Annotated in this window: 47 protein-coding genes and 1 riboswitch (1 of these 48 running past the window's edge); of the genes, 21 read left to right on the forward strand and 26 right to left on the reverse strand. The window is 71.8% G+C overall.

What is annotated here, in order from left to right; translation table 11 throughout:
- Nucleotides 1-126: 126 nt before the first annotated feature.
- The 3 genes from pyk to pta all read right to left on the reverse strand — a co-directional run bounded on the left by pyk (nt 127) and on the right by pta (nt 4,958).
- Nucleotides 127-1,557 carry a pyruvate kinase gene (gene pyk, locus ACIPUC_RS22825; protein WP_446591715.1) on the reverse strand — a complete coding sequence of 477 codons (1,431 nt, stop codon included), beginning with the start codon at nt 1,555-1,557 and terminating at the stop codon, nt 127-129.
- A gap of 63 nt (nt 1,558-1,620) precedes the next feature.
- On the reverse strand, nt 1,621-2,835 hold the full coding sequence (locus ACIPUC_RS22830; RefSeq protein ID WP_446591716.1) for an acetate kinase: 1,215 nt from the start codon (nt 2,833-2,835) through the stop codon (nt 1,621-1,623).
- 32 nt (nt 2,836-2,867) lie between these two features.
- Nucleotides 2,868-4,958, reverse strand: a complete 2,091-nt coding sequence (gene pta, locus ACIPUC_RS22835; RefSeq protein WP_446591717.1) for a phosphate acetyltransferase — start codon at nt 4,956-4,958, stop codon at nt 2,868-2,870.
- A gap of 225 nt (nt 4,959-5,183) precedes the next feature.
- Between pta and ACIPUC_RS22840 the strand changes: the two genes are divergently transcribed.
- A complete protein-coding gene (locus tag ACIPUC_RS22840; protein ID WP_446591718.1) occupies nt 5,184-6,209 on the forward strand; it encodes an ATP-dependent 6-phosphofructokinase in 1,026 nt (341 codons plus the stop codon).
- Between the two features lie 119 nt (nt 6,210-6,328).
- On the opposite strand, the gene ACIPUC_RS22845 is transcribed toward ACIPUC_RS22840, so the two are convergent.
- Complete coding sequence (locus ACIPUC_RS22845) at nt 6,329-6,949, reverse strand: XRE family transcriptional regulator (protein ID WP_446591719.1); 621 nt, start codon at nt 6,947-6,949, stop codon at nt 6,329-6,331.
- A 300-nt stretch (nt 6,950-7,249) separates the two neighbouring features.
- Between ACIPUC_RS22845 and ACIPUC_RS22850 the strand changes: the two genes are divergently transcribed.
- Nucleotides 7,250-7,642, forward strand: a complete 393-nt coding sequence (locus ACIPUC_RS22850; RefSeq protein ID WP_446591720.1) for a MerR family transcriptional regulator — start codon at nt 7,250-7,252, stop codon at nt 7,640-7,642.
- 22 nt (nt 7,643-7,664) lie between these two features.
- Nucleotides 7,665-8,012, forward strand: a complete 348-nt coding sequence (trxA, locus tag ACIPUC_RS22855; protein ID WP_446591722.1) for a thioredoxin — start codon at nt 7,665-7,667, stop codon at nt 8,010-8,012.
- On the opposite strand, the gene glgB is transcribed toward trxA, so the two are convergent.
- The 4 genes from glgB to ACIPUC_RS22875 form a co-directional block, all read right to left on the reverse strand.
- The gene (gene glgB, locus ACIPUC_RS22860) at nt 8,009-10,315 is read right to left on the reverse strand and encodes a 1,4-alpha-glucan branching enzyme (RefSeq protein WP_446591724.1); all 2,307 of its coding nucleotides are present in this window, start codon (nt 10,313-10,315) and stop codon (nt 8,009-8,011) included. The genes trxA and glgB overlap by 4 nt on opposite strands.
- Nucleotides 10,312-11,880, reverse strand: coding sequence for a maltokinase N-terminal cap-like domain-containing protein (locus ACIPUC_RS22865; RefSeq protein ID WP_446591726.1), 1,569 nt, complete (start codon nt 11,878-11,880; stop codon nt 10,312-10,314). The genes glgB and ACIPUC_RS22865 overlap by 4 nt, the downstream gene beginning before the upstream one ends.
- 169 nt (nt 11,881-12,049) lie before the next feature.
- Nucleotides 12,050-13,768 (reverse strand): maltose alpha-D-glucosyltransferase, encoded by a 1,719-nt coding sequence (gene treS / locus ACIPUC_RS22870; protein ID WP_446591727.1) that lies wholly within the window; start codon nt 13,766-13,768, stop codon nt 12,050-12,052.
- Nucleotides 13,765-15,759 (reverse strand): maltotransferase domain-containing protein, encoded by a 1,995-nt coding sequence (locus ACIPUC_RS22875; protein WP_446591728.1) that lies wholly within the window; start codon nt 15,757-15,759, stop codon nt 13,765-13,767. The genes treS and ACIPUC_RS22875 overlap by 4 nt, the downstream gene beginning before the upstream one ends.
- A 722-nt stretch (nt 15,760-16,481) precedes the next feature.
- On the opposite strand from ACIPUC_RS22875, the gene glgP reads away from it, so the two are divergent.
- Together glgP and ACIPUC_RS22885 are read left to right on the forward strand one after the other, a co-directional pair.
- Nucleotides 16,482-19,118, forward strand: a complete 2,637-nt coding sequence (glgP, locus tag ACIPUC_RS22880; protein WP_446591730.1) for an alpha-glucan family phosphorylase — start codon at nt 16,482-16,484, stop codon at nt 19,116-19,118.
- 207 nt (nt 19,119-19,325) lie between these two features.
- Nucleotides 19,326-19,952 carry a hypothetical protein gene (locus tag ACIPUC_RS22885; protein WP_446591731.1) on the forward strand — a complete coding sequence of 209 codons (627 nt, stop codon included), beginning with the start codon at nt 19,326-19,328 and terminating at the stop codon, nt 19,950-19,952.
- Nucleotides 19,953-20,048: 96 nt separating this feature from the next.
- Here the strand turns inward: ACIPUC_RS22885 and ACIPUC_RS22890 are convergent, their stop codons facing one another.
- Nucleotides 20,049-22,316: a M4 family metallopeptidase gene (locus tag ACIPUC_RS22890; protein WP_446591732.1), complete on the reverse strand. Its 2,268-nt coding sequence runs from the start codon at nt 22,314-22,316 to the stop codon at nt 20,049-20,051.
- A gap of 381 nt (nt 22,317-22,697) precedes the next feature.
- Here ACIPUC_RS22890 and ACIPUC_RS22895 point away from each other — a divergent pair, with 381 nt between their 5' ends.
- Nucleotides 22,698-24,173 (forward strand): sugar transferase, encoded by a 1,476-nt coding sequence (locus ACIPUC_RS22895; protein WP_446591733.1) that lies wholly within the window; start codon nt 22,698-22,700, stop codon nt 24,171-24,173.
- Between the two features lie 16 nt (nt 24,174-24,189).
- On the opposite strand, the gene ACIPUC_RS22900 is transcribed toward ACIPUC_RS22895, so the two are convergent.
- The gene (locus ACIPUC_RS22900) at nt 24,190-25,143 is read right to left on the reverse strand and encodes a GDP-L-fucose synthase family protein (RefSeq protein WP_446591734.1); all 954 of its coding nucleotides are present in this window, start codon (nt 25,141-25,143) and stop codon (nt 24,190-24,192) included.
- A gap of 197 nt (nt 25,144-25,340) precedes the next feature.
- Between ACIPUC_RS22900 and gmd the strand changes: the two genes are divergently transcribed.
- The 4 genes from gmd (at nt 25,341) to ACIPUC_RS22920 (ending at nt 30,464) form a co-directional block, all read left to right on the forward strand.
- Nucleotides 25,341-26,354: a GDP-mannose 4,6-dehydratase gene (gene gmd / locus ACIPUC_RS22905; RefSeq protein WP_446591736.1), complete on the forward strand. Its 1,014-nt coding sequence runs from the start codon at nt 25,341-25,343 to the stop codon at nt 26,352-26,354.
- A gap of 245 nt (nt 26,355-26,599) precedes the next feature.
- A complete protein-coding gene (locus tag ACIPUC_RS22910) occupies nt 26,600-29,374 on the forward strand; it encodes a CBM96 family carbohydrate-binding protein (protein WP_446591737.1) in 2,775 nt (924 codons plus the stop codon).
- Between the two features lie 86 nt (nt 29,375-29,460).
- Entirely contained in the window at nt 29,461-30,141 is a 681-nt protein-coding gene (locus tag ACIPUC_RS22915) for a hypothetical protein (RefSeq protein WP_446591738.1), read from the forward strand.
- 107 nt (nt 30,142-30,248) lie between these two features.
- Nucleotides 30,249-30,464: a DUF6458 family protein gene (locus ACIPUC_RS22920; RefSeq protein WP_446591739.1), complete on the forward strand. Its 216-nt coding sequence runs from the start codon at nt 30,249-30,251 to the stop codon at nt 30,462-30,464.
- Nucleotides 30,465-30,493: 29 nt separating this feature from the next.
- Here ACIPUC_RS22920 and ACIPUC_RS22925 read toward each other — a convergent pair whose 3' ends face one another.
- On the reverse strand, nt 30,494-31,615 hold the full coding sequence (locus ACIPUC_RS22925) for a glycosyltransferase (RefSeq protein WP_446591740.1): 1,122 nt from the start codon (nt 31,613-31,615) through the stop codon (nt 30,494-30,496).
- Nucleotides 31,612-32,151: a WcaF family extracellular polysaccharide biosynthesis acetyltransferase gene (locus ACIPUC_RS22930; protein WP_446591742.1), complete on the reverse strand. Its 540-nt coding sequence runs from the start codon at nt 32,149-32,151 to the stop codon at nt 31,612-31,614. Before ACIPUC_RS22930 ends, ACIPUC_RS22925 begins: the two co-directional genes overlap by 4 nt.
- A gap of 97 nt (nt 32,152-32,248) precedes the next feature.
- Between ACIPUC_RS22930 and ACIPUC_RS22935 the strand changes: the two genes are divergently transcribed.
- Nucleotides 32,249-33,760 carry a hypothetical protein gene (locus ACIPUC_RS22935; protein ID WP_446591743.1) on the forward strand — a complete coding sequence of 504 codons (1,512 nt, stop codon included), beginning with the start codon at nt 32,249-32,251 and terminating at the stop codon, nt 33,758-33,760.
- A gap of 60 nt (nt 33,761-33,820) precedes the next feature.
- On the opposite strand, the gene ACIPUC_RS22940 is transcribed toward ACIPUC_RS22935, so the two are convergent.
- From ACIPUC_RS22940 to ACIPUC_RS22950, 3 genes are read right to left on the reverse strand one after another with little or no spacing between them, the layout of a single operon-like run.
- On the reverse strand, nt 33,821-35,038 hold the full coding sequence (locus tag ACIPUC_RS22940) for a hypothetical protein (protein WP_446591744.1): 1,218 nt from the start codon (nt 35,036-35,038) through the stop codon (nt 33,821-33,823).
- Complete coding sequence (locus ACIPUC_RS22945) at nt 35,035-36,768, reverse strand: lipopolysaccharide biosynthesis protein (protein ID WP_446591745.1); 1,734 nt, start codon at nt 36,766-36,768, stop codon at nt 35,035-35,037. The genes ACIPUC_RS22940 and ACIPUC_RS22945 overlap by 4 nt, the downstream gene beginning before the upstream one ends.
- A complete protein-coding gene (locus ACIPUC_RS22950) occupies nt 36,765-37,973 on the reverse strand; it encodes a glycosyltransferase family 4 protein (RefSeq protein ID WP_446591897.1) in 1,209 nt (402 codons plus the stop codon). Before ACIPUC_RS22950 ends, ACIPUC_RS22945 begins: the two co-directional genes overlap by 4 nt.
- A 172-nt stretch (nt 37,974-38,145) precedes the next feature.
- On the opposite strand from ACIPUC_RS22950, the gene ACIPUC_RS22955 reads away from it, so the two are divergent.
- On the forward strand, nt 38,146-38,634 hold the full coding sequence (locus ACIPUC_RS22955; protein WP_446591746.1) for an adenylyltransferase/cytidyltransferase family protein: 489 nt from the start codon (nt 38,146-38,148) through the stop codon (nt 38,632-38,634).
- Here ACIPUC_RS22955 and ACIPUC_RS22960 read toward each other — a convergent pair.
- Together ACIPUC_RS22960 and ACIPUC_RS22965 are read right to left on the reverse strand one after the other, a co-directional pair.
- Complete coding sequence (locus ACIPUC_RS22960) at nt 38,615-39,337, reverse strand: CDP-alcohol phosphatidyltransferase family protein (RefSeq protein WP_446591747.1); 723 nt, start codon at nt 39,335-39,337, stop codon at nt 38,615-38,617. The two genes, ACIPUC_RS22955 and ACIPUC_RS22960, sit on opposite strands and share 20 nt — an antisense overlap.
- 33 nt (nt 39,338-39,370) lie before the next feature.
- Nucleotides 39,371-40,570: an MFS transporter gene (locus tag ACIPUC_RS22965; RefSeq protein WP_446591748.1), complete on the reverse strand. Its 1,200-nt coding sequence runs from the start codon at nt 40,568-40,570 to the stop codon at nt 39,371-39,373.
- A gap of 71 nt (nt 40,571-40,641) precedes the next feature.
- Here ACIPUC_RS22965 and ACIPUC_RS22970 point away from each other — a divergent pair, with 71 nt between their 5' ends.
- Complete coding sequence (locus ACIPUC_RS22970) at nt 40,642-41,142, forward strand: MarR family winged helix-turn-helix transcriptional regulator (protein WP_446591749.1); 501 nt, start codon at nt 40,642-40,644, stop codon at nt 41,140-41,142.
- Nucleotides 41,143-41,163: 21 nt separating this feature from the next.
- On the opposite strand, the gene glgX is transcribed toward ACIPUC_RS22970, so the two are convergent.
- Nucleotides 41,164-43,485 (reverse strand): glycogen debranching protein GlgX, encoded by a 2,322-nt coding sequence (gene glgX, locus ACIPUC_RS22975; protein ID WP_446591751.1) that lies wholly within the window; start codon nt 43,483-43,485, stop codon nt 41,164-41,166.
- A 179-nt stretch (nt 43,486-43,664) separates the two neighbouring features.
- On the opposite strand from glgX, the gene ACIPUC_RS22980 reads away from it, so the two are divergent.
- The 6 genes from ACIPUC_RS22980 to ACIPUC_RS23005 all read left to right on the forward strand — a co-directional run bounded on the left by ACIPUC_RS22980 (nt 43,665) and on the right by ACIPUC_RS23005 (nt 50,229).
- Nucleotides 43,665-44,885 (forward strand): Ig-like domain-containing protein, encoded by a 1,221-nt coding sequence (locus tag ACIPUC_RS22980; RefSeq protein WP_446591898.1) that lies wholly within the window; start codon nt 43,665-43,667, stop codon nt 44,883-44,885.
- Between the two features lie 119 nt (nt 44,886-45,004).
- Nucleotides 45,005-46,234 (forward strand): L,D-transpeptidase, encoded by a 1,230-nt coding sequence (locus ACIPUC_RS22985; protein ID WP_446591752.1) that lies wholly within the window; start codon nt 45,005-45,007, stop codon nt 46,232-46,234.
- 118 nt (nt 46,235-46,352) lie between these two features.
- Nucleotides 46,353-47,120 (forward strand): enoyl-CoA hydratase/isomerase family protein, encoded by a 768-nt coding sequence (locus tag ACIPUC_RS22990; RefSeq protein WP_446591754.1) that lies wholly within the window; start codon nt 46,353-46,355, stop codon nt 47,118-47,120.
- A gap of 225 nt (nt 47,121-47,345) precedes the next feature.
- Nucleotides 47,346-47,858, forward strand: coding sequence for an ATP-binding protein (locus ACIPUC_RS22995; protein ID WP_446591756.1), 513 nt, complete (start codon nt 47,346-47,348; stop codon nt 47,856-47,858).
- A 365-nt stretch (nt 47,859-48,223) separates the two neighbouring features.
- Complete coding sequence (locus ACIPUC_RS23000; protein ID WP_446591757.1) at nt 48,224-49,045, forward strand: polysaccharide deacetylase family protein; 822 nt, start codon at nt 48,224-48,226, stop codon at nt 49,043-49,045.
- A complete protein-coding gene (locus ACIPUC_RS23005; RefSeq protein ID WP_446591759.1) occupies nt 49,042-50,229 on the forward strand; it encodes a YncE family protein in 1,188 nt (395 codons plus the stop codon). The genes ACIPUC_RS23000 and ACIPUC_RS23005 overlap by 4 nt, the downstream gene beginning before the upstream one ends.
- A gap of 89 nt (nt 50,230-50,318) precedes the next feature.
- Here the strand turns inward: ACIPUC_RS23005 and ACIPUC_RS23010 are convergent, their stop codons facing one another.
- Complete coding sequence (locus tag ACIPUC_RS23010) at nt 50,319-51,560, reverse strand: cytochrome P450 (protein WP_446591760.1); 1,242 nt, start codon at nt 51,558-51,560, stop codon at nt 50,319-50,321.
- A complete protein-coding gene (locus ACIPUC_RS23015) occupies nt 51,541-52,305 on the reverse strand; it encodes a tRNA-dependent cyclodipeptide synthase (RefSeq protein WP_446591762.1) in 765 nt (254 codons plus the stop codon). Before ACIPUC_RS23015 ends, ACIPUC_RS23010 begins: the two co-directional genes overlap by 20 nt.
- Nucleotides 52,306-52,559: 254 nt before the next feature.
- Between ACIPUC_RS23015 and ACIPUC_RS23020 the strand changes: the two genes are divergently transcribed.
- The gene (locus ACIPUC_RS23020; RefSeq protein ID WP_446591763.1) at nt 52,560-52,772 is read left to right on the forward strand and encodes an EF-hand domain-containing protein; all 213 of its coding nucleotides are present in this window, start codon (nt 52,560-52,562) and stop codon (nt 52,770-52,772) included.
- A gap of 43 nt (nt 52,773-52,815) precedes the next feature.
- On the opposite strand, the gene ACIPUC_RS23025 is transcribed toward ACIPUC_RS23020, so the two are convergent.
- From ACIPUC_RS23025 to ACIPUC_RS23045, 5 genes are read right to left on the reverse strand one after another with little or no spacing between them, the layout of a single operon-like run.
- Nucleotides 52,816-53,388, reverse strand: a complete 573-nt coding sequence (locus tag ACIPUC_RS23025) for a PadR family transcriptional regulator (protein ID WP_446591764.1) — start codon at nt 53,386-53,388, stop codon at nt 52,816-52,818.
- Between the two features lie 34 nt (nt 53,389-53,422).
- Nucleotides 53,423-54,244 carry an ATP-binding cassette domain-containing protein gene (locus tag ACIPUC_RS23030; RefSeq protein WP_446591765.1) on the reverse strand — a complete coding sequence of 274 codons (822 nt, stop codon included), beginning with the start codon at nt 54,242-54,244 and terminating at the stop codon, nt 53,423-53,425.
- Nucleotides 54,241-54,990: a cobalt ECF transporter T component CbiQ gene (gene cbiQ, locus ACIPUC_RS23035; RefSeq protein ID WP_446591767.1), complete on the reverse strand. Its 750-nt coding sequence runs from the start codon at nt 54,988-54,990 to the stop codon at nt 54,241-54,243. Before cbiQ ends, ACIPUC_RS23030 begins: the two co-directional genes overlap by 4 nt.
- Nucleotides 54,991-54,993: 3 nt before the next feature.
- Complete coding sequence (locus ACIPUC_RS23040; protein ID WP_446591769.1) at nt 54,994-55,338, reverse strand: energy-coupling factor ABC transporter substrate-binding protein; 345 nt, start codon at nt 55,336-55,338, stop codon at nt 54,994-54,996.
- On the reverse strand, nt 55,338-56,033 hold the full coding sequence (locus tag ACIPUC_RS23045) for an energy-coupling factor ABC transporter permease (RefSeq protein ID WP_446591770.1): 696 nt from the start codon (nt 56,031-56,033) through the stop codon (nt 55,338-55,340). The genes ACIPUC_RS23040 and ACIPUC_RS23045 overlap by 1 nt, the downstream gene beginning before the upstream one ends.
- A gap of 29 nt (nt 56,034-56,062) precedes the next feature.
- Nucleotides 56,063-56,260, reverse strand: a riboswitch (cobalamin riboswitch).
- 179 nt (nt 56,261-56,439) lie between these two features.
- Between ACIPUC_RS23045 and ACIPUC_RS23050 the strand changes: the two genes are divergently transcribed.
- On the forward strand, nt 56,440-57,225 hold the full coding sequence (locus ACIPUC_RS23050) for a flavodoxin family protein (protein ID WP_446591772.1): 786 nt from the start codon (nt 56,440-56,442) through the stop codon (nt 57,223-57,225).
- A gap of 45 nt (nt 57,226-57,270) precedes the next feature.
- Here the strand turns inward: ACIPUC_RS23050 and ACIPUC_RS23055 are convergent, their stop codons facing one another.
- Nucleotides 57,271-57,671 carry the 3' portion of an AMIN-like domain-containing (lipo)protein gene (locus tag ACIPUC_RS23055; RefSeq protein WP_446591899.1) on the reverse strand. 106 nt of this gene lie beyond the right edge of the window, so only the last 401 of its 507 coding nucleotides appear in the window; the start codon falls outside the window, past its right edge; it ends in the stop codon at nt 57,271-57,273.

A 57,671-nucleotide genomic window follows, 5' to 3' on the forward strand; every position in this document is an offset into this window, starting at 1 on the left:
AAGGTCGTCCAGGCCGGCCAGTTCGGCGGCACGCTCACGGTGCCGGGCCTGAAGAACTACATCGGCCCGCCGGAATAACAGCGGGAAAACCCGAGGGCGGCAGAGTTTCGAGCGGTGCGGGCGACGTCAGTCGCGCGCGCCGCCGCCCAGGTGGTGCACCCGGACCATGTTGGTGGTGCCGGGGACGCCGGGGGGCGAGCCGGCCGTGATGACCATGGTGTCGCCCTCGTTGTAGCGGCCCAGCTTGAGCAGCTCGCCGTCCACCAGGTCGACCATCGCGTCGGTGTTGTTCACGTGCGCGACGACGTACGAGTCGACGCCCCAGCTCAGGGTGAGCTGGTTGCGGGTGTTGACGTCCGTGGTGAAGGCCAGGATCGGCTGCGTGGCGCGGTAGCGCGACAGGCGGCGGGCCGTGTCGCCGGACTGGGTGAAGGCGATGAGCGCCTTGCCGTCGAGGAAGTCCGCGATCTCGCAGGCCGCGCGGGCGACGGAGCCGCCCTGGGTACGGGGCTTCTTGCCCGGGACCAGCGGCTGGAGGCCCTTGGAGAGGAGCTCCTCCTCGGCCGCCGTGACGATCTTCGACATCGTCTTGACGGTCTCGATCGGGTAGGCGCCGACCGAGGACTCGGCCGACAGCATGACCGCGTCCGCGCCGTCGAGGATCGCGTTGGCGACGTCGGAGGCCTCCGCGCGCGTCGGGCGGGAGTTGGTGATCATCGACTCCATCATCTGGGTCGCGACGATCACCGGCTTGGCGTTGCGGCGGCACATCTCGATGAGCCGCTTCTGGACCATCGGGACCTTCTCGAGCGGGTACTCGACGGCCAGGTCGCCACGGGCCACCATGACCGCGTCGAAGGCGTCGACCACGGCCGCCATGTTCTCGACGGCCTGCGGCTTCTCCACCTTGGCGATGACGGGGACCCGGCGGCCCTCCTCGTCCATGACCTTGTGGACGTCCTTGACGTCGTTGGCGTCGCGGACGAAGGACAGGGCGACCATGTCGCAGCCCATCCGCAGGGCGAAGCGGAGGTCGTCGACGTCCTTCTCCGACAGGGCGGGGACGTTGACCGCGGCACCCGGCAGGTTGATGCCCTTGTGGTCCGAGATGACACCGCCCTCGATGACGATGGTCCTGACCCGCGGGCCCTCGACCTCGGTCACCCGGAGCTCGACGTTGCCGTCGTTGATCAGGATCTGGTCGCCTTTGCCGACATCGCCCGGCAGGCCCTTGTAGGTGGTGCCGCAGATGGACTTGTCGCCCGGGACGTCCTCGGTGGTGATGGTGAACTCGTCACCGCGCACCAGCTCGACGGGACCCTCGGCGAAGGTCTCCAGACGGATCTTCGGGCCCTGGAGGTCGGCGAGTACGCCGACGGCGCGCCCGGTGTCCTCGGAGACCTTCCGGACGCGGTCGTACCGCTCCTGGTGTTCTGCCTGGGATCCGTGGCTGAAGTTGAATCGGGCCACGTTCATGCCTGCCTCGATGAGCGCTTTCAGCTGCTCATACGAGTCGACGGCGGGGCCCAGCGTGCAGACGATTTTGGAACGGCGCATGGAGCGGATCCTATCGGTTTGTTTCGTAGCGGAATATTCCGTCTGGTGGAAAGTCCAAAGTGACTACTGGGTAACCAACGCATACGCCTGGGTGGCGATCTCCAGTTCCTCATCCGTCGGGACCACGGCCACGGCCACCCGCGCATGGTCCGCCGAGACCAGCCGCGGCTCCGGGGAGCGCACCGCGTTGGCTTCCGGGTCCAGCACCAGGCCCAGCTCGCCGAGGCCGTCCACGGCAGCTTCGCGGACCTGGTGGGCGTTCTCGCCCACCCCGGCCGTGAAAGCCACCGCGTCCACCCGGCCGAGCACCGCCGCGTAGGCGCCGATGTACTTCTTCAGCCGGTGGATGTACGCCGCGAAGGCGACGCCCGCCGTCTCGTCGCCCTCGCCCGCCCGGCGCAGCACCTCGCGCATGTCGTTGTCGCCGCACATGCCCAGCAGACCGCTCTTCTTGTTCAGGAGCGAATCGATCTCATCCACCGAGAGGCCCCCCACCCGGGCCAGGTGGAAGATGACCGCCGGATCCAGGTCGCCCGAACGGGTGCCCATGACCAGGCCCTCCAGCGGGGTCAGGCCCATGGAGGTCTCCACGCACACACCGCCCCGGACGGCCGAGGCCGAGGCCCCGTTGCCCAGGTGCAGCACGATCACGTTCACGTCCTCCACCGGCCGGCCGAGCAGCGCGGCCGTCGCCCGCGAGACGTAGGCGTGGGAGGTCCCGTGGAACCCGTACCGCCGGATGGAGTACTTGTCCGCCGTCGCCGCGTCGATGGCGTACCGCGCCACGTGCTCCGGCATCGTGGAGTGGAAGGCCGTGTCGAAGACGGCGACCTGCGGGATGTCCGCGCGCAGCCCGCGCGCCACCTCGATGCCCGTCACGTTCGCCGGGTTGTGCAGCGGGGCGAGGGGGATCAGGCTGCGGATCTCCGCCAGCACCGCGTCGTCGATCACGGTCGGCTGCGTGAACTTCGTGCCGCCGTGCACCACGCGGTGCCCCACGGCGGCCAGTTCGGGGGAGTCCAGGCCCATTCCGTCGGCCGCGAGCTCCGCCGCCACGGCCTTGAGCGCCGCCTCGTGGTCGGCGATCGGGCCGAGCTGCTCCCGCCGTCCGCCTGCGGCGCCGGGCCCGGTGAGCGGTTCGTGGACCAGCCTGGAGGTCCCTTCGCCGATGCGCTCCACCAGGCCGACCGCGAGCCGGGACCGGTCCGCCATGTCGAGGAGCTGGTACTTGACCGACGACGAGCCGGAGTTGAGGACGAGTACGCGCGATGCGGTCACGATGCGGGTCTTTCCTTCGAGTGCGGTGGGGGTTACCGGGCGGCCTGCGGCTGCGGCTGCGACTGGGCCTGGATCGCGGTGATGGCCACGGTGGTGACGATGTCCTGGACCAGCGCGCCGCGCGAGAGGTCGTTGACCGGCTTGCGCAGGCCCTGGAGCACCGGGCCGACCGCCACGGCGCCCGCCGAACGCTGCACCGCCTTGTACGTGTTGTTGCCGGTGTTGAGGTCGGGGAAGATCAGCACGCTCGCGCGGCCGGCCACCTCGGACCCGGGCAGCTTGGTCGCGGCGACCGAGGGCTCCACGGCCGCGTCGTACTGGATCGGACCCTCGATCAGCAGATCGGGGCGCTGCTCGCGGACGATCTCGGTGGCCTTGCGGACCTTGTCCACGTCCGCTCCGCTGCCCGAGGTGCCGGTGGAGTACGAGAGCATCGCGATCCGCGGCTCGACGCCGAAGGCGGCGGCGGTGGCGGCCGACTGGACGGCGATGTCGGCGAGCTGCTCGGCGTCGGGGTCCGGGTTGACGGCGCAGTCGCCGTAGACGAGGACCTGGTCGGCCAGGCACATGAAGAAGACCGAGGAGACGATCGACGCGTCCGGCTTGGTCTTGATGATCTCGAAGGCCGGGCGGATGGTCGCGGCGGTGGAGTGCACCGAGCCGGACACCATGCCGTCGGCCAGGCCCTCCTGGACCATCAGGGTGCCGAAGTAATTGACGTCGGTGACCACGTCGCCGGCCAGCTCGACGGTCATGCCCTTGTGGGCGCGGACCGCGGCGTAGTACTCGGCGAAGCGTTCCCGCAGGGGGGAGGTCGCCGGGTCGATGAGCTGTGCGCCCGAGATGTCGATCCCGAGGTCGGCGGCCTTCTTCAGGATGGCCGGCTCCTCGCCCAGCAGGGTCAGGTCGCACACGCCCCGCCGCAGCACCACGTCCGCGGCGCGCAGCACGCGCTCCTCGGTGCCCTCGGGCAGCACGACGCGGCGCCGCTCGGAGCGGGCCCGCTCCAGCAGCTCGTGCTCGAACATCATCGGGGTGACGCGCTCGGAGCGGGCCACCGACAGCAGGTCGCGCAGCTCGCCGGTGTTCACGTGCCGCTCGAAGAGGCCGAGCGCGGTCTCCAGCTTGCGCGGGGTCGCGGAGTTCAACCGGCTCTGCAGCGCGAAGAGTTCGGCGGCGGTCGGGAAGCTGTTGCCGGCCACCGACACCACGGGCGTGCCCGGCGCCAGCTTCGAGGCCAGCGTGAGGATGTCCGGGCCCGGGCGCTCGTTCAGGGTGAGCAGCACACCGGCGATCGGCGGAGTGCCCGAGGTGTGCGCGGCCAGTGCGCCGATGACCAGGTCGGAGCGGTCCCCGGGAGTGACGACCAGACAGCCCGGGGTCAGGGCGTTCAGGAAGTTCGGCAGCATGGCCCCGCCGAAGACGAAGTCCAGGGCGTCGCGGGCCAGCCCGGCGTCGTCGCCGAGCAGCACCTCGCCGCCGAGCGCCCGGGTGATCTGGGCGACGGTCGGGGCGGAGAGCGACTTGTCGTCCGGCAGTACGTAGCAGGGCACCGGGAGCCGGGCGGCCAGCCGCTCGGCTATGGAGTCGCGGTCTTCGGCGGCCACCCGGTTGACGACCATCGCGACCACGTGGCAGCCCAGGCTCTCGTACGCGCGGTAGGCGTTGCGGGCCTCGGCGCGCACGGCGTCGGCGGGGTGCTTGACGCCGCCCACGACGGGAACGACCACCGCGCCCAGCTCGTTGGCGAGGCGGGCGTTGAGCGCGAGCTCGTCGGGGAGGTTGGTGTCGGCGTAGTCGGTGCCGAGGACCAGCATGACCTCGTAATCGCGGGCCACCCGGTGGTAGCGGTCGACCAGTCGCGAGACCAGTTCGTCGGTGCCCTTCTCGGCGAGGATCGCCGAGGCCTCCTGGTACTCCATGCCGTAGGCCGTGGCGGCGTCCTGATCGATCCGGTAGCGGGCCTTGAGCAGATCGAAGAGCCGGTCGGGGCTGTCGTGGAGCAACGGGCGGTAGACGCCGACCCGGCCTGTCTGCCGGGTCAGGAGCTCCATGATCCCCAGTTCGACGACCTGGCGGCCGTCCCCCCGCTCGATGCCGGTCACGTACACGCTGCGCGTCACGCGTGCTCTCCGTCCATGCTGTGAATGTCCATTTAATGCGGCTTGACCTCTTGACAATACCTCTGCCGGTGGATAGGGCGCCCGCCGGGAAAAAGGCCTGGCCGGAGGGGTCGAAAGGCCCTGCGGGCGGAGCTGCACGAGACGCGCGGCACCCCCGGCCCGTGGAACAATCGGACAGGCTTCCTCATTACGCCCTTCTTCATGTACGGCAGGAGACACAGCACGATGCGTATCGGAGTTCTCACCGCGGGCGGCGACTGCCCCGGTCTCAACGCTGTCATCCGGTCGGTCGTACACCGCGCCCTGGTCGGCCACGGAGACGAGGTCATCGGTTTCGAGGACGGTTTCAAGGGCCTCCTCGACGGCAACTTCCGCCCGCTCGACATCAATGCCGTCAGCGGCATCCTCGCCCGCGGCGGCACGATCCTCGGCTCGGCCCGCATGGAGCGCGCCCGTCTGCACGAGGCCGCCGAGAACGCGCAGGAACTGGCGAAGCGCTACGGCATCGACGCCCTCATCCCGATCGGCGGCGAGGGCACCCTTACGGCCGCGCGGATGCTGTCGGACGCCGGGATGCCGGTCGTCGGCGTGCCGAAGACCATCGACAACGACATCTCCTCCACCGACCGCACCTTCGGCTTCGACACCGCCGTCATGGTCGCCACCGAGGCCATCGACCGCCTGAAGACCACCGCCGAGTCGCACCAGCGCGTGATGGTCGTCGAGGTCATGGGCCGTCACGCGGGCTGGATCGCCCTGGAGTCCGGCATGGCCGGCGGTGCCCACGGGATCTGCCTGCCCGAGCGCCCCTTCGAGGTGGACGCCCTGGTCAAGATGGTGGAGGAACGGTTCGCCCGCGGAAAGAAGTTCGCCGTCGTCTGCATCGCCGAGGGCGCGCACCCGGCCGAGGGCTCCATGCCGTACGAGAAGGGCGCCATCGACCAGTACGGCCACGAGCGCTTCGCCGGCATCGGCAACCGCCTCGCGGTCGAGCTGGAGCGGCGCCTGGGCAAGGAGGCCCGTCCGGTCATCCTCGGCCACGTCCAGCGCGGCGGCACCCCCACCGCCTACGACCGCGTCCTCGCGACCCGCTTCGGCTGGCACGCCGTCGAGGCCGTGCACCGCGGCGACTTCGGCAACATGACCGCCCTGCGCGGCACCGACATCGTGATGGCCCCGCTGGCCTCCGCCGTCACGGCGCTGAAGACGGTCCCCGAGGACCGCATGTACGAGGCGGAGTCCATCTTCTAGCCGGCCCCCGGGGCACGGGACCTTTGACCCCTGCGCCTGCGCCGAACGGCCTCGATCCCGTCCCCCTCCGGGACGGGCCGGGGCCGTTCCGGCAGTCGTCCGGTTCGCCTGGACGTGTCCTACGCCGCACCGCCGGCGAGACCCCAGAACCGGTCCACGATATCGGCGAGGAACTCCCGCCCCGCGTCCCCGCTCCCGGCCCCGCCACCGGCGCCCCAGCTGAGCGTCGCCACCATCCGCGACTGGTAGTCCCCGTGCAGCAGCTCCAGCACCCGCTCCAGATGGGCCTTGGGGATCGGCAGCAGTTTGCCCAGCGGCTTCACGTACGCCTGCCAGCGCGTGGTCACCGCACTGCGCAGCAGGTCCGCCAGCTCCTCGTGCTTGCCGGTGGCCGTCACGAACTGGGCCAGCGTCAGCCCCAGCACCATGGCGAGGGCGGCGGACTGGCGCTCGTTGCCCTTCCAGCGCCCGGTGTCCTCCATCTTCTGGTACGCGTTCGCCTCCAGCCCGATCCGCCGGGCCAGCTCCTCCGCCGCCAGCCCCCGGGAGATCCGGTGCTCCCGCAGGGTGACCGGCTCGGCGAGCAGCTCCCCGGGAGAACACCACAGGACGCCGGCGAGGGCCGTGAGCTCGGCCGAGGAGGGCGATATCTCGCCGCGCTCCCAGGCCATCACGGTCTCGGGCGTGACGATCAGTCCGTACTGGGCACGCAGGCCATAGGCGACATGACCGGGAGCCATGCCCAGGGCCGCGCGGAGACGACGCGCGGCGGGGGCATTGAAAGGTGGGCTGGAGTGCACACGGCACACCGTAGAAGTGGCCAGGCGTCGGCGACTACAGACCAATCAAACAAGCCCATAACTCGTAGGAACGTCCTATGGAGTTATGGCATTTTTCCGGTATTCCCGGCGACCGTCCGGTAATCGGTGCACCCGAAGATCCACTACGCCGTACGGTTCCAGCCAGAGCCGGTCGGCGCAAGACCCCTCACAGGTCTCACACATTGCCTTGACGTCGGCGTCAAGGAATACGGTCGCAGCATGCGCATCGGCGAACTGGCGGAGCAGGCCGGAACCAGCACCCGGACCCTGCGGTACTACGAGTCGCGCGGGCTCCTGCCCGCCCGGCGGACGGGCAACGGCTACCGCACCTACGACGAGGACGACCTGCGGCTGCTCCGCCAGATCCGCATGCTCCAGGACTTCGGCTTCGAGCTGGAGGAGACCCGCCCCTTCGTGGACTGCCTCCGGGCCGGCCACCCGTCAGGGGACTCCTGCCCGGCCTCGCTCGCCGTCTACCGGCGCAAGCTCGCCGAGCTCGACGGCCTCATCGGCCAGCTCGCCGACGTACGGGAGCAGGTCGCGCGCCAGCTGGCCGTCGCCGAGGAGGCCGCCGGGGAAGCCGCGGCGCCGCGCTGCGAAATGACCGGATGACCGACCGAGAGGGGAATTCACCATGATCCACGCCAAGGGCGTCGCGGAAGTGACCGACGCGGACTTCGAGGCCGTGGTGCTCGGCGAGCGCGGCAGGCCCGTCCTCGTGGAGTTCACCGCGGACTGGTGCGGCCCCTGCCGCCAGCTCGCGCCCGTGCTGTCCGCGATCGCCGCCGAGGAGGCCGAGCGCCTCAAGGTCGTGCAGATCGACGCGGACAGCAACCCCGCCACCGTCACCCGGTACGGAGTGCTGTCCATGCCGACGCTGCTCGTCTTCCGCGACGGCGAGCCCGTCCGGCAGATGGTCGGGGCACGCGCCAAGCGCAAGCTCCTCCAGGAACTGGAGGAGCAGCTCGCCCCGGTCGGCTAGACGGCCACCAGCGGCCGGAGCCAGACCGTTGCCAGCGGCGGCAGGGTCATGCGCAGGCTCACCGCGCGGCCCTGCGCCTCCACCGGCTCCGGGCGCAGCGGCTGCGTGTGGTGGACGCCGCTGCCGCCGTAGGCCTCCAGGTCGGTGTTGAGGACCTCCCGCCACAGCGGCACCTCCTGCGGCACGCCGATCCGGTAGCCGTGCCGGACCACGGGCGAGAAGTTCGACACGCACAGGAGCGGCGAGCCGTCCTGCGCGTACCTCAGGAAGGCGAACACGTTGTCCTCCGCGGCGTCCGCCTCCACCCAGGCGAAGCCCTCCGGCACGGTGTCGCGCTCCCACAAGGCGGGCGTCTGCCGGTACCCGTGGTTCAGGTCGCGCACCAGGTCCCGTACGCCCCGGTGGTCGCCGGCCGCCGAGTACGAGGAGTCCAGCAGCCACCAGTCCGGCCCGTGCGCCTCCCGCCACTCGGAACCCTGGGCGAACTCCTGCCCCATGTAGAGGAGCTGCTTGCCGGGGTGCGCCCACATGAAGCCGAGGTACGCCCGGTGCGAGGCCCGCTGCTGCCACCAGTCCCCGGGCATCTTCGACACCAGCGAGCCCTTGCCGTGCACCACCTCGTCGTGCGAGATCGGCAGGACGTAGTTCTCGCTGAAGGCGTAGATCATCCCGAAGGTCATGTCGTGGTGGTGGTACTTGCGGTGCACCGCGTCCTTCGACATGTACCGCAGGGTGTCGTGCATCCACCCCATGTTCCACTTCATGCCGAAGCCGAGCCCGCCGCCGTCCGTGGGCCGCGTGACGCCGTTCCAGGCCGTGGACTCCTCGGCGATCGTCACCACACCCGGGCAGCGCCGGTACACGGTGGCGTTCATCTCCTGGAGCATGCCCACCGCGTCCCAGTTCTCGCGCCCCCCGTGCTCGTTGGGCGACCACTGGCCCTCCTCGCGCGAGTAGTCGAGGTAGAGCATCGAGGCCACCGCGTCCACGCGCAGCCCGTCGACGTGGAACTCCTCGCACCAGTACACGGCGTTGGCGACGAGGAAGTTGCGGACCTCCTTGCGGCCGTAGTCGAACTCGAGCGTTCCCCAGTCCGGGTGCGCGGCCCGCCGCGGGTCGCTGTGCTCGTACAGCGGCCGCCCGTCGAACTCCGCGAGCGCCCAGTCGTCGCGCGGGAAGTGCGCGGGCACCCAGTCGACGATCACCCCGATCCCGGCCTGGTGCAGCGCGTCCACGAGGAAGCGGAAGTCGTCCGGCGTGCCCATCCGCGAGGTCGGCGCGTAGAAGCCCGTCACCTGGTAGCCCCACGAGCCGCCGAACGGATGCTCGGCGATCGGCATCATCTCCACGTGCGTGAAGCCCAGCTCCTTGACGTACGCGGGGAGCTGCTCGGCGAGCTGCCGGTAGGAGAGCCCGGGCCGCCAGGACGCCAGGTGCAGTTCGTACACCGAGAACGGGGCCTGGTGCGGGGGCCGGGCGCCGCGCTCCGCCATCCACGCCGCGTCCTGCCACTCGTACCCGGAGGCGGTGACCACCGAGGCGGTCGCCGGGGGTACCTCCGCGGACCGGGCCATCGGATCGGCGCGCAGGGTGTGAGAGCCGTCCGGGCGCGCGATGTCGTACTTGTAGAGCGCCCCGGCGCTCACGCCGGGCAGGAAGAGCTCCCACACGCCCGTCGCGCCGAGCGAGCGCATCGGGTAGGCGACGGAGTCCCAGTACGAGAAGTCCCCGGCGATCCGGACTCCCTGGGCGTTCGGCGCCCACACCGTGAACCGGGTCCCGGCCACGCCCTGGTGCTCCATCGGCTGGGCGCCGAGCGCCTTCCACAGCTGCTCGTGGCGGCCCTCGCCGATCAGGTGCAGGTCCAGTTCGCCGAGGGCGGGCAGGAACCGGTACGGGTCGTGGATCTCCAGCTCGTCGCCGTCGTACGCCACCAGCAGCCGGTACTCCGGCACCGCGGTCAGCGGCAGCAGCCCGGAGAACAGCCCGTCGCCCTCGTCGAAGAGCTCGGCCCGCAGCCCCTTGGCGAGGACGGTGACGGACTTGGCGTAGGGGCGCAGCGCGCGGAAGGCCACCCCGCCCCGCTCGGTGCGGGCACCCAGCACCGCGTGGGGGTCGTGGTGACGGCCCTCCAGCAGCCGGGCCCGTTCCTCCCCGCCGAGCGCGGGCGCCTGCCGGACCCCGCGTCCGGGTGCCTTGCGGGCCCGGGGAGCCGGGGGTTTGCGCGGTGCCGGTGCGGGGGCCCCGCGGCCCGAAGCCGGAGGCGGTGTGGTGGTGGAGGGGGACTGACGAGCGGCGCTCACGTGTGCGGCCTCCTAGGCGGCTGCGGGCGGGGTTGGGGGGAACGGGTGGGGGAGAACCCTTCGACAGGGCTGTGGCCGGGGCCGGGGCCGTGGCCGGGGCCGGAAACAGATCCGGGGCCGGTTCCGGGGCCGGTCCGGGGTGGCAGCCCCGGGCGGGCGACGGGCCCGGGGCCGCCCGACCCGGCCCGGCCGAAGCCCCTCTCCCCGCCGGAGGCGAGCCGCCGGATCGCGGCCATCGGGACGTGCAGCCAGTCGGGTCGGTGCCGGGACTCGTAGCGGGCCTCGTACACCGCCTTGTCGGTCTCGTACGCGCGCAGCAGGACCGGATCCTCGCGGGGGTCGCGGCCCGTGGTGCGGGCGTAGCCCTCGCAGAAGGCGGCCCGGCAGGCGTCCGCCCAGGCGGGGGCGAACGGCCGGTGCGAGCGCGCGGCGTAGTCGAAGGAACGCAGTATTCCGGCGATGTCGCGCACGGCCGGTTCGGGGCGGCGCCGGTCGGCCAGCGGCCGGGCCGGCTCACCCTCGAAGTCGATCAACGACCAGGAGCCGTCGAGGGTGCGCAGGGTCTGGCCCAGATGGAGGTCCCCGTGGATCCGCTGGGCCGGCACCCCGGCCCCGCGGGAGGCGGCCAGCGCGTCGAACGCCCCCCGCAGCCCCGCCTCGTAGGGCCGCAGCGCCGCCACCTCCCGGGCGGTGGCGGCCAGCCGGGCCGTCATGCCGGCGGCGAGCCGGGCCGTCTGCTCCGGGCCCAGCGCGACGGTGGGCAGGGCGGCGGCGAGCGCGCTGTGCACCTCGGCGGTGGCCCGGCCCAGCGCGTGCGCCTCCGCCGTGAAGTCGTCCCCGGCGCCGAGCCGGCGCAGCGCGAGCTGCCAGCCGTCGTCGGAGCCGCGCAGGTACGGCTGCAGCACGCCCAGGGTCAGCGGCTCGCTGCCGGGCGTGTCGGCCTCGTACCAGGCGACGGGGGCCGGGACGCGGGCGCAGCCGGCGGCGGCCAGCGCCCTGGGCAGCTCCAGGTCCGGGTTGATCCCCGGGCCGACCCGGCGGAACACCTTCAGGATGTACGAATCCCCGTAGATCAGCGAGGAGTTGGTCTGCTCGCCGGACAGCGGCCGCGGGGCGAGCCCGGCCGGGACCGGCGCGTCCGGGTCCCGCTCGAAGCGCAGCGGCCCGAGCACACCGGGGGAGCGCAACCGTTCCAGCAGAATCGCCGCGAGCCGGGGATCGCCCAGCCCCTCGTACACCGCCCGGCCCGCGTACGGGCCCTCCTCGGGATGGCCGATCAGCGTGTGGGCCAGCGCGGGCGGCAGGGACGGGCGGATTCCCAGCAGGAGTTGGTAGCAGTCCCCGTCGACGTCGAGGAGCAGGTGCAGCAGTCCGGGGACGGACCCCGGCGGCAGCAGTTCGGCCGCCGAGACGGTCCTGAGCGCGCCGATGGCACGGCCCTTGCCCGCGAACCAGCGCTGCGTGGGCAGCCAGGTCCGCAGCATCGGTTCCAGCGGGCCGATCCCGGTGAGCAGGGCGGCCCGATCGGCCGTCAGCCGGCTCCGGGCGGATGCAGCCTCCGACATGGCGTCGCGTCCTTTCCCCGGGCCGTCACAGAATGCGCAGAGTGTCCCGGATGTGCGGCAGTTGCTTCTCCGGTAAGTGCGAGTGTCGGGTCAGGATGATCCGTACAGGGCGGGCGATTGACCCATTCGCGTGATGCCCGCCCCGTACCCGGCCTGCCGGGACGTGTCCCTAGTCGGCGCGCTGCTCGCCGCGTTGTTCGGCGCGCAGCCGGAACCAGTAGAAGCCGTGTCCCGCCAGGGTCAGCAGGTACGGCCACTCGCCGATCGGCGGGAAGCGCACATCACCCGTGAGCTCCAGCGGGACCCGCCCGTTGAACGACCGCAGATCCAGCTCGGTGGGCTGCGCGAAGCGCGAGAAGTTGTGCACGCACAGCACCAGGTCGTCCCCGAACTCGCGCAGGAACGCGAGTACCGCCGGGTTGGACGAGGGCAGTTCGGTGTACGAGCCGAGGCCGAAGGCGGGGTTCGCCTTGCGGACCTCGATCAGCCGGCGGGTCCAGTGCAGCAGTGAGGAGGGCGATGCCATCGCGGCCTCGACATTGGTGACCTGGTACCCGTAGACCGGGTCCATGATGACCGGCAGGTTCAGCCTGCCCGGATCGCAGGAGGAGAAACCGGCGTTGCGGTCCGGAGTCCACTGCATGGGCGTGCGCACGCCGTCGCGGTCGCCCAGCCAGATGTTGTCGCCCATGCCGATCTCGTCGCCGTAGTAGAGCACCGGCGAGCCCGGCAGCGACAGCAGCAGGGCGGTGAACAGCTCCATCTGGTTGCGGTCGTTGTCCAGCAGCGGGGCGAGGCGGCGCCGGATGCCGATGTTGGCCCGCATCCGCGGGTCCTTGGCGTACTCGGCGTACATGTAGTCGCGCTCTTCGTCGGTGACCATCTCGAGGGTCAGCTCGTCGTGGTTGCGCAGGAAGATGCCCCACTGGCAGCGGTCCGGGATGGCCGGGGTCTTGGCCAGGATCTCGGAGACCGGGTAGCGCGACTCTCTTCGTACGGCCATGAAGATGCGCGGCATGACGGGGAAGTGGAACGCCATGTGGCACTCGTCCCCGCCCTTCGCGAAGTCCCCGAAGTAGTCGACGACGTCCTCGGGCCACTGGTTGGCCTCGGCGAGCAGCACGGTGTCGGGGTAGTGCGCGTCGATCTCCTCCCGGACCCGCTTGAGGAGCCGGTGGGTCCGGGGCAGGTTCTCGCAGTTGGTGCCCTCCTCGGCGAACAGGTAGGGCACGGCGTCCAGCCGGAAGCCGTCGATGCCGAGGTCCAGCCAGAAGCGCAGGGCGGACAGGACCTCCTCCACGACGGCCGGGTTCTCGTAGTTCAGGTCCGGCTGGTGCGAGAAGAAGCGGTGCCAGTAGTACTGCTTGCGTACGGGGTCGTACGTCCAGTTCGAGGTCTCGGTGTCGATGAAGATGATGCGGGCGTCCTGGTACTGCTTGTCGTTGTCGGCCCACATGTAGTAGTCGCCGTACGGCCCGTCCGGGTCCTTGCGGGACTGCTGGAACCACTCGTGCTGATCGCTGGTGTGGTTCATGACGAAGTCGATGATCACCCGCATGCCGCGCTGGTGCGCGGCATCCACGAACTCGACGAAGTCGGCGAGGTCGCCGAACTCGGGGAGCACGGAGGTGTAGTCGGAGACGTCGTAGCCGCCGTCGCGCAGCGGCGAGGCGAAGAACGGCGGCAGCCAGAGGCAGTCGACGCCGAGCCACTGCAGGTAGTCCAGCTTGGCGGTGAGACCCCTGAGGTCCCCCACGCCGTCGCCGTTGCTGTCGTGGAAGGAGCGGACCAGCACCTCGTAGAAGACGGCCCGCTTGAACCAGTCGGGATCGCGGTCCTTGGCGGGGGTGTCCTCGAAGGTGTCGTGGACGGGGTCGTTGATCATCATGTGGTGGGTGACCCTCCGGTGGGCGGGGACGGTCGCAGAGCGGCAAGTACGTGCGCGGGCGTGCGGCCCGGCTCTAGGCGCACGTAGTTCGCCCTGCCCCAGTGATAGGTCTCGCCGGTGAGCTCGTCGCGCACCGCGAGGGACCCGTGCCAGTCGAGGCCGAGTACCGGCATGTCCAACGACACCGTCGCCTCCTGGGTGTGGTGCGGATCGAGGTTGACGACCACCAGTACGGAATTGCCCCCGGAGTGCTTCGAATAGGCGATCACCTGTTCGTTGTCGGTCGAGTGGAAGTGGATGTCGCGCAGCTGCTGGAGCGCCGGGTTGCGCCGGCGGATCCGGTTCAGCGAGGTGATCAGCGGGGCGATGGTGCGGCCCTCGCGGTCGGCGGCGGCCCAGTCGCGCGGCCGGAACTCGTACTTCTCGGAGTTCAGGTACTCCTCGCTGCCCTCCCGCACCGGCGTGTTCTCGCAGAGCTCGTATCCGGCGTAGACGCCCCAGGCGGGGGACAGGGTGGCGGCGAGCACCGCCCGGACCTCGAAGGCGGGACGGCCGCCCTTCTGCAGGTACTCGTGGAGGATGTCGGGGGTGTTGACGAAGAAGTTCGGCCGCATGACGGAGGCCGACCGGGTGCCGGCGAGCTCGGTCAGGTACTCGGTGAGCTCGGCCTTGGTGTTGCGCCAGGTGAAGTACGTGTAGGACTGCTGGAAGCCGACGGCGGCCAGGGCGCGCATCATCGCCGGGCGGGTGAAGGCCTCGGCCAGGAAGATCACGTCCGGGTCGGACTTGTTGATGTCCGCGATCACCTTCTGCCAGAAGACCACCGGCTTGGTGTGCGGGTTGTCGACCCGGAAGATCCGGACGCCGTGGTCCATCCAGTACCGCAGGATCCGGCAGGTCTCCTCGACGATGCCGGCCATGTCGGTGTCGAAGTGGATCGGGTAGATGTCCTGGTACTTCTTCGGCGGGTTCTCGGCGTACGCGATCGTCCCGTCGGCGCGGTGGCGGAACCACTGCGGGTTCTTCTCCACCCACGGGTGGTCGGGGGAGCACTGGAGGGCGAAGTCCAGGGCGATCTCCAGCTGCAGCTCGCGGGCGCGCGCGACGAACGCGTCGAAGTCCTCGATGGTGCCGAGGTCGGGGTGGACGGCGTCGTGGCCGCCCTCGGTGGAGCCGATGGCCCAGGGCACGCCCGGGTCCCAACTTCCCGCGGACAGGGTGTTGTTCGGGCCCTTCCGGTAGGTGGAGCCGATGGGGTGGATCGGCGGCAGGTACACCACGTCGAAGCCCATCGCGGCGATCGCCGGCAGCCGTTCGGCGGCCGTCCGGAACGTTCCGCTGACCGAGGCCCGACCGGGCTCGACGACCGCCCCCTCCGAGCGGGGGAACATCTCGTACCAGGAGCCGAAGAGGGCCCGCTTGCGCTCGACCAGCAGCGGCAGGGGCTTCGCGGCGGTGACGAGCTCGCGCAGCGGCTTCTTCGCGAGCGCGGCGTCCACGGCCGGGTCGAGGGCGGCCGCGTACCGTACGGCGACCTCCCGGTCCTCGTCCCGCATGACGTCGGCGGCGGCCAGTACGGTCGCGCGGCCGTCCCGCTTGGGGATCCTGGCGGCCGCGCGGGTGTAGAGCTCGGCACCCTCGAGGAGGGTGAGGCCGGTGTCGATCCCGGCGGGGATCTTGATCGCGGCATGGGCACGCCAGGTGGCCATCGGGTCGCTCCACGCCTCGACGGTGTACGTCCACCTCCCCTCGACCTCGGCGGAGATCCGCGCGCCCCACCGGTCGGTGCCGGGGGCGAGCTCGCGCATCGGCACGGGGGGCCGCAGCCGGCCGCTCGGGTCGCGGAGCACGACGTGTGCGTTGACCGCGTCGTGTCCCTCGCGGAACACGGTTGCGGAGATCTCGAAGACTTCGTCCACGACCGCCTTGGCGGGTCTGGCGCCGCAGTCGACGGCGGGGCGGACGTCCAGCACGGGAATGCGACCGATCATGATGGGATCACCTGGGGGCAGTTCGCGGGGTTCGGTGACAACAGGCCAGCCGGTACCGCGGCTGGTAGTGCACGCTCTGTTCGCTCTGTTTCTAGCCGCTCGGTGGACGGCTGGGCTGCGGGCATGGCCGCTCCTGTCCGCGTTCACTCGGGTGGCGGGGAGAGGTTGGGGGCGGGTGCGCCGTGCGTGTACTACGTGTACCCGGTGAGCCCTTCCCACTCTCTCCCCGCCCAATCCGCGCCCTTGGTTAACTACTCGTACGTAGTGGCACGGCCAAGGCCAAGCCCTTGGTCGACATCCGCCGGGGCTCCGTCAAGTCGCGCAGGACTACCTGATGTAGCGACACCCATCACGAAGCACACCTGTCACCCCACCCGTGCCGAGCCTCTCGAGCCACAGGGATGAAGAGGTGGAAAAGGGACGAACCGCAGACGCTCCCGCACGAATGTGCGGGAGCGTGCCGGGGGCGGGGACCGGCCGGACCCGCCGAAGATTGGCCGGTCCCGCACGCCCCGGGCGCGCGGGAACATCCGATACGGACACCCGGCATCCCACGGAGTGGGACGGCGCCGTGCGGTCCGGCCGGGCCGGGGAGCGGGACGCGGCCACCCAGGCGGCATGGTCGTGAGGGCGGGGGCGGCGCTAGCCTTCCGGGGGTGATGCGCGGATGCACAGCGTGGTGCGGCCGCTCCGATCCGCAATCCCCTGCGAAGGTGGAACGTGTGAAGGCTATCCGTCGATTCACCGTGCGCCCCGTCCTTCCCGACGCCCTGCTGCCGCTCACCGACCTCGCGCGCAATCTGCGCTGGTCGTGGCATGCAGAGACCCGTGAACTCTTCCAATCCGTCGACCCCGAGGGCTGGCAGGCCGCCGGCGGCGACCCCGTCCGGCTGCTCGGCGCCGTTTCCGCCGCCCGGCTCGCGGAACTCGCCGGCGACCGCCGGTTCCTGCGGCGGCTCGCCGTCGCCGCCGCCGACCTCGATGACTACGTCAACGGCGGGAGGTGGTACCAGAGCCAGGAGAACACCGCGGAACTGCCCGCCGGCATCGCCTATTTCTCTCCCGAATTCGGGATCACCGCCGCCCTGCCCCAGTACTCCGGCGGCCTCGGCATCCTCGCCGGGGACCACCTGAAGGCCGCCAGCGACCTCGGCGTCCCGCTCATCGGCGTGGGACTGCTCTACCGGCACGGCTACTTCCGCCAGTCGCTCTCCCGCGACGGCTGGCAGCAGGAGCACTATCCCGTACTGGATCCGAACGAACTCCCGGTCGGCCTGCTGCGGCAGGACGACGGGTCTCCCGCCCGCGTCTGCCTGACCCTCCCCGGCGGACGCGCCCTGCACGCACACATCTGGCAGGCCCGCGTCGGCCGCGTCCCGCTGCTGCTCCTGGACTCCGACGTCGAGGACAACGACGCCGCGGCCCGTGAGGTGACCGACCGGCTCTACGGCGGCGGCAGCGACCACCGCCTGCTCCAGGAGATGCTGCTGGGCATCGGCGGGGTCCGGGCCGTGCGCACGTACTGCGCGATCACCGGGCACCCCGGCCCCGAGGTCTTCCATACCAACGAGGGCCATGCGGGATTCCTGGGGCTGGAGCGCATAAGGGAACTGGAACGGGAGCAGGGCCTCGGCTTCGACGCCGCCCTCGAGGCGGTGCGCGCCGGGACCGTGTTCACCACCCACACCCCCGTCCCGGCCGGCATCGACCGCTTCGAGCGGGGCCTGGTGGCCCGGCACTTCGGGGAGGGCGGGGAACTGGCGGGCGTCCCGGTCGACCGGATCCTGGAGCTGGGCGCGGAGAGCTACCCCGGCGGCGACCCCGGGGTGTTCAACATGGCCGTGATGGGCCTGCGCCTGGCGCAGCGCGCCAACGGGGTGTCGACCCTGCACGGCTCGGTCAGCCGGGAGATGTTCGCCGGGCTCTGGCCCGGCTTCGACCCGTCGGACGTGCCCATCACCTCCGTCACCAACGGGGTGCACGCCCCGACCTGGGTGGCCCCGGAGGTCGTCCGGCTCGGCGCCCGCCAGATCGGCGCGGGCCGCACCGAGGACGCGCTGTCCGTCGGCGGCTCGCGGCGCTGGGACGCCGTCGCCGAGATCCCGGACCAGGACGTGTGGGACCTGCGCCGGGTGCTGCGCGAGCAGCTGGTCCAGGAGGTGCGGGACCGGCTGCGCGCCTCCTGGCGCCAGCGCGGGGCCGCCGACGCCGAACTGGGCTGGGTGGACTCCGTACTCGATCCGGACGTGCTCACCATCGGCTTCGCCCGGCGCGTGCCCTCGTACAAGCGGCTCACGCTGATGCTGCGCGACCCGGACCGGCTGCGCAGGCTGCTGCTAGACCCGGAGCGGCCGGTGCAGATCGTGGTCGCGGGCAAGGCCCACCCGGCGGACGACGGAGGCAAGCGGCTCGTGCAGGAGCTGGTGCGCTTCGCGGACGACCCGCGGGTGCGCCACCGGATCGTCTTCCTGCCCGACTACGGCATGGCCATGGCGCAGAAGCTCTACCCGGGCTGCGACGTCTGGCTGAACAACCCGCTGCGGCCGCTGGAGGCCTGCGGCACCAGCGGGATGAAGGCCGCGCTGAACGGCTGCCTCAACTTGTCCGTGCTGGACGGCTGGTGGGACGAGTGGTTCGAGCCGGACTTCGGCTGGGCCATCCCCACGGCCGACGGGATCGGGTCGGACGAGGAGCGGCGCGACGACCTGGAGGCGAACGCCCTCTACGAGCTGATCGAGGGCCGGGTCGCGCCCCGGTTCTACGACCGGGCCGGGCGCGCCGGGCTTCCGGTGCGGTGGATCGAGATGGTCCGGCGCACGCTGGTGTCGCTCGGGCCCAAGGTGCTCGCCGGGCGGATGGTGCGGGAGTACGTGGAACGGCTCTACACCCCGGCCGCGCACGCCCACCGCGCGCTGGGCCCCGAGGCGGCACGGGACCTCGCCTGGTGGAAGGGCCGGGTCCGGGCGGCCTGGCCGCGGGTGGGCGTCGAGCACGTCGAGGCCCTCGCCGCGGCCCCGGTCAACGGGACCGCCGAGCTCGGGGCCACCCTCACGCTGCGCGTGCGTGTGGCGCTGGACGCGCTGCTGCCGGAGGACGTGGAGGTACAGGCCTTCGCCGGGCGGGTGGACCCGCAGGACGTGATCCGGGACGGGCGGACCTTCCCGCTCAAGCCGGCCGCCGGGCCGGACCTGGAGGGGCGCTGGGTGTACGAGGGCCCGCTCCCGCTCGACCGGACGGGACCCTTCGGCTACACGGTGCGCATCCTGCCGGCGCACCCGCTGCTGGCGAGCCCGGCCGAACTGGGGCTGGTCGCGGCTCCCGCGGACGCGGACGCGGGGGGCGGCGTGCTCCTGCGGTGACGCGGGCCCGGTGGCGTGGGGGCGGACGGCGGGTCCACCGGCCGTCCGCCCCCCCTCGCGCGATCCCGCGAGCAGTGCGGCGGGCCTCCCGGGTGAACCTCCGACGTGCTGGGCATGCCGAATCGGCCCAGCGCCCCCGTCCGCTCCTACGCTGCCCGCGGATGCCCCGGGACCGGGCATCCGCGGACCCGAGGAACGGACCTTTCCATGCGTCTTCGCACCACCGCCGCCGTGTTCGCCGGAGCTCTCGCGCTCGTCCTGCCGCCCGCGGGCCACGCGCTGGCCGACGACGACCCGGGCGGGCGCGACCTCGGCACGCTGCACTACCGGTTCTTCGAGGGCGGGGGCGAGCGCCGCGGGCAGATCCGTCCCGCGGACAACGACACCTGCTACCTGCTGACGGACACCTCCCGCTTCGAGCCCGCCGTCGACGTGGTCAACAGGACGAGGTCGCAGGCCCTCCTCTTCGGCAACGAGGGCTGCGCCGGCAGTGCGGAGAGGGTCCTGGCGCCGGGCGAGCGGGCACAGAACGTACGGGTCGTCGCGGCCTTCTTCAAGCCGGTCGACGGGCGGGGTGACGGGGACGGCCGCGGTGACGGCGGAGGCGACGGCGGCGGCAACGGCGGCGGCGACGGGGACGGTCGCGAGGACCAGGGCCGTGGGGACCAGGGCGGCGAGGTCGGGGCCCCCTGGGACGGCGGCGGCAACGGGGACCAGGGCGGCCGGGGCGAGAGCGGCCGCGAGGACAGTGCCGCCGGCACCGGTCAGGGAGCCGGAGAGGGCGGGCAGCACGGGGAGGACGTGTTCTCACACATCTTCCGCTCGATCGGCTGAGAACGCTCCGATGGAACAGGGCCGCCCGGGGAGGTCTTCTCCCGGGCGGCCCCGTGGTCTGTCTGTTCAGCTGTCACTCACGCTGCCCCGGTGGGGTCAGAAGGTGAGCTTCCAGCTGTCGATCTTGCCGGTGTCGATGTTCGCGTTGTCGTTGACCCGGAGCTTCCACACTCCGTTCGCGACCTCGGAGGAGGCGTTGACCGTGAAGGACTTGACGATGTTGTCCGCACTGCCGCCGCTGCGGTTGTGCAGGTTGTAGAGGGTGCCGTCCGGGGCGACGAGGTCGACCTTCAGGTCACCGATGTAGGTGTGGACGATGTTGACGTCCACCTTCAGGGTGCTCGGCGCGTTGCCGGAGCGGGTCACGGTGATCGGGGAATCGACGGTCGAGTTGTCCGCGATCGCGTAGTCGGCGGTGTTCTCGAAGACGTTCGGCTGCGAGGTGCCGACCGTCCAGCCGAACGCCGCCGTACCCGTCTTGCTCTGCGAGTCGGTCACCGTGACGGTCACGTTGGACGTGCCCGCGGTGGTGGCCGTACCGGAGATCAGACCCGTGGAGGAGTTGATCGACAGGCCGGCCGGCAGACCGGTCGCCGCGTAGCTCAGCGCACCGGGATTGGTGCTGGTGGCCTGGATCTGCAGGCTGACCGCGCTGCCCGTGACGGTGGTCTGGCTACCGGGGTTGGTGACCGTGACACCGCTCACCACGCGGGGGCCGACGTTGATGGCCGCCCAGGCGTTGGCCGCGTTGTTGTACGTGGTCGAGCCGGCGCCGTAGAGGTCGGCGGCGGCCTGCAGGGTGGCCGTACGGGCGGCCGCGTAGTCGGTGTTCGACCGGAACAGACCGGTGGTCAGCGCGCGGAACCAGATCTTCGAGGCGGCGTCGCGGCCGATCGCGGTGACCGGGAGCCCGTCGGACGTCGGCGAGTCGTAGCTCACGCCGTTGACGACCTTGGCGCCGGAGCCCTCGGAGGCGAGGTAGTACCAGTGGTTGGCCGGGCCCGAGGAGTAGTGGACGTCGATGGAGCCGATGCCCGAGTACCAGGAGTCCTTGGAGGAGCCGTCCTTGCTGGGCTTGTCCATGTAGCGCAGCGGGGTGCCGTTGCCGCGGATGTCGATCTTCTCGCCGACCAGGTAGTCGCCGACGTCCTGCGCGTTGTTGGCGTAGAACTCGACGGCCGCCGCGAAGATGTCGGAGGTCGCCTCGTTCAGACCGCCCGGCTCACCGCTGTAGGTCATGTTGCCGGTGACCGAGGTGAGGCCGTGGGTCATCTCGTGCGCGGCCACGTCGGTGGAGGTGAGCGGCTTGGCGTTGCCGTCACCGTCGCCGTACGTCATGCAGAAGCAGGAGTCCTGCCAGAACGCGTTCACGTAGTTGTTGCCGTAGTGGACGCGGCTGTACGGGGAGACCCCGTCGTTGCGCAGGCCGTTGCGGCCGTGCACGTTCTTGTAGTAGTCCCACGTCACCTGCGCGCCGTAGTGGGCGTCGGCGCCGGCCGTCTCCAGGTTGGCCGGCAGGCCGTTGCCCCAGATGTCGTCCGGGCCGGAGAACAGCGTGCCGGTGCCGGAGGTGCCGCGGTTGAGGTTGTACGTCTTGTGGTTGCCGCGGGCGGCGTCCGTCAGGTTCCAGGTGCTGCCCGACTGCGAGGTCCCCAGGGTCACCTGGCCGCTGTACATCGTGTTGCCGGTGCCGGTCTCGACGGCCTGCCACTCGGTGATCTTGGCGCCGGTCTTGGCGTCGGTCACCACGTGCAGCTCGTTCGGCGTGCCGTCGTGCTGGAGGCCGCCGACGACGGTCTCGAACGCGAGGACCGGAGCACCCGTGGCCGCCCAGATCACCTTGCGGGCGCCCTTGGAGGCCTTGGCCTCCTTCGAGCCCTCGGCGTTGGCGGCGGAGACGGCCTGGCTCTCGGCGGCCGCCGGGGTGACCGAGGCGTTGGTGTCCGCGACCTTGATCTCGTGGTGGGTCGCCTTGGTGACGCTCTTGGTCGCGCCGTCCTTGGCGTGGACCGTCAGGTCACCGCCGAGCACGGGCAGACCGTCGTAGGTCCGCTCGTACATGGTGTGCGTGGTGCCGTCCACGTCCTTGACCACTTCGCGGACGACCAGCTTCTCGCTGCCGCCGAGGCCGAGCGCCTTGGCTGCCTGCGCGGTGGTCGAGTTGGCCTCGGCAAGGAGCGTCGCACGCTCCGAAGCGCTGAGTTTCAGGTTGGCCGCGCCCGGGTTGGACTGGACGGCCGTGCGGGCCTGCGACGCGGTGGCGTCAGCGGTGGCGGTGCCTGCCTGTATGCCTACGGCGAGCAGGGCGGCCGAGGCAACGAGCGCGCCGACCGCGGTGGCTCGCCTCTGGGGGGTGGCTCTCAACGCAGACTCCTTCTGCAAGGGGGGTTCCGGACGGCTGGGTGGGCCTCCGGGCAGAACAGGGCTGGTGCGATGAACGGTCGAAGAGTGCCAGCTGTCCGCCGCAATGTCAGGAGCGCGTCAAAAGGTTGGCCGGAAACGGTTCGTTCTTCGAGGAGACGTATCCGGTATCCGGACCATTCACCTTTGCGTGCGAAAGGGGGCTCCGGTATTCGGAACAGCTGGTACCGGTTGCTAACACTTGAGCAACAAGAGGTTGGGTTGTCCCAATCCGCATTTACCGTACGGGTGTTTGTCGTACTGTTTCCCGGTGCGACAGTCGTCCGTTGCCTGGGGAAGCCATGGACGCTCGCCACTGTCATAGACCACGTGCCAGGGGGGCCCATGAGGCATGTCCATTTTCCGGCGCAAAGAGTGGCCGGGGCGGCCCGGGGGACCGCTCTGCCCGCGCGGCGCCTCGGTGACAAGGCCCGCTGGTACCTGCCGGCCGCCGTCGGCGCCGACTTCCTCGGCGCCGCCGTGCCCGTCGGACTCGTCTTCGCCGCCGCGCAGCAGGTCCGGCCCCTCGTCTGCGCCCTGGCCGCCGCCGTGGCGTGGACCGGCGTGCAGGCGCTGCGCCGGCGGTACGCGACCCGGGCCCTCGGGGAGTCCCGCGGAGTGCTGCCCGTGGTGCACGACTGGCTGATTCTGATCGGCGTGCTCGCCGTGGCCCGCGTGGTGACCGAGGAGGACACGCCCCGGCTGTCCGCCCTGGGGGCCCTGCTGCCCGCCCTGCTGATCACCGTAGCCTGCCACAAGCTGACCTACCGCCACCTCTCGGCGGCCCGCCGCGAGGCCCAGGCCGTCAGCCGGGTCCTGGTGGTGGGCGAGCCCGACGCCGCCGAGGACGTCATCGCGCACCTGGCCGCGCGCACCGACCACCCGTACGTGGTCGTCGGCGTGGTCCCGGTCGGCGCCGGGGCCCTCTCCAGCGGGGTGCCGGTCGCCGGCCGCCTCGACGCGGGGATGCCGCAGGCGCCGACCGGCGACTCCGCGGCCGTGCTCGGCGCCGTCCGCAGCCACAACGCCGACCTGGTGCTGGTCGCCCCCGGTGCGCGGATCGGGGGAGAGCGGCTGCGCCGGATCGCCTGGGCCCTGCACGACGCCGGACTGGAACTCGCCGTCTTCCCCGGTCTGGTGGAGGTCTCCGTCAAGCGGCTGGAGACCCTGTCCGCCGGCGGGCTCGCCGTGCTGCGGGTCGCGCCGCCGGTCAGCCGCGGCGTGCAGACCCTGCTCAAGTCGGTCCTGGACCGGGCGGGGGCCGCCGCGGGGCTGCTGCTGCTCTCCCCGCTCTTCCTCGGCATCGTCCTGGCGATACGTTTCGGCTCGCGCGGCCCCGCCTTCTACCGGCAGCGCCGCATCGGCCGCGACGGGGCGCCGTTCGTCATGTGGAAGTTCCGCACCATGGTGGTGGACGCCGACGCCCGCAAGGCCGACCTGGCCGGGCACAACGAGAACGACGGCCTGATGTTCAAGATGCGCCGCGACCCCCGGGTGACCCGGGTGGGCCGGCTGCTGCGCCGCACCTCCATGGACGAACTGCCCCAGCTCGTCAACGTCCTGACCGGGCACATGTCGCTGGTCGGCCCGCGCCCCCCGCTGCCGGAGGAGGTGGCGAAGTACGACGAGGTCGAGCTGCGCCGGCTCACCGTGCGGCCCGGGATGACGGGGCTGTGGCAGATCAGCGGGCGGTCCGACCTGTCCTGGGACGAAACGATCCAGCTCGACCTGCAGTACGTCGACAACTGGTCCTTCACCAGTGACGTCGACGTGATGGGCCGTACGCTCCGCGCCGTCGTCGACGGCCGCGGAGCGTACTGAGGGGCTCCGGGTGGGATCAGCCGTTCTGCTGCTCGCGCAGCCACCACGCGTAGGTGGCGGCGATGCCGTCCCGCAGCGCGATGCCGGGCTTCCAGCCGAGCGAGGTCAGCCGGCCGACGTCCAGCAGCTTGCGCGGGGTCCCGTCCGGCTTGGACGTGTCCCAGGCGAGCCGGCCCCGGAAGCCGGTCACCTCGGCGACGGTCTCCGCCAGCTCCCGGATCGTCAGGTCCTCCCCGCAGCCGATGTTGACGGGCTCGTCGCCGTCGTAGGTGTTCAGCAGCACCGCACACGCGGCGGCGAGGTCGTCCACGTGCAGGAACTCGCGGCGCGGCGTGCCGCTGCCCCACAGCGCGACCTCGTCGCGGCCCTCGGCGGCGGCCTCGTGGAAGCGCCGGATGAGGGCGGGCAGCACGTGCGAGGACTCGAGGTCGAAGTTGTCGCCCGGGCCGTAGAGGTTCGTCGGCATGGCCGAGATGTACGAGGCCCCGTACTGCTTGCGGTACGACTGGACCTGGACGATGCCGGCGATCTTCGCGAGGGCGTAGGCCTCGTTGGTCGGCTCCAGCGGGCCGGTCAGCAGGGCGTCCTCGCGGATGGGCTGCGGGGCCAGCTTCGGGTAGATGCAGGACGATCCGAGGAACAGCAGCCGGCCCACCCCGGCGGCGTGCGCGCCGCCGATCACGCTGAGCTGGATCTGCAGGTTCTCCTCGAGGAACTGCACCGGGTACGTGCTGTTGGCCATGATCCCGCCGACCTTGGCGGCGGCCAGCACCACGGCGTCCGGGCGGACGTCCGCCAGGTACGCGGCGGTCGCGGCGGCATCCCGCAGATCGAGGTCGGCGCGGCCCCGGGTGAGCACCTCGTGCCCGTCGGCGGTGAGCCGGCGGGCGACCGCGGACCCCACGAGGCCGCGGTGGCCCGCGACGAAGACGCGGGCGTTCGGGGGCAGGAGCGGCAGCGAACTTGTCATACCGCCGATGATGCCAGTCCGCTCCCGCGGGGGTCGCAGCAGTCCGGGCCCGGCGGGCCGGGGGCGCCGCGCGGCGCGACCGGCCGGGCCCGGCGTGTACGGTACGCATCCAGCCCCGGCCACCGGACCCGGCGGCCTCGGGCGGGCAGGGGAAGACCGCTCGGCACAACGAACACAACGCATCCCAGGGGGACCGCATGGGCAAGACCGCACTGATCACCGGAGTCACCGGACAGGACGGCTCGTACCTCGCCGAGCTGCTGCTCTCCAAGGGCTACACGGTGCACGGACTCGTGCGGCGGTCCTCCAGCTTCAACACGGAGCGGATCGACCACATCTACCAGGACCCGCAGACCGCCAACCGGTCCTTCGTCCTGCACCACGCCGACCTCTCCGACGGCGTGGCCCTGGTGAACCTGCTCCGTGAGATACGGCCCGACGAGGTCTACAACCTCGGCGCCCAGTCCCACGTCCGCGTCTCCTTCGACGCGCCCCTCTACACCGGCGACGTGACCGGCCTCGGGGCGCTGCGGCTGCTGGAGGCCATCCGGGCCAGCGGGGTCGACACCCGCATCTACCAGGCCTCGTCCTCCGAGATGTTCGGCGCCACCCCGCCGCCGCAGAACGAGGGCACCCCGTTCCACCCGCGCAGCCCGTACGGCGCGGCCAAGGTGTTCGCGTACTGGACCACCGTGAACTACCGCGAGGCGTACGGCATGTTCGCCGTCAACGGGATCCTGTTCAACCACGAGTCCCCGCGCCGCGGCGAGACCTTCGTGACCCGCAAGATCACCCGCGCGGTCGCCCGCATCAAGGCCGGCCTCCAGGAGAAGCTGTACCTCGGCAACCTCGACGCGGTCCGCGACTGGGGCTACGCCCCGGAGTACGTGGACGCCATGTGGCGGATGCTCCAGCAGGACGAGCCCACCGACTACGTCGTCGCCACCGGGGTGGCCGCGACCGTCCGCGAGTTCGTCGAGGCCTCCTTCACGCACGCGGGCCTCGACTGGAACGAGCACGTGCGCTACGACCCCAAGTACGAGCGCCCCAGCGAGGTCGACGCGCTCATCGGCGACGCCTCCAAGGCCCATGACCTGCTCGGCTGGAAGCCGACGGTCCTGGTGTCCGAACTGGCCCGGATCATGGTCGACGCCGACATCCGCCAGGTCGAGGACCAACTGGCAGGCGTGACGGTCCGCATCGACCGCTGAGGCCTTATATTTCCCCTACGATTTGCCGTGTCACGGCCATACTCACAGGTCTGTGTGGGTGTGGCCGGGGCAAACCTGCCATATGTCCGTAGTGCACCCTCCGTGCTGAACCCTGTTGATTCCAAGTTGGTATGCAATGGGTCAAGCAAGGTGACCGGGCCCTCGAGTGAGCCCTAGTCTGCCCCCGTACATATGGCTGTTCGGATAGTTCCAGCCATCAAACCGGGCGATGCCCTGGGGGGCTCATGCGTAGATCCAGAGGGCTGACTGCTGCCCTCGTCCTGTCACTGGCCGGTGCCGGCACCGGGATAGGCCTGGTGCTGATGCCGCAGGCGTCCGCCATCACGGCGCCAGTGGCATTCACCGCCGACAGCCTGCCGACGTGGCAGCCCGACGGCATCGTGTTCGCGATGGCCCAGGCGAACGACACCGTCTTCGCCGGTGGCACCTTCTCGGCCGTCCGCCCGCCCGACGGCGCCGCCGGCACCGAGCGGGAAGCCGTCAACTTCGCCGCGCTCGACGCCGCGACGGGCAACCCCACCTCGTGCAAGCTCGCCTTCACGGTCTCCGACGGCACCGCGACGGTCCGCGCGCTGGAGGTCTCGAAGGACCAGAAGACCCTCTACGCCGGCGGCTACTTCGGCGCCGTCAACGGCACCCCGGTCTCCAGCCTCGCCGCGATCGACATCGCGACCTGCACCCCCAAGGCCGCGTTCCACCCCGGCGTTCCCGCCACCGTGCGCGCGCTCGCCGTCACCGACGACACCCTGTACGTCGGCGGCGACTTCAACGCCGTCGACGGCCAGACCCGCGAGCGGTTCGCCGCCGTCGACGCCGGCTCCGGCGCGCTCAAGCCCTTCGTGGCCAACGCCGACGAGCCCGGCCGCGCCATCGAGGTGAGCAACGACGGCAAGAACGTCCTGCTGGGCGGCGACTTCTTCTCGGTCAACGGCTCCACCACGCACGCGCTGGCCGTCGTGAACGCCACCACCGGCGCCGTCACCAAGACCTACAGCAACATCCCGTCCAACTCGGTGGTCAAGGACATCTCGGCCGACGCGACGGGCTACTACACCGGCAGCGAGGGCTCCGGCGGCGGTGTCTTCGACGGCCGCATCGGCCTGAACACCGACTTCAGCGAGAAGTGGCGCGACCGCTGCCTCGGCGCCACCCAGTACGTGCTGCCCTACGACGGGGTGCTCTACAGCTCCTCGCACGCGCACGACTGCTCCACCGAGCTGGAGTTCCCCGACGGCAAGCGCCACTTCCTGCTGGCCCAGCCCACCGACCACACCGGCCCCGCCCCCGCGCCCGTGGGCGGCTTCGTGCGCGGTCCGGGCAAGCTCGGCTGGCACCCCACCTCCAACGACGGCCTCGGCGAGGGCATCGGCCCGCGCGTCATGGCCGTCGCGGAGAAGAGCGACGTCAAGTACATGTGGGTCGGCGGCGAGTTCACCCTCATCAACGGCAAGCCGCAGCAGGCCCTGACCCGCTTCGCCTCCACCGGCGACGTCGGCGCCCCGACCACCCCGGTGGCCAGCGTCGGCAGCGTCAAGCCCGGCGAGGTGCAGGTCCGCTGGCGCACCAGCTACGACGCCGACGACAGCAAGCTGACCTACCGCATCTACCGCAACGGCTCGGCCACGCCCGCCGCCACGGTGAACGCGGACTCCCTGGAGTGGCAGCGCCGGCAGGCCTCCTGGACCGACACCACGGTCAAGGCCGGCCAGGCCTACAGCTACCGCGTGACCGCGACCGACGCGGCCGGCAACACCAGCGCCCTGTCGGCCAGCGTCTCCGTGACGGTCCCGACCGCGGTCCAGTCGTACCCGGACCAGGTCCGCGCCGACGGCGCCGGCCTGTACTGGCGCTTCGACGACACCGTGAGCCCCTACGTCGCCGACTCCTCGGTCAGCGGCAACACCGGCGGCGTCCAGCTGAACGCCCCGGCCCTGCGCCAGACCCCCGGCGCGGTCACCGGCACCAGCACCGCGATGGGCTTCAACGGCACCAGCCAGCAGGTCTACAGCGACCACCGGCAGACCGTCGGCAACACGTTCACCATCGAGACCTGGTTCAAGACGGGCACCCTCCGGGGCGGCAAGCTGGTCGGCTTCGGCAGCAACACCGACCGCAGCAGCGGCTCGTACGACAAGCACCTGTACATGACCAACACCGGCCGGCTGGTCTTCGGAGTCTCCAACGGCTCCGCCCAGACCGTCTCCACCGGCCTGTTCGACACGTACAACGACAACAAGTGGCACCACGTGGTCGGCACCCAGGGCCCCGGCGGCATCACCCTGTACGTGGACGGCCAGAACAAGGGCACGCTGAACAGGACCGGCACCCAGACCTACGCGGGCTACTGGCACGTCGGCGGCGACAACCTCACCGGCTGGCCGAGCCGCCCGACGAGCAACTACTTCGCCGGACAGCTCGACGAGACGGCCGTCTACCCGACGGCGCTCACCGAGGCCCAGGTCAAGAACCACTTCACCCTGGCCAAGGCGCCCACCGACTCGGTCTCCAAGGTCAACGCGACCGAGGACACCTACGTCAACCAGGGCGCCCCGGGCACCGCGTACGGCACGTCCACCTCGCTCGCGGTGCGCGGCACCTCGGCGTACGAGACCTACCTGCGCTTCGCCGTCCCGGCCGCCCCGGCCGGGCAGGTCCTCAAGGCCGCCTCCCTCCAGTTCAAGACCAACACGCAGACGGGCGCCGGCACCGCCGACACCGTGTCCGTGGTCCCGGTCACCGGCACCTGGAGCGGCGCGGGCACCACCTTCACCAGCAAGCCCGCCCTCGGCACCACCCCGCTCGGCACCATCGCGGGCGTGCCGGACGGCTCGGCGGTCCACTCCGTACCGCTGGACACCACCGCGCTCTCCGCGGTGCTGGGCAGCAGCTACAGCCTGGGCCTGACGAGCACGGGCACCGACCCGCTGTGGATCTGGTCCTCGGAGGCCACGGCCGCCGACGGCGTCCCGCAGCTGGTCCTCACCTTCGGCGCGAAGTAAGCGACGAGCGCAGAGCGGGGCCCGGCCGGCACCACGTGGCCGGGCCCCGCACCCCTGTCCCACCCAGTAAGTACGGGAGCCATCCGATGTACCGACGCTCCGCAGCGGCTGCTGTCCTGCTGACCGCCGCCCTGACGCTGACCGCCTGCAGTTCCGGCGGGGGCAAGGCCGACTCCGGTGCGGAGGCGAAGGCGAAGCCCCCGGCCTCCTCGGCGGCCCCCGACCCGGCGGACAGCCCGGCGCCCCCGGCGCCCGGCGCCGACGCGAAGCCGACGGGCCCCGTCCTGCCCGACGCGAAGCTCACCCCGAAGACGGGCACCTTCACGGCGCAGGAGAAGAAGTACCTGAGCGGACGGGTCCCGGAGAAGATGGACCCGGCGGCCGTCCTGCAGTCCGGCCAGGAGGCCTGCCAGCGCGTCGCGTACACCGCGAAGCGCGACAAGGACGCGGCGACCGGCGCGGTCATCACCGGGGAGATCCCGGGCGCGAAGGACGCGATCACCCACCTGTGCCCGGAGCAGAAGCCGATCCTCGCGGCGGCGGAGAAGGGCTTCCCCGAAGGCCCCCGCACCTCGCCCGCGGCCGGCAGCTACCGGGCGCTGACGCAGGCCTCCACCTGCACGTGGGAGGCGAAGTCCAAGGACGGCTCGATCCTCGCCTCGGGCCCCGAGACCCAGCCCAACGCGGGCGACAAGATCGTGGCGGCGATCCCGTCGGGCACGGCCGAGTTCACCTCCTCGGGCTGCTACGCCTGGATCCCCGCGTAGTCCCACCACCGCACCACACGAGAACGCCCCCGGCCCCCGGGGGCGTTTCCGCGTTCCGAGGCCGGGTACCCGCGCGGTCACAGCCACCGACAGCGGAGGGCAGTCTCATGGGTATCGGCGGATGCATCATCCTGATCGTGGTGGGCGCCGTCCTCACCTTCGCCAGCGACTGGGAGATGGAGAGCGTCAACCTCGACCTGGTCGGCCTGATCATGATGGCGGTGGGCGCGATCGGCCTCGCCGTGTACACGAGCATCCTCAAGCGGCGCCGGGCCGCGGGCGTGATCCCGGTCGTCGACGAACGCCGGCGGGACGTCATCTGACCCCGCCGACCGGGCCGTTCCCGGCCGGATCAGCCGCGCAGCGCGCCCTCGTACACCGGGAGCAGGGTGTCGAGGACCGCGTCCATCGAGAAGGACTCCGCGGCCAGCCTGCGCGCCGCCGAGGAGGCGGCGGCGTTGGCCGCGGGGTCGAGCAGGGACAGGACCGCCGAGGCCACGCCCGCCGGGCCCGGGTCGACCGCGCGGCCCGCGCCCGCGGCGGCGATGTCGCGGGCCAGGCCGTTGGAGTGGGTCACCACCGGGGGGACGCCCACCGCGAGGGCCTCCAGCACCGACATCGGGAACGGCTCGTCCACCGAGGGCAGGACGTACACGTGGGCCCGGCGCAGCTCCGCCAGCACCTCAGCGCTGGACAGGGCCCCGGGGACCGTGAACCGGCCGGTCAGGCCCAGTGCCGTGACGCGGGCGCGTACGGCGTCCCGTTCGCCCTCGTCCGGGCCCGCGACGACGAAGTGCGCGTCCGGGTGCGCGGCGAGGACCGCCGGGGCCGCGTCCACGAAGTCCACCGGCCGCTTGCGGGCCTGCAGGCGCGCCGAGTACAGGATCCGCGGCGGGCCGCTCGGGGCGGGCCGCTCCTCCTGCGCCGGGGTGCCGTTGACCAGTCGGACCGCACGCGCCAGCGGGGCGCCGCCGACCACCGCGTCCAGGCCCGCCCGCTCGTGCGGGGTCAGGTACAGCACCGCGTCCGCGCCGCGCAGCAGCCGGCGTACCGCCACCGCGTCCAGCACCTTGGCCAGCAGCTTCCCGCTCGGGTCCACCATCCCGTGGGTCTGCAGCACCAGCGGCTTGCGGGCCCGCAGCGCCGCCAGGGCCACGGGCAGGGTCACCAGGTCCCTCGCCAGGTGGACGTGGACCACGTCCGCGTCCCCCACCAGCCGCCCGGCCGAGGCCAGCAGCGCCGGCGAGGTCATCCCGCTGAAGCCCAGGGGCAGGATCCGCCGCGCCGGGAACAGCCGCGCCGGAACCCCCTCGACGTCCGTCGGCCACGGGTCGGGGAAGCCCTCGCCCAGCGCCAGCAGCCGCGCCTCGTGCCCCCGGGCCCGCAGCCCCTTCGCCAGGTTCAGCGCGACCCGGACCGGCCCGCCGAACGCGTGCGACGGCGAGTGCAGGGTGACGGCGTGCAGGACTCTCACTTGGGCTCCTCCACCGGGCGGCGGCGCCCGTCCTGGGTCTGCAGGGTCAGCTCCGGCAGGTCCTTGTGCACGACGGCACCGGCGCCCGCGACCGCGCAGCGGCCCACGGTCACCCCGGCCAGCACGGTCGCCCGTACCGCCACCCAGGCGCCGTCCTCGACCGTGATCGGGGCGTTGCGGTAGCCGAAGCCGGCGGCCCGGTGGTCGTGCGAACCGGTGCACAGCATGGCCTCCTGAGAGAGGCACACGTGCGAACCGATCGTCACCGGCTCCAGGTTCAGCAGCCAGACGCCCTCGCCGATCCAGGTGTGGTCCCCGACGGTGAGCTTCCACGGCCACAGCACCCGCACCCGGTGCCGGATCAGCACGCCCTCGCCGATCTCCGCCCCGAAGGCGCGCAGCAGGGCCACCCGCAGCCGTGCCGGACAGAACCAGCTCATGAACAGCGTGTTCATGACGGCGAACCAGAGCGCCTGCGTCAGCAGCCCGCGCCCCTTGTCGTATCCGGCCAGTGTGAAGGCAGGAAGGTCACGCAACTGAAAGCCCCGATCGTCCACCCTGAACGCGCCTCCCCTGGCGCAGCCCGCTCAGACTAGACTGCGCCCGGATCAGGCACATGGGGTGGGGGCGGCAGTGGCAACGGACATACGCAAGCCCCCCGTCACCCCCGTGCCGCCCCCCGTCGAGGACGAGTCCCTGTGGGGCCGGGTCACCACCCCGCGCACCCTGCTCTCCCGGGCGCTGTCCGTCCCGCTCGCCCTCGGCTTCTCCGTGTTCCTGCCGCTGTTCGTCGCCGTCCAGTCCGGCGCGGGCCAGCGCGACGCCGCGTTCTGGCTCCAGCTGCTGCTCACCATGTACGCGGGCGCCCGCCTCTCCGCGATGGTGCTCACCAGCCGCCGCAAGCTGCTCCAGGGCTCCTTCTGGCTGTTCGTCTACATGGCCATGGGCGTGGCCCCGCTCGCCCAGGCCGTCCTCGGCCAGGTCCCGACCCCCGTCGTCGGCCCCCGCTCCGACCTCACCGTCGCCATCGGGCTGGTGCTGCTCGGCTGCACCGCCTTCGACGTGGGCGTCCTGCTCGCCCGCCACCGGCCGGCCGGCCGTGCGGGCGGATCCCAGAAGCGGTCGCGGCCGGTCATGACGCACCGGCGCCGGCTCCAACTCCTGACCGTGCTGTCCTTCCTGTGCAGTGCGGTCTTCGTGATGAAGCTGGGCGGCCCGGCGGTGTTCTTCTCCAGCCGCCAGGAGATCATCGCGGGCATCGAGGAGGCGGGCGTCTCCAACGGCGACGGCCAGGCCGGACAGGCCCTGCTGCGCGGCTTCGGCACCGTGCCGGCGCTGCTCTCGCTGCTGCTGTACACGCGCTGGCTGGTCACCTCGAAGTACGCCCGCCGCAAGGTCTCGATCATCGTCACCTGGTCGGCGCTCGCCCTGCTGAACCTGGTGGTCAACAACCCGATCTCGAACCCGCGCTACTGGTTCCTGACGGTCATGTTCGCGCTGCTCTTCACGGTCTTCCCGGTCAGCGCGGCGATGTACCGGGTGGCCCTGTCGATGGCCGTGGTCGTCGCCCTGCTCGTCTTCCCGTTCGCGGACCGCTTCCGGTACGACGAGAAGAACTACAAGCCGGTGGAGACCACGTCCTTCCTGGAGCCGATGGCGCTCAAGGACTACGACCAGATCGGCATGTTCGCCAACACCATCACCTTCTCGGAATCCGGCCCCGGGCACTACTACGGGCGCCAGCTGGCCGGATCGGTCCTGTTCGCGGTGCCGAGGTCGGTGTGGGCGGGGAAGCCGCGGGACACGGGCGTGATGGTCGGCCAGTGGATGGGGACGGTCAACACCAACCTGTCCTCGCCGATCTGGGCGGAGCTGTGGCTCGACTTCGGGCCGCTGGGGATGGGGGCGGGGCTGCTGGGCATGGGCTACGCGTCGGCCCGCGTCGACCGCCGCTACGCGAAGCGCGCCACGCGCCGCTCGCCGCCGGGCAGCCTGATCTCGGTGGTCGTCCCGCTGGTCGCGGGCTACTCCTTCATCCTGCTGCGCGGCCCCCTCCTCCAGGCCTCGGGCCGCGTCGCGATCGCCGGCCTCTGCCTCGCGCTGATCGCCACCTACCGCCAGGACCGCTCCACCACTTTGCGCTAGGCGCGGCCCCGGTTTCGGGAAGGGGCGGGGCGGGGTGGGGGGATCGCCCCGCGCAGCGGGTCAGGCCGTGGCGGCGGCCGGCAGCGGGGCCGGGAGGCGGGACACCCGCGACCAGGCGGCTACCGCCTTGAGGGTCGAGCCCGCCGCCAGGCCCCAGGCCGCACCCGCCACGCCGAACGCCGCGTACCCGCCGAGCAGGAGTGCCACCGAGAGCAGGGAGAAGACGACCTGGACCGACAGCGTGGCCTTCGGGGCCAGGACGCGCAGCGTGAGCAGGGCGGCCGTGCCCAGGCCCATCACCGCGTACTGAGCCCCCGTCGCGGGCAGCAGGGCAGAAGCAGACGCCCAGGTGTCGCCGAGCAGTTCACGGCCCAGCCGGTCGGGCAGCACGTACAAGACCGTGGCCCAGCCCGCGCCGATCGCGGCCAGGGCCAGGCCCAGCGCCGCCGTCGCCCGGACCACCGCCCGCCGCCCGCCGACCCGCGACAGCACCGGCGGCCCGAACGAGTTCGCCGAGTTGAACAGCACGTTCAGCGGCCCGAAGAGAGTCGTCGCCCCCCGCAGCGCGCCCACGGCCAGCGGCGTGGCGAAGACGCCGAGGCCCAGCACGGCGAGCTGGCTCGAGCCGTTGCCCACCGCGAACTCGACCGCGAACCGCTGCCCCAGGTGCCCCCGCCGCAGATACGGGCCCAGGTCCGCCCGCGCCCCGCGTACGTACGGCCGCAGCAGCCACAGCCCCAGCCCCAGCGCGGGCAGCGCGGAGAGGCCCCACACGAGCACCAGCCGCCCCGCCGGAGCCCCGGAAGGCTGCGCCGCCAGGGCCGCGACCACGCACACCAGACGCAGCGCGTCGGCGGCCAGCGCCCGCTCGGGGGCGCGCAGCGCGGAGAAGCAGTACCGCAGCCCGTCCTGCACGAGCACCAGCGGCAGTACGAGGCCCAGCGCGAGGAAGGCCCGCCCGCCGGCCCCACCGAGCAGCAGGCCCACCACGGCGAGCACCGCGCCCACGGCAGCCGAGGCGGCCCCCGTGAAGCCCACGGCCGACCGGCACGCAGCGCCCAGCCCCTGCGCGGCGCCCTTCTCCAGGACGAGGCTCTGGCCGACGTAGGCCATGTTCAGACCCAGGAGCACGGTGAACGCCACGTACACCATCGAGAAGTCGGCGAATCCCGACGCCGACGACAGCCGGGCGGCCAGCACCAGCACCAGGATGTTGGTGGCGCTGGAGGCGGCCTGGTCCAGGACCGAGGAGACTGCGGCGAGTCCGCGCCGGCTCACCTCCGGCCCATGCGGACGGTGCGCAGCGCGACCGTGTCGGTGCCGTCGCCCGGGATGTGCTGCTCGGGTTCGGCCATCTCGCGCGTCAGGGGCTGCGGCGTCGACGCCGAAGGAGCGGGTGCGGGGGCGGCTGCGGGCGCGGCCCCCTTGCCCTTGCCGCGCTTCTCGCCGGGCAGCGGGGCGTGCAACACCGCGCCGAGCACCGTACCCCCGGCTCCGCTGATGAGTTCGCGGATGCGGGACAGGTCGGAGCGGTGGACGGCGCGCGGGTCGCAGACGACCAGGACGCCGTCGACGCGGTCGACGAGCGCGAGGGCGTCGGCGTACGAGAGCACCGGCGGCGCGAGCACGACGACGGTGGAGTTGGGGGAGTCGGCCTCGGAGATCAGCCGGGTGGCGCGCGGGGAGGTCAGCGAGCGGGCGACGTTGCGCACCCGCTCGCCCGGGATCAGGTCGAAGGCACCCGACTCGCCGGCGTCGACGACGAGCTGGCGGCCGTCGGGCCACTCGGTGTCCCCGTGCTTCGCGCCGCCCTGGCCGCCCGGCGCCTGGCTCCAGCGCGGCCGGCCGCCCGCGTCGGTCGGCAGCTGGCTGGCCAGTACCGGGGTGCGCAGGTCGGCCTCGATGAGCAGGACGTCCTTGCCGGTCTCCGCGAAGGAGGCACCGAGGTTCACGGCCACCGCGGCGGCGGTCTCGCTGCTGCCGCGCGGGGCGACGACGAGCAGGCGGCGCCGGTCGGCGAAGCGGGCGTCGTAGGCGAGCCGGAAGGCCACCGAGCGGTACTCCTCGGCGAGCCGCGGATCGGCCTCGCCGGCGGCGAGCAGCGGCCCGCCGCCCGTCCGGTCGCGGGGCAGGTAGCCCAGGACGGGCGCGCGCAGGGCGCGGGCCACGTCGCCCTCGGACCGCGGCGCCGGATCGAACACCAGCCGGACCCAGGCGGCCAGCAGGCCGAGCGCGAGGCCCACGGCCGCGCCGAGCGCGAGCGACATGGGCAGGCCGGGCCCGTCGGGCGCGGCGGGCGGGGTCGCCGCACTGGTGACCCGGCCCGGTGTCATGTCCAGGGCCTGGAGCTTGGCGATGTTGCTGTTGAGGGAGTTGACCTTGCTCTGCAGGTCGGTCTTGGAGGAGTACGCCGCGTCGCGCGCCGGTCCCGCGGGCATCGAGTTGATCTGCTTCACGAGCTCGTCGAGGGACTTGGCGACCGGGTCGCGCTGGTCCTGGTAGCCCTTGACCATCTTGTCGCGGGTGACGTCGAGGGCTTCCTGCCGCTTGAGCAGGTACGCCTCGGTCATCGCGTTGGCGCGCGTGGCGGCCTCCTTGGGGGAGGACGCGGTGTACGTGAAGCGGAGCACCATCGTCTGCGGCGGGTTGGTCACCTGGAGCCCGCTGCGCAGGGCCGCGAAGCCGGAGGCGGAGACGCCGAGCTTCTTCGCCGCCTCGTTGGCTATGGAGGAGCTGAGCGCGACCTGGCGCTCCGAGCCGATGTTGATCGCCTTGTCGGGGGCGAGGCTCGGGTTGAACGGGTCGTCGGTGGGGGCGCGCAGCACCACGTCGGCGGTCGCGACGTAGGTGTCGGCCGTCGAGATGCCGAGGTAGACGCCGCCCAGCAGACCGACCCCGATGCCCGCGCCGAGGAGTCGGCGGTAGCGCAGGAGCTGCCGGAACTGGTCCCGGAGAAGATCGGGTTCGTCCTCGGCCGGTGCGGCTGCCGGGCGGTTCGTCTCGATCACGGCCGGGGACCCCCAAGTGCTTCGTCTATCAGTGCGTCGATGCGGGCCAGGCCCGCTTCGCGGCTCAGGTGGGCCGCCACGTGGCGGGGTCCGGCCGCTCCCAGTGCGTCCGCGCCCTCGGGGTCCTCGGCCAGGACCCGTACGGCCTTCAGCAGGGCCTCGGGGTCCTCCGGCTGTACGAGCACCCCTGCTCCCGAGCGCTCCACCTCCTGGGCGGTCCCGCCCTCCGCGGCCACGGAGGCGACGACGGGCCGGCCGGCCTGGAAGTAGGAGGTGAGCTTCGACGGAACGCTCATGTCCAGCACGGCGGCGTGCTGCGTGACCGCGAGCACGTCCGCCGCGGCGAGGATATCGGGGAACTCGCCGTCAGCGGCAGGGGGGATGATGTCCAGATTGGGTACGCCGGCCGACATCTCGGCGAGGGCCGCGCGCTGGCTGCCGTCACCCATCAGGACGAAGCGGACGCCCGGGTCCAGCCGGGCGGCGGCCACGAGGACCTCGAGGCCCTGCTTGAGGCCCATGTTCCCGGAGTGCAGGACGACCGTCTGGTCCGGGGCCCAGCCGAGGTGCCGGCGGGTCTCGCCGCGCGGCTTGGTGGGGACGGCGACGTGGGACCAGTTGGGGACGAGGCGGATCTTCGCCGGGTCCACGCCCATGCCGACGACCCGGTCCACGAAGGTCTCGTGGATGACGCCGACGAGGGTGGCCCGCTTGAGGGCGTACGCCTCGGCCCGGCCGGCGATCGCGGCCGCCTTGTCGCCGCCGCTGATCCCGCTCTGCGCGGCGGCGGCGCCCATCAGGTCCTGGACGACGGGGACGTACGGGACCTTCCACCGCGCCGCGAGCCGGGCGGCCAGCACCCCGCCGGCCAGGCTGGGCATCTGGGCCAGGACCGCGTCCGGCTTCGGCATGCGGGGCGGGGCCGCGGCACCGTGCAGCAGAATCGATCCCTCGAAAAGGGCCCGCTTCACGGCGGTCTGGCGCTGCGGCACGGTGTGCGCACGCCGGTGCACGATGACGCCCGCGCGCCGTTCCGTGCGCCGTAGCGCCCCCTTGTACTCCGGCTCGAGCGACCACGCCGGGTAGTGCGGCATGCCCGCGAGAACGTGGGTCTCGTGGCCGAGATCCTGCGCCCAGTGCTCCGCGATCTGGGTGGCGTACGGCCCGATTCCCGCGTGCTCGGGTGCGTAGTTGGTGGAGACCAGCAGCAGGCGCCGGTGACCGGATCTGGACACTGAGCGTCCCCTTCTCCCCTGGATGATGCGCACGTCACCCTATTCGTTCACCCGCGTGCTGCGGAACGTGCACGCTATTGTCTGCTAATCCGCTACACCGGGGGGTGTGGCTGCTGGGGGGTAACAGATGACGGAGCGGGATATGTCCGAACTTGGCGCGCCCGCGCGCAGACCGTACCGGGTCGGCTATGCGCCGGGTGCATACGATCTGTTCCATATCGGACATCTCAATATCCTCCGGCATGCCCGCAGCCGGTGCGACTACCTGGTGGCCGGAGTCGTCTCCGACGAGATGGCCGAACTCGCCAAGGGGCGCCGCCCGATGATCCCGCTCGTCGAGCGGCTGGAGATCGTCCGCAGCGTGAAGTACGTGGACGCCGCCTTCGTCGAGACCGTCCCGGACAAGGTGGAGACCTGGAAGCAGGTCCGCTTCGACGTCATCTTCAAGGGCGACGACTGGCGGGGCACCCCCAAGGGCGACAAGCTGGAGAAGGACTTCGCCGCCCACGGCGTCGACGTCGTCTACTTCCCCTACACCGTTCACACCTCCAGCACCCAGCTGCGCCGGGCACTGGACGCGCTCGCCCAACCGCTCGCGGTGGCGGAGCCGTTCATCGTGGAACGGCGCTGAGCTCCCGGAACCACTTCGTGAGGAACGCCAGCAGGAACAGCCCGGCGACCACGCCGAAGGCCGCGTACGCCCAAGCGAACAGCTGCCCGCCGCCCAGCAGCAGGAACACCAGGCAGAACACCCCGTAGTCCACGGGCAGCAGCGCCACCGCGCGGACGGTCGACGGCGCGGCGGCGGGGCTCCCCGGAGCCGGCCGCGGCTTGAGCTTCTCGGTCAGCAGTCCGCCGAAGAAGGTCACGACCGCAGCGAACTGGAAGCCCAGCGGCACCAGCAGCCAGCCGTCCCCGCCCGTCCCGTAGGCGTCGGGGAAGCGGTAGAAGGCGATCAGCACGCAGGAGTGCAGCGCCGTGAGCTTGGCACAGTCCACGACGTGGTCGAGCCACTCGCCCGCGGCGCTGCCGCTCCCGCGCAGCCGGGCCAGCTGGCCGTCGGCGGAGTCGAAGGCGAACCCCACGGCGAGCGCGGCCCACACGGCGATGCCCAGCCCCCAGGAGGGCGCGGCCAGCGCGACCGCCGCCGCGGCGGCGAAACTGAAGGCGGCGCTGATCAGCGTCACCTGGTTCGGGGTGAGCCCGAGCGCGTACGACCCGGCGGCCAGGTACCGCCCGGTCGGCCGGTTCACGAACCGCGAGTACAGCGACACCCCCTTCGCCGACTTCTGCGCCCCGCGCAGCTCCCGCAGCGCGAATCCGACTCTGCCCATGCACGGACCCCCTCAGTGACGATGTCGAACACATCATCGCAGGGCGAAAGCGGGGTCCCGCCCGGGGCGTTCGCGGACGTCCGGGAGCAGCAGTACGGACAGGTTCGCGGCGGCGGTCAGTACGGCGGCGGCCAGCAGCGGCGCCGCGGTCCCGGTGGCGGCGGCGAGCGGGGCGGCCGCCGCCAGGCCCAGCGGACGCGCGGCGAAGGAGATCAGGGCGTCGAAGGAGCCGACCCGGCCCAGCGTCTCCAGCGGGATGCGGCGCTGCATCTCCGTCTCCCACAGCGGGCTCAGCACCCCCAGCCCGAACATGGCGCAGCAGAACGCGGTCGCGGTCACCGGGAGCGGCAGCCGCAGCGCGAAGGCGGTGAGCGGCAGCGCCTGGGCGGCGGCCCCGAAGGCCACCGCGTGCAGCGGCCGGCGGACGGGCAGCCGCCCGGCCGCCCAGACGCCGATCAGCATCCCGACCGTGCCGACCTGGGCGATGACCACCCAGGAGGTCGCACCGCCCAGGCTCTCCACGGCGATCAGCGGACCGAGGGTGAGCAGCAGTCCGGCGGCCAGGTGCCAGACGCCGTGGGCCAGCACGTTGGCCAGGAACCACGGGTGGCGCCGGGTCTCGGCCCAGCCCCCGCGCAGTTCGGCCGTGAACGCGGCGCGCGGCGTGCCGCGCGGGACCGGTGCCACGGGCAGCCCGCCGAGGGTCAGCGCGGACAGCAGGAAGAGGGCGCCGGTGAGCAGCGAGGACCAGCCCGCGCCGACGGCAAGCATCAGCACCCCGGCGGCCGCGGGCGCGGCGATCTGCGCGAGTCCGGTGGCCACCCCGAGCCGGGTGTTGACGCGCAGCCGCCCGTCCTCGGGGACCACGGCGGCGACGAGCGTGCGCGCGGAGGGAGTGCCGAAGGCCACCGCGGCCCCGGTCACGGCCGCGAGCACCGCCAGCCGCGGGACGTCCGCGGGGCCGGCCATCAGCACGGCTCCGGTCGCCAGCTGGGCGGCCGCCCGCACGAGATCGGCCGCGAGGACCACCCGCCGGGCCGGGAACCGGTCGGCGGCCACCCCGGCGACGGGCAGCAGGAGCAGCATCGGCAGCAACTCGCAGGCGAGTACGAGGCCGAGGTCCCCGGCGGAGCCGGTCCGGACGAGCGCCAGCGTCAGGGTGGTGGGGACGAGGGCGGTGGCGAAGGCCGCGAAGGTACGGCCGGCCAGCAGCCGCCGGATGGTCGAGGTCATGACAGGGAGATTATTTCGCCAACGAATCATTCGTCAACGAAATACTCTGTCCCGGGTGCGATACTGCGCCCATGGACGCAGAGGACTCGGTCGACCGGCACATCGCCCGCTGGAGCGGCATCGTCCCCTTCGACGTGGGCACCGAAGCGGTCATCACCCGCATCCAGCTCCTCGCCAAGCACGTGGGCCACGCCAAGGACCGGGCGCTGGCCGAGACCGGACTCCAGGCCTTCGAGTTCGAGACCCTGCACCGCCTCGCCTCCCGCGGCGCCGCCGCGCGGGCCACCCCCTCCGAACTCGCCGCCGAACTCCTCCTCTCGCCCGCCGGCATGACCGGCCGCCTCGACACCCTGGAGAAGTCCGGCCTGATCCGCCGCCTGCGCACGGCCGAGGACCGCCGCCGCGTCGACGTCGAGCTCACCGACGAGGGCCGCACCCGCTGGGCCGCGGCGATGCGGCTGCGCGGGGTCGCCGAGCAGGCGATGCTCGCCCCCTTCGCCCCCGCCGAACAGGCGGCCCTGTCCGCCCTCCTCAAGCGGATGCTGCTCCACGTCGAGGCGGGGACCCCCTAGCCGGTCTCCTGGCCGGACCCCTCAGCCGGCCACCCGCAGCAGCAGGACCGAACGGGCCGGGACCGTCAGGCTCTCGCCGCCGCGGTGGCGGGTGAGCGGGGCATGGGACTGGGCCTCGCGCGAGGTGTCCAGGACGAGCTCGTACGCCTCGGCCCACGGCGGCCCCGGAAGCACCCACTCCACCGGCCGGTCCCCGGTGTGCAGCAGGGCCAGGAAGCTGTCGTCGGTCACCTGGCGGCCCCGCTCGTCGCGGCCCGGGATGTCCCGGCCCGACAGGTACATCCCCAGCGCCGCCGCCGGTGCGTACCAGTCCCGCTCCGTCATCTCCAGGCCCGCCGGAGTGAACCAGGCCAGGTCCCGCAGCCCGTCCACCCCCTGCGGCCGCCCGGAGAAGAACGCCCGCCGCCGCAGCACCGGATGGGCCTGGCGCAGCGAGATCAGCCGCGCGGTCAGCGCGAACAGCTCCCGCCACGCCGGATCCTCCAGCAGCGACCAGTCCACCCAGCCCGTCTCGTTGTCCTGGCAGTACGCGTTGTTGTTGCCGCCCTGGGTGCGCCCGAACTCGTCCCCCGCGACGAGCATCGGCACCCCCGTCGACAGCAGCAGCGTGGTGAGGAGGTTGCGCAGCTGCCGGCGGCGCAGCGCGGCGATCCGGGGATCCGTTCCCCCGGGCGGATCGCCCTCCACCCCGCAGTTCCACGACCGGTTGTCGTTCGTCCCGTCCCGGCCCGCCTCCCCGTTCGCCTCGTTGTGCTTGCGCTCGTAGGACACCAGGTCCCGCAGGGTGAAACCGTCGTGCGCGGTCACGAAGTTCACCGAGGCGTACGGCCGCCGCCCGCCCCACGCGTAGAGGTCGCTCGACCCCGACAGCCGGTACCCGAGGTCCCGTACGTCGGGCAGCGCGCCCCGCCAGAAGTCCCGTACGGCGTCCCGGTACCGGTCGTTCCACTCCGTCCACAGCGGAGGGAAGGCCCCCACCTGGTAGCCGCCCGAGCCCACGTCCCAGGGCTCCGCGATCAGCTTGACCCGCCGCAGCACCGGGTCCTGGGCGATCACCGCCAGGAACGGCGACAGCATGTCCACGTCGTGCATCGACCGGGCCAGCGCCGCCGCCAGGTCGAAGCGGAAGCCGTCCACCCCCATCTCCGTCACCCAGTACCGCAGGGAGTCCGTGATCAGGCGCAGCACGTGCGGCCGCCCCGCGTGCAGGGTGTTCCCGCAGCCGGTGTAGTCGGCGTACCGGCGCTGGTCGGACTGGAGCCGGTAGTAGCCCCGGTTGTCGATCCCGCGCAGGGACAGCGTCGGACCGAGCTCTCCCGCCTCCGCCGTGTGGTTGTAGACCACGTCGAGGATGACCTCGATCCCCGCCGCGTGCAGGGCCCGCACCATCCGCTTGAACTCCCCGACCTGCTGGCCCGTCGTACCGCTCGAGGAGTAGCCCGCGTGCGGGGCGAAGTAGCCGACCGAGTTGTAGCCCCAGTAGTTGCGCAGCCCCCGGCGCAGCAGGTGGTCCTCGTGCGCGAACTGGTGCACCGGCAGCAGCTCGACCGCCGTCACGCCCAGCTCCACCAGGTGCTCGACCGCCGCCGGATGGGCGAGGCCCGCGTACGTGCCGCGCAGTTCCGCGGGGACCCCCGGATGGCGCATCGTGAAGCCGCGTACGTGCAGCTCGTAGATCACCGAATCCGCCCAGGGCGTCTTCGGCCGGACGTCGTCCGCCCAGTCGTCGTCATCGTGGACCACGACCCCCTTGGGGACGAACGGCGCCGAGTCCCGGTCGTCGCGCACGGTGTCGGCGATGTACTGCTGCGGCCAGTCCCGGACGTGCCCGTACACCTCCGGCGGCAGGGCGAACTCGCCGTCCACGGCCCGGGCGTACGGGTCCAGGAGCAGCTTCGACGGGTTGTACCGGGCCCCGGTCCAGGGGTCCCAGCGGCCGTGCACCCGAAATCCGTACCGCTGCCCCGGACGCACGCCGGGCACGAAGCCGTGCCAGATCTCGTGCGTGAGCTCGGCCAGGGCGCAGCGGGTCTCGGCCCCGGCCTCGTCGAACAGGCACACCTCCACCGCCTCCGCGCCCTGCGCCCACAGCGCGAAGTTGGTGCCCGCCGTCCCGTCCGGCCCGTGGTGGAACCGGGCCCCCAGGGGATGCGAGGACCCGGGCCACACCGGTGGCCCCGGGCGCCCGGATGCCCGCAACACCTGGCCCCTGACCTGGCCGTTCGGCACGGGCGCGGTACGGCCGCCGCCCCGGACCGCGCTCTCGGTGTCCACCGTCTCCACGGCGTCCACCACGTCTGCGACGGCGTCCACCGCCTCTTCCTGCTCGGCTGCGCTCGACACTGCCCGCCTCCACGGCTCCTGGGTACCTGCGGGGGAGGGGAGTGCGGCCCCGGCGTCCCGGCCTGGGCCCGTCCCCGTCTGGTCCTTCACACTGTTCTGCCCGGACTGATCCGCCCGGAACGTGCGCGCCGCTCACGTTTCCCCCGGAGGGGCCCGGTCGTTGGAGGGGCGTGACACTTCTGACGAGGCGGGCAGGGGCGGGCTTGGCCGCCGTGGCGGCATGGGCGGGCCTGCTCGGCGGCCTGGCCGGATGCACCCAGGACGGCCGTTCCCCGGTCGAGATCGAGCTGCCCGGCAAACCCCGCTCGCCGGACGAGGCCATCCGGATCACCCCCGACGACAACGCCAAGGGCGTGCCCGCCGACGGACGGCTCGGCGTCACCGTTCCCGAGGGCCGGCTCGAGCGGGTCGTGGTCACGAAGGTGGAGGACGCGCAGGAGGAGCGGGTGCCGGGCGCGATCGCCGCCGACGGGCTCAGCTGGAGCCCCGACCCGTCGGCCGCTCGGCTCTCGCTCGCGGCCAAGTACACCGTGGACGTCGTCGCACTCGACGGACACGACCGCCGCCAGGCCCGCCACACCACCTTCACCACCTACGTTCCCGAGGAGCGGTTCATCGGCTACTTCAAGCCGGAGAACCGCTCCACCGTCGGCACCGGCATGATCGTCTCCTTCAACTTCAGCCGGGCCATCGCACGGCGCGCCGAGGTGGAGCGGGCCATCACGGTCACTTCGAACCCGCCCGTGGAGGTCGTGGGCCACTGGTTCGGCAAGGAGCGGCTCGACTTCCGGCCCAAGGCGTACTGGAAGGCCGGCACCGAGGTCACCGTGAAGGTGAACCTGCGGGACGTCGAGGGCGCCCCCGGCTCGTACGGCATCCAGGACAAGACGATCACCTTCACCGTCGGCCGCTCCCAGATCTCCACGGTGGACGCGGCCGCGCACACGATGGAGGTCCGCCGGGACGGGCAGCTGCTGCAGACCCTGCCGATCACCGCCGGAGCACCCAAAACCACCACCTACAACGGGAAGATGGTGGTGATGGAGCTCTTCGACGTGACCCGCATGAACGGCCAGACCGTCGGTTTCGGCGGGGAGTACGACATCCCCGACGTCCCGCACGCCATGCGGCTGACCTCCTCCGGGACCTTCCTGCACGGCAACTACTGGGCCAGCCCGGACACCTTCGGCCACGCCAACGTGAGCCACGGGTGCGTGGGCCTGCGGGACGACAAGGGCGGCGGCTCGGACACCCCGGCCGGCTGGTTCTTCGACCGGACCCTGGTCGGCGACGTGGTGGAGGTCGCCAACTCGCAGGACAAGACGGTGGCCCCGAACAACGGCCTGGGTGGCTGGAACATGTCCTGGGCCGACTGGGTCGCGGGCTCCGCCATCGCCTGACCGCCCCGCCACTTGGGACGGAACGGTGACAAGACCGTGGCTTTTCGTGTTCTCCCCATGTGATTACCTGTCGACAAGCGCGCGACTGCCCGCGCGCGGGGGACATGGGGAGAACACGAGTGAACCTGCAGCCGATACGCGGTCGCGTCCGCACCGGCCTGCCGGCCCTTCTGCTGGGGGCCGCCCTGCTGCTGACCACCGCGTGCAGCGGCGGCGGCGGAGGCAACAACGGCAGCGGCAGCGGTAGCGACAACGCCGGGGGCGGTGCCAAGACCGGCACCGAGGCGTCCAAGGCCGTGGTCAGCGTCAAGCCGGACGACGGGGCCAAGGAGGTCGCCACCAGCGGCGTCCTGAAGATAACGAGCACCGGCGGCAAGCTCACCACGGTGACCGTCGCCGACACCAAGGGCAACGCGGTCGAGGGCAAGCTGGCCGACGACGGCGCGAGCTGGGAGCCGTCCCGCCACCTGGCCTCCGCCACCGAGTACAAGGTGCACGCGGTCGCCAAGGACGAGGCCGGCCGGGAGTCCGCCAAGGACACCACCTTCACCACCCTGACCCCGACGAACACCTTCATCGGGCACTACACGCCCGAGGACGGCTCCACCGTCGGCGTGGGCATGCCGGTGTCGATCAACTTCACCCGCGGGATCACCAACCCCGAGGCCGTCGAGAAGGCCATCACCGTGACGGCCGAGCCGGCCGTGCAGGTCGAGGGCCACTGGTTCGGCAACGACCGCCTCGACTTCCGCCCCGAGAAGTACTGGGCCGCGGGCACCAAGGTCACCGTGAAGCTCGCCCTCGACGGAGTCGAAGGCCGCCCGGGCGTCTACGGCAAGCAGACCCGTACGGTCACCTTCACCGTCGGCCGCTCGCAGATCTCGACGGTCGACGCGGGCGAAAAGCAGATGCAGGTCGTCCGCGACGGCCAGGTGCTCAAGAACATCCCGATCACCGCGGGCGCACCGGCGACGACCACGTACAACGGACAGATGGTCATCAGCGAGAAGTACAAGGTCACGCGGATGAACGGCGCGACGGTGGGCTTCGGCGGGGAGTACGACATCTCCGACGTGCCGCACGCGATGCGCCTGTCGAACTCGGGCACGTTCGTGCACGGCAACTACTGGGCCTCCTCGAGCACGTTCGGCTCGGAGAACGTCAGCCACGGCTGCGTCGGCCTGAAGGACGTCCGCGGCGCCGGCGACGGCAACCAGCCCGCCGCCTGGTTCTTCAACGAGTCGCTGATCGGCGACGTGGTCATCGTGAAGAACTCCAAGGACAAGCAGATCGCCCCGGACAACGGCCTCAACGGCTGGAACATGGACTGGGCGGAGTGGATCAAGTAACGCCCCGCACGACGTAGTCCGGGTGGCCCGGTGCTGTGACACACAGCACCGGGCCACCTGTCGTGCTGCGCCTTTCCGGGGGAGCCCCCCGGACCCCCCGGCCACTAACCTTCCGCGTATGACCATCTCTCTCGAAGTCTCCGAAGGCGTCGGCACCATCCGCCTGGACCGGCCGCCCATGAACGCCCTGGACATCGCCACCCAGGACCGGCTGCGCGGGCTCGCGGCGGAGGCGACCGACCGGGCCGACGTCCGCGCGGTGATCATCTACGGCGGCGAGAAGGTGTTCGCGGCGGGCGCGGACATCAAGGAGATGCAGGCGATGGACCACGCGGCGATGATCGCCCGGTCCCGCGCGCTGCAGGACGCCTTCACCGCCGTCGCCCGCATCCCCAAGCCCGTCGTCGCGGCCGTCACCGGCTATGCGCTGGGCGGCGGTTGCGAGCTCGCGCTCTGCGCCGACTACCGGATCGCCGCCGACAACGCGAAGCTCGGCCAGCCCGAGATCCTCCTCGGCCTGATCCCGGGCGCCGGCGGCACCCAGCGGCTGTCCCGGCTGATCGGTCCGTCCCGGGCCAAGGACCTCATCTTCACCGGGCGCATGGTCAAGGCCGACGAGGCGCTCACCCTGGGCCTCGTCGACCGGGTGGTCCCGGCGGCCGAGGTGTACGAGCAGGCCCACGCCTGGGCCGCCAAGCTGGCCCAGGGACCGGCGATCGCGCTGCGCGCGGCCAAGGAGTGCGTGGACGCGGGCCTGGAGGCCGACATCGACACCGGGCTCACCATCGAACGCAACTGGTTCGCGGGGCTGTTCGCCACGGAGGACCGTGAGCGCGGCATGCGCAGCTTCGTCGAAGAGGGTCCGGGCAAGGCCAAGTTCGTATGACTCCTGCGGGTGGATTAGCCAGGCCTTAAGGGAGCCTTAAGCCGAATCGGTGATCCACTCACAGTGATCACTTCCCTGCAATGCGTCACTGCTGGTCAAGACCCCGTACCTGACCTCGCCTTGCCGTTCGCATATGACAGGACACCTCTGCGGAATCATTGATTCCGCAGGGGCTTTTCCCGTGGAACGGCCCGGAGGGGCAGTTCGGCCCTCCATGATGGGTGCATGGCGGGCCTGGAGGGTGTGGAACAGCCGCGGCAGCGCAGCAGCGCTTCGGCCGTACGGCTCACGGCGGCACTTGAGGACGAACAGGGCCTCAAGGCACTGGAGTTGTACGGGAATCCGGCTGAGGCGGAAGTGATCCTGCCGTCCATGCCGGAATCGGCCGGCACCGCGCGCAGGCTCACCCAGTGCGTGGTGATACGGCTCTGGGGCCTCTCCCCGCAGATCTCCGAGCATGCCGTCCTGCTGGTCTCGGAACTCGTCGGCAACGCGGTCCGGCACACCGGGGCCCGCTCCTTCGGCTTACGCATGCTCCGGCGGCGCGGCTGGATCCGGGTGGAGGTGCGCGACCCCTCGCGCGGGCTGCCCTGCCTGATGCCGGTCCACGAGCTGGACACCACCGGACGGGGGCTCTTCCTCGTCGACAAGCTCTCCGACCGCTGGGGCGCCGACCTGCTGCCGCGCGGGAAGATCACCTGGTTCGAGATGCGCGTGGCCGACCGCCAGAACGCCTGAAGCCCCCTGGTCGCCGTGGTGGGGCGGTGCGGGGGCTTCATGGGTGCGCCGAGGATCGATTGGGGTGTGATCCTCGGCGTGATGACTTCGCTCGGGTCAAGGGGGAAGTCGTGGTTCCGACTATGGCAGACGCGGCCGCAAACGCCAAAAGTCCCTACTCGGACATAAGTGTGCAAATAGTGAGAGTTTCTAGCTAAATCCTAGGTGAGGTGGGCCACTCGCCTCGCATTCGATGAATAACTATCGAACGCTCGGTGTAAATCGTTGATCACGTAGCGAACAGGCTTCTGGTCGGCCGACTTCGACGAACGTCCTGAATTGGGTCAATCATTACCTTACGGGCCTTCCGCCCCTTAAATGGGCAGGTGCTCTCACCTCCAGGCCGCCGCGCGGTCCTGCGCGCGGGCGGTCTCGCCACGGCCGGCGCCGCCGTGGCCGGCCTCACCGCCGCCTGCGGATCGGGCCGCCCCGCCGCCGCACCCTCCGCTCCGCCGTCCGCCCCGCCGTCCGCTCCGCCCCCCGGCCCCGCCAGACAGGCCCGGCCGTCCGGGGCGGCCCCGGCCGTCCCGCGCCGGTACGCCGGGCAGCCCGTCGAGATCGCCCACGGCCCGCGCGACCGCCCCCGGGTCGCCCTGACCTTCCACGGCAACGGGGACCCCGCCACCGCCCGGGCGGTGCTGGCCGCGGCCGAGAAGGCGGGCGCGCGGGTGACCGTACTGGCGATCGGCAGCTGGCTCGCCGCGCACCCGGACCTGGCCCGCCGGATCCTCGACGGCGGCCACGAACTCGGCAACCACACCCAGCGCCACCTCGCGATCAACGACCTGCCCGAGGCGGAGGCCTACGCCGAGATCACCGGCTGCGCCCAGCGGCTGAGGCGGCTCACCGGCTCCATCGGCACCTGGTTCCGGCCCTCCCAGACCCAGTACGCCACCCCGCTCGTCCAGAAGCTGGCCCAGCGGGCCGGCTACCCGCACGTCCTCTCGTACGACGTGGACTCCCTCGACTTCACCTCGCCCGGTGCGGCGGCCGTCACCCGCACCGTCACCGGGACGATCCGACCCGGATCGGTGGTGAGCCTGCACTTCGGCTACGCGGACACGGCCGACGCGATGCCGCCCCTCCTCGAAGAACTCGCGCGCCGCAACCTGCGCGCGGTGACCACCACGGAGCTGCTGACGCCATGAAGACCACCCGCCTTCCCCGGAAGGCCGCCGTGCTGATGGCCGGTCTGGTCCTCGCCGCCCTGGCCGGCTGCGGATCGGCCGGCAAGGGACCCGCCGAGGCGCTCGGCACCAAGGGCCCGGCCAGACCCCCGAAGGCCGTTCCCGCCGTCCCGCCGGGCCTGCCCGGAATGCCCCCGGTGCTCGATCCGAAGGACGTGTACGCGGCGGACCGGCCGAACAAGCTCTCCCCGGTGGTCAAGGACTTCCCGTCCCGCGTCTACGTGCCGAACACCAACTCCAACACGGTGTCCGTCATCGACCCGGCCACGTACCGCGTCATCGACACGATCCCGGTCGGCGTCCAGCCCCAGCACGTGGTGCCCTCCTGGGACATGAAGACCCTGTGGGTCAACAACAACCGCGGCCACACGCTCACCCCGATCAACCCGGCCACCGGCGAGGCCGGAAAACCCGTCGAGGTGCACGACCCGTACAACCTGTACTTCACGCCGAACGGCAAGTACGCGATCGTCATGGCCTCGATGGACAAGGAGCTGGTCTTCCGCCATCCGCACACGATGGACCGGGTGAAGACCGTCCCGGTGACCTGCTACGGCGTCAACCACGCGGACTTCTCCGCCGACGGCCGCTACTTCATCGTGAGCTGCGAGTTCTCCGGCGAACTCCTCAAGGTCGACACCGAGAAGATGGAGGTCATCGGCCAGCAGAAGCTGCCGTTCGAGGGGGCCATGCCCCAGGACGTCAAGGTCTCCCCGGACGGAAAGACCTTCTACGTCGCGGACATGATGGCGCACGGCATGTGGGTGCTCAGCGGCGACACCTTCGAGGTCCCGAAGCTCCTGCCGACCGGAAAGGGCTGCCACGGCCTGTACGTGAGCCGCGACTCCAAGGAGATGTACGTCTCCAACCGCGGCGAAGGCACCATCTCGGTCTTCGACTTCCCGAAGAACCAGCTCACCAAGAAGTGGACGCTGCCCGACGGCGGCAGCCCGGACATGGGCGGCGTCTCCGCCGACGGCAAGGTGCTGTGGCTCTCGGGCCGCTACAACTCCGAGGTCTACGCGATCGACACCGTGACCGGCAAGCAGCTCGCCCGGATCCCGGTCGGCGGCGGCCCGCACGGCCTCGCCGTGTACCCGCAGCCCGGCCGCTACTCGCTCGGCCACACCGGCATCTTCCGGTAGCGCAGACGGCAGGCCGGAGACGGCAGTGGCGGACACGGCAGTGCCCCGGGGGCTCGCACGGCTCCCGGGACACCGTCGGACCGTTACGCCTACCAGGCGACCGGCAGCCGCTCCGGCAGCCGCTTGATGAAGCCGGTGCGCCAGACGAGGTTCTCCGCCGGCACCGCGAGCCGCAGCCCGGGCAGCCGCTCGACCAGCACCTCCAGGGCGATCTCGGCGTGCGCCCGGCCCAGCGCCGAGGCCGGGCAGTAGTGCCGGCCCGCGCCGAAGGCGAGGTGGGCGTTCTCCGCCTCGCGCTCCAGGTCCAGCTCGTCCGGGTCCTCGAAGGCCGCCGGGTCGAAGTTGGCCCCCTCCAGCAGGACGAGGACGAGCTCGCCCTCCTTCACCAGGACCTCGCCGACCTGGATGTCGGCCAGCGCGATGCGCGGCAGGCCGTCGCCCACGGACAGGTTCCAGCGCAGCAGTTCGTCGACCGCCCTGCCCGTCCGCTCGGGGTGGGCGCGCAGGTACCCGATGAGCTCCGGCCTCTGGAGCAGCGCGAGCACGGCCAGCACCAGGAACGCGGAGGTGGAGACCGCACCCGCGCCGAAGAGCGAGACGGCGACCGTCGCGAACATGTCATCGGTCAGGTGCGCCGACTCCCGGTCCGCCTCCCTCAGCCCGGCGAACCTGCCGAGGAGCCCCGTACGCTCCTCGGGAGCGAGGGCGAGCTGGACGTTCAGCTGACCGGCGAAGTAGCCGACGTCCTTGTACCAGTTGAGGGCCGAGTCGGCGAACGGCTCGCGCGCGGTCATGAACGCGACGTCCAGCCCCGACATGAGCCGGCGCCAGTCCTCGAAGGGCACCCCGAGCACCTGGCAGTGCAGCGCCGCCGAGAAGGGGTCGGCGAACCCCGCCCGGAGGTCGGCCGGACCGCCCTCGGCCACGAGCTGGTCGACGAGTTCGCCCGCCGTGGCGCGCAGCATGTCCTGCAGCCCCTTCTGGCGCGGGTTGAGCGCCTTCATCACGGCGTTGCGCAGGCCCGCGCTGTTGATGTTGCCCATGTTGTCGACGACCTCGGGCGGGATCGTCAGCGCGTACTGGCGCGGGACCCCGGCGTTCGCCGTGTCCTTGAGGCTGAACCGCTCGTCCTCCAGCACCTGCTTGGCCAGCGCGTAGCTGCTCACCAGCCAGGCCGGGTCCCCGGTGAGGGTGCGGACCCGGGCCACCGGCGCCTTCTCGCGCAGCCAGGCGCACTCCTCGGGGACCACGTCACCGCGGCGCGAGAGCGGGAAGTCGAGGAGCGGCTGCCGCTCCCGGCTCCCCTGTCCCTCACGCTGCTCGGCGCTCATGGACGCTCCCTCCGGTCGGTGCGTGGTGCACGGGGGTCAGGTGCTTCTCGGCGGCGGCCTCGGGCCGCACGACGGCGTAGGCCTGGTTGCGGGTCGCGCGCAGGCCCCCGCCGCGTGCGAACAGGACATCGGTCAGCGGCATCTTGACGTGGTAGGCCGCGACCGAGGACGGCACGTCGAGAATGCTCGGGGTGTCCACGAAGAACGGGAGCTCGGCCGCCATGTAATCGAAACAGACCCGCAACTGGCCGTCTGTGATGGATTCACCTTCCGGCAACTTGGGGCCGACAAAGTGCAGGGCCATCTCCTCGCAGGCCTTGCGGAATTCGTCATCGGTCTCCAGGAAATGCAGTACGCGCCGGTGCAACAGTTGGTAAACGGGGTTCTCCTGGAATTCCGAAAGTGCTCTCACGCGGATTTCGGACCGTGGAGGTCCTGATTCCTCCACGCCCTTGAGGATCCTCCTCCGGACCGCCTTGATCTCCTTCGCGGCGCGCTTCTCCGCATGTTCCCGGGTGTAGCCGAAAGCGGCGAACATCCGGTCCACGTGGAGGTCTGCGTAGACGAAGTCGACCTGCGCGAAGCGGGTCGCGGCCCACTGGGAGAGGCTGGTGATGCGCTCGGAGCTGAAGTAGCTGTTTCCAGGACTCACTCCGATGAGCACATGGTCGCCGTCTTCCCAGATATGGCGGCAGGTGCGGGTGAAGGGCAGAACTTCGAATGATGCGTCAGCTGTGATCGTCACCTGTGTGATCGCCCTTGTTGCCGCTTGTCCCTGGGAGCCCTGCGCTCCTGGTGTGGCGGCAATGCCGTTACGTTATGCCGTGGCCCCGGAGCGTGACAAGCCCGGGCCGGATTTGTTGGCTGGAATTGTCGCTTCCGCCTTACGGAAGAGTAATTGGATATCTATCTGCCGCTCGAACGGGACCCGGAGCGGGGGCCGGTGGACGGGGCGGCTACCCTGAGCCGGTCAACAAGCAGCAAGAAGGGGTGGACCCAGTGGCGGACATCGAGAGCGCACGGGCGACGTTCGACAGGTTCGACGTGAACGGTGACGGCTTCATCACGGCCGACGAGTACAGCGCGGCCATGAAGGCCATGGGTGACGCCTTCGTCACCGGTGCGGTCGCGGACGCGGTGCTCGCCGCGAAGGACGCCAACGGCGACGGCCTGCTGAGCTTCGACGAGTTCTGGGCCGCCCTCGGCAAGTAGGTCCCGCGCCGCCCCCGTTCCGCCTGCCGGGACGGGGGCGCGGTCATGCCCCGGAGCCGGAGCCGGAGCCGGAGCCGTCGGCCGGCATGTCCTCGACCTCGTCCAGGGCCTCCTCCAGCCAGTGCAGCCAGAAGGTCTCCAGGGCGATCCCGCCGTGCAGGACCAGACGGCGCAGCCGGTCCTCCACGGCGTCGCGCTCCGGCGGGAAGTCCTTCTCCTCGATCGCCTCGTACTGCGCCAGCTGCCGCCGGTGCAGCCCCAGATGGCGCCGCAGCTCGGGACCCAGCCCCTGCGGCCCGACGACGCCCGCCGCGCGGATGCGCAGCAGCAGGGGATCGCGCATCGGCTTGGGGTCCTGGCTCTCGCCGACCCACCGCGCCAGTTCCGCGCTGCCCGCCGCCAGGACCTCGTACTCCTTCTTCTGCCCCCGCACGGGCACCTCGCTCGGCAGCGCGCGGATCAGCCCGGACTCCTCCAGCCTGCCGAGCTCCCGGTAGATCTGCTGGTGCGTCGCCGACCAGAAGTACCCGATCGACTTGTCGAACCGCCGGGTCAGCTCCAGCCCGGACGAGGGCTTCTCGAGCAGGGCGGTGAGGATGGCGTGGGGGAGCGACATGACGCCATCCTAGGGAGGCCCGCCGCCGGGGCGGCTACCGCCAGTCGGACAGCGCCTCCGGGGTGCGCGGGCCCGGGAGACCGGCGGCGAGCAGGCCGTGGGCGCGCAGCAGGGCCGTCACCGCCGGGGACCAGGCCTGGCGCAGGCCCGCATCGGCCAGCAGGGCCGGATCCGAGAGGAGGGCCTGGGCCGGGCCCACGCGGATGCCCGACGGGGTCAGGACCGCGGCGTCGTCGGCCCACCGTACGGCCAGGTCCACGTCGTGGGTGGCCATCACCACCGTGGTCCCCGAGGCGCGCAGCCCGGCCAGGACCTCCAGCAACCGCTCCTGGCCGTCCGGGTCCAGACCGGCCGTCGGCTCGTCCAGGATCAGCACCCGCGGAGCCATCGCCACCGCCCCCGCGATCGCCGCGCGCTTGCGCTGCCCGTACGAGAGGAGGTGGGTCGGCCGGTCCCGCAGCGCCGTGATGTCCAGCGCGGCGAGGGCGGAATCGACCCGCTCGCGGACCTCCGCGACCCCCAGGCCCAGGTTCATCGGCCCGAAGGAGACGTCCTGTTCCACCGAGGCCGCGAACAGCTGGTCGTCCGGGTCCTGCACGACGAGCTGGACCGCCGTCCGCAGCCGGGTCAGGCCGGCCCGGCCGTACGTCACCACCGTGCCGTCGAGGTGCAGCGCGCCCGTGCCCGGCTTCAGGCCGCCGCTCAGCAGCCGCATCAGCGTGGTCTTGCCGCTGCCGTTGCGGCCGAGCAGGACCAGCGCCCGGCCCTCGGGGATCCCGAAGTCCAACCCGGAGAGCACGGCGGGCCCGTCCTCGTACGCGTAGCCCGCGCCCACCAGTTCCACCAACGGCCTCACAGGTACAGCTCCTTCAGCACGAGAGTGACGGCGGCCAGCCCGGTCAGCAGTGCGCCGGACCAGGTCAGGAACCGCCAGGACAGCGGGGACTCGGGGACCAGCACCCGCAGCGCGCCGTCGTAGCCCCGCCCGGCGAGGCCCGACTGGAGCCGCGCCGCGCGGTCGAAGGCCCGTACGAACGAGGTCGCGGCGAGCCCGGCCGCCGAACGCCACGCCGCGGCCCGGCCGGTGGTGCCGAGCCGGGCCGCCTGGGCCTGGCGGATCCGGGTGAGGGAGTCGAGCAGCAGGAACCCGATCCGGTACATGACCAGGGCGACGTCCACCACCGGGGCCGGGACCCCCGCCCGCACCAGCCGCGGCAGTACGTCCGAGACCGGGGTGGTGAAGGCGAACAGCAGCACGCCGAGCGAGGCCGCCGAGGTGCGCAGCAGCAGCTCGGCGGCCTGCCGGGGGCCGTCCGGGGCCAGCGAGACGAACCCGGCCGGCCCGCCCACGGCGACCAGCAGCGGCAGCGCCCCGGTGAAGCAGAAGCCGAGCGGGATCCGGAAGGCCCGCCACAGCTGCCGCCCGGCGACCCCGGCGGGCCCGAGGAGCACGCACAGGGTGGCCGCGCCGACGAGCGGCCCGCCGGGCCAGGGCGGCAGGCACACCGCGGTGACCGTCAGCCCGATTCCCAGCAGTGCCTTCTCCAGCGGATGGCGGTGGCGCCAGCGGCTGCTGTGCGCCGCCGCGTCGATCGGCAGCACCGGCTACGACTCCGTGGCGGGAGCCTCGGCGGCTGCCCTGGCCTCCGCGGCGGCCGCGCCCTGGCGGCGGCCCCTGCGGACGCCGAAGTAGTACGCGAGCACGCCCGCGCCCAGCGCCGCCTGCAGGGAGAACAGCGCCGACTCGATCTCGGCGGAGGGCGGTTCGTACAGCGGCGTGAACCACGGCTCGTAGTCCGGCTGGAGCTCGGTGATGGCCGCCTCGGCCTGTCCGTCGGCGCCGGTGAACGGCTCCTCCTTGTCGTCCCCCAGCCCCAGCGCGAGCGGGAGGACGGCCAGCGCCGCCACCAGGAGCACCAGCAGGGAGTTGATCTTCGCGTTCCTGGTCATCAGGCCGTCGCCTTCCGCTGCTTCTCGGATCCGGTGAGCTTGGCAACGCCCAGCCGGACCAGGTCCGACTTGCTGGACTGCATCAGCAGGCGCATCACGAGCACGGTCAGCAGTCCCTCGCTCACCGCGAGCGGGATCTGGGTGAGCGCGAAGATCTCCGCGAACTTCACCAGCGCGCCGGTGAACCCGGTCGCCGCGTCGGGGAAGGCCAGCGCCAGCTGGACGGAGGTCACGCAGTAGGTGACCAGGTCGGCGAAGAACGCGCCGAAGAACACCGCCGCCATCAGCGGCAGGTCGAACTTCCGCAGCAGCCGGTATACGGCGTAGCCCGCCCAGGGCCCGGCGACCGCCATCGAGAAGACGTTGGCGCCGAGGGTGGTGAGCCCGCCGTGTGCCAGCAGCAGCGCCTGGAAGAGCAGGGTGATCGTGCCGAGCACCGCCATGATCGGCGGCCTGAAGAGGATGGCCCCGAGGCCGGTTCCGGTGGGGTGGGAGCAACTTCCCGTCACCGAAGGGATCTTCAGGGCGGACAGGACGAACGTGAACGCGCCCGAGGCGCCGAGCAGGAGCGTGCTCTCGGGATTGGCCTTCACCTCGCGGGTGAGGGCCCGGACGCCGTGGACGACGAAGGGGGCGGACGCGGCGGCCCAGGCGGCCGCGTGCAACGGGGGTAGGAACCCCTCGGCTATATGCATGAGTGGGGAGACCTCTCCAGCACCTCGTGGATGGACAACGCGCCCCGGCCGGTCTCCTGGCTCACGGGTGCTGATGCCCGGGCTCCGCCTTCCCGGGGCCGTGCGGTGTCCCGCGCGGGCCCAGTGGCTTCCCGCAAGGGGTGTGGAGCCGGACTTCCCGATCACAGTGGCGAGGGCCGCACCGGTTTCCCACCGGTTTCCCGAACACCAAGGCCCGCTGACCCTAGTCGGACGCACGGACCGGTAACAACCCGCCTCGAACGGGCCACGAGACGGCCGGATCCCATGTGCCGGTCAGCGGCCGCGGCCACGCCGGCGCCATCCGCGCCAACGGCACCCGCCCGCGGGTGAGTTCGCGGCTCCGGCGACGGCCGGACGGGGCCCGTCCCGCCGCGTCGTCCCGCTCATGCGGCCGGGACGGGCCCCGTACGGGCGCGGCCCGGTGGCGGCCCCGGGCGGCCCCGCACAGGCTGGGACCGTGGCTGCCGACTACGACTACTCAGACCTGACCGCCGTCTACGTGAACTGCACGCTCAAGCGCTCGCCCGAGACGAGCAACACCGACGGGCTGATCGAGAAGAGCCGTGCGGTCATGGCCGCGGCGGGCGCCCGGACCTCGCTGGTCCGCGCCGTCGACCACGACATCGCGACCGGCGTCTGGCCGGACATGACCGAGCACGGCTGGGAGAGCGACCAGTGGCCGGTCCTCTACAGCCAGATCATGGACGCCGACATCCTCGTCCTCTGCGGCCCGATCTGGCTCGGCGACAACAGCTCCGTGATGAAGCAGGTCATCGAGCGGCTCTACGCCTGCTCCTCGCTCCTGAACGAGAGCGGGCAGTACGCCTACTACGGGCGCGTCGGCGGCGCGCTGATCACCGGCAACGAGGACGGCGTCAAACACTGCTCCATGAACATCCTCTACAGCCTCCAGCACCTCGGGTACGCGATCCCGCCGCAGGCCGACGCCGGCTGGATCGGCGAGGCCGGGCCGGGGCCCTCCTACCTCGACCCGGGCTCGGGCGGCCCCGAGAACGACTTCACCAACCGCAACACCGCCTTCATGTCGTGGAACCTGATGCACCTGGCCGCCCTGCTGAAGCGCTCGGGCGGCATCCCGGCCCACGGGAACCAGCGCTCGCTGTGGGACGCCGGCTGCCGCTTCGACTTCCCGAACCCCGAACACCGGTAGCGGCCCGGGCCGGGCAAGGGCCCGGGCCTGTCGGACGGGCAGGGTTCAGTGCGCGATGTCCACGACGAACCGCTCCGGTGAGTGCAGGGCGTAGGCGCGGTAGTACGGCAGGGTGTCGAAGGCGGCGCCGAAGGTCACGTACCCCTCGAAGTCACCGGTCAGGGCGAGACCCTTGAGCTTGCTGAGGTAGATCTTCTGGAGCCTGGGTCCCTGGTAGGTGCTCTCCCCCGCGTCGGTGTGCGCGGCGGCGGGGTTGAGGCGGATCTCCAGGAAGTACTTCCCGGCCAGCGGCACGGGTTTGCCGGACCCGTCGTAGATCAGCTGCGGGACGGGAGTGACGGTGACCGTGGGGACGTACCCCTGCGTGTCGATGACGATCCGGTCGTACGTGGCGTGCCCGCCCCAGCGGGCGTTGACGACGAGCGGGGTCTGGGTCTGGGCGGTGG

This window comes from Streptomyces sp. LARHCF249 (assembly GCF_052871255.1).

Bases quoted from the DNA above. Each gene is read 5' to 3' on its own strand.
- ACIPUC_RS22970 (WP_446591749.1), top strand. From the start codon at position 40,642: ATGGACGCAGAGGACTCGGTCGACCGGCACATCGCCCGCTGGAGCGGC.
- pyk (WP_446591715.1), bottom strand. From the start codon at position 1,557: ATGCGCCGTTCCAAAATCGTCTGCACGCTGGGCCCCGCCGTCGACTCG.
- trxA (WP_446591722.1), top strand. From the start codon at position 7,665: ATGATCCACGCCAAGGGCGTCGCGGAAGTGACCGACGCGGACTTCGAG.
- ACIPUC_RS22875 (WP_446591728.1), bottom strand. From the start codon at position 15,759: ATGATCGGTCGCATTCCCGTGCTGGACGTCCGCCCCGCCGTCGACTGC.
- ACIPUC_RS22910 (WP_446591737.1), top strand. From the start codon at position 26,600: ATGCGTAGATCCAGAGGGCTGACTGCTGCCCTCGTCCTGTCACTGGCC.
- ACIPUC_RS23045 (WP_446591770.1), bottom strand. From the start codon at position 56,033: ATGCATATAGCCGAGGGGTTCCTACCCCCGTTGCACGCGGCCGCCTGG.
- ACIPUC_RS22850 (WP_446591720.1), top strand. From the start codon at position 7,250: ATGCGCATCGGCGAACTGGCGGAGCAGGCCGGAACCAGCACCCGGACC.
- ACIPUC_RS22965 (WP_446591748.1), bottom strand. From the start codon at position 40,570: ATGACCTCGACCATCCGGCGGCTGCTGGCCGGCCGTACCTTCGCGGCC.
- ACIPUC_RS22900 (WP_446591734.1), bottom strand. From the start codon at position 25,143: ATGACAAGTTCGCTGCCGCTCCTGCCCCCGAACGCCCGCGTCTTCGTC.
- ACIPUC_RS22920 (WP_446591739.1), top strand. From the start codon at position 30,249: ATGGGTATCGGCGGATGCATCATCCTGATCGTGGTGGGCGCCGTCCTC.
- ACIPUC_RS23040 (WP_446591769.1), bottom strand. From the start codon at position 55,338: ATGACCAGGAACGCGAAGATCAACTCCCTGCTGGTGCTCCTGGTGGCG.
- ACIPUC_RS22895 (WP_446591733.1), top strand. From the start codon at position 22,698: ATGAGGCATGTCCATTTTCCGGCGCAAAGAGTGGCCGGGGCGGCCCGG.
- ACIPUC_RS22840 (WP_446591718.1), top strand. From the start codon at position 5,184: ATGCGTATCGGAGTTCTCACCGCGGGCGGCGACTGCCCCGGTCTCAAC.
- ACIPUC_RS22960 (WP_446591747.1), bottom strand. From the start codon at position 39,337: ATGGGCAGAGTCGGATTCGCGCTGCGGGAGCTGCGCGGGGCGCAGAAG.
- ACIPUC_RS22990 (WP_446591754.1), top strand. From the start codon at position 46,353: ATGACCATCTCTCTCGAAGTCTCCGAAGGCGTCGGCACCATCCGCCTG.
- ACIPUC_RS22955 (WP_446591746.1), top strand. From the start codon at position 38,146: ATGTCCGAACTTGGCGCGCCCGCGCGCAGACCGTACCGGGTCGGCTAT.
- ACIPUC_RS23005 (WP_446591759.1), top strand. From the start codon at position 49,042: ATGAAGACCACCCGCCTTCCCCGGAAGGCCGCCGTGCTGATGGCCGGT.
- treS (WP_446591727.1), bottom strand. From the start codon at position 13,768: ATGATGATCAACGACCCCGTCCACGACACCTTCGAGGACACCCCCGCC.
- ACIPUC_RS23050 (WP_446591772.1), top strand. From the start codon at position 56,440: ATGCGGCCGGGACGGGCCCCGTACGGGCGCGGCCCGGTGGCGGCCCCG.
- ACIPUC_RS22885 (WP_446591731.1), top strand. From the start codon at position 19,326: ATGCGTCTTCGCACCACCGCCGCCGTGTTCGCCGGAGCTCTCGCGCTC.
- ACIPUC_RS23010 (WP_446591760.1), bottom strand. From the start codon at position 51,560: ATGAGCGCCGAGCAGCGTGAGGGACAGGGGAGCCGGGAGCGGCAGCCG.
- gmd (WP_446591736.1), top strand. From the start codon at position 25,341: ATGGGCAAGACCGCACTGATCACCGGAGTCACCGGACAGGACGGCTCG.
- ACIPUC_RS22845 (WP_446591719.1), bottom strand. From the start codon at position 6,949: ATGGCTCCCGGTCATGTCGCCTATGGCCTGCGTGCCCAGTACGGACTG.
- ACIPUC_RS22915 (WP_446591738.1), top strand. From the start codon at position 29,461: ATGTACCGACGCTCCGCAGCGGCTGCTGTCCTGCTGACCGCCGCCCTG.
- ACIPUC_RS22995 (WP_446591756.1), top strand. From the start codon at position 47,346: ATGGCGGGCCTGGAGGGTGTGGAACAGCCGCGGCAGCGCAGCAGCGCT.
- ACIPUC_RS22865 (WP_446591726.1), bottom strand. From the start codon at position 11,880: ATGTCGGAGGCTGCATCCGCCCGGAGCCGGCTGACGGCCGATCGGGCC.
- ACIPUC_RS23025 (WP_446591764.1), bottom strand. From the start codon at position 53,388: ATGTCGCTCCCCCACGCCATCCTCACCGCCCTGCTCGAGAAGCCCTCG.